Annotated in this window: 59 protein-coding genes and 1 tRNA gene (2 of these 60 only partly in view); 21 read left to right on the forward strand and 39 right to left on the reverse strand. The window is 63.9% G+C overall.

The features are described from left to right. The 3 genes from ACOGJC_RS05875 to ACOGJC_RS05885 form a co-directional block, all read left to right on the forward strand. Window positions 1–844: the 3' portion of a deoxyguanosinetriphosphate triphosphohydrolase family protein gene (locus ACOGJC_RS05875; protein ID WP_419847580.1), read on the forward strand. Its footprint begins 506 nt before the window's first position; the window shows 844 of its 1,350 coding nt (coding positions 507–1,350); the start codon falls outside the window, past its left edge; the stop codon is at window positions 842–844. A 337-nt stretch (window positions 845–1,181) separates the two neighbouring features. Continuing rightward, window positions 1,182–1,541, forward strand: coding sequence for a hypothetical protein (locus ACOGJC_RS05880; RefSeq protein ID WP_419847581.1), 360 nt, complete (start codon window positions 1,182–1,184; stop codon window positions 1,539–1,541). Between the two features lie 95 nt (window positions 1,542–1,636). Next, window positions 1,637–1,912 (forward strand): hypothetical protein, encoded by a 276-nt coding sequence (locus ACOGJC_RS05885; RefSeq protein WP_419847582.1) that lies wholly within the window; start codon window positions 1,637–1,639, stop codon window positions 1,910–1,912. 60 nt (window positions 1,913–1,972) lie between these two features. On the opposite strand, the gene ACOGJC_RS05890 is transcribed toward ACOGJC_RS05885, so the two are convergent. From ACOGJC_RS05890 to ACOGJC_RS05905, 4 genes are all read right to left on the reverse strand, one after another. Beyond that, window positions 1,973–3,271: a hypothetical protein gene (locus tag ACOGJC_RS05890; RefSeq protein ID WP_419847583.1), complete on the reverse strand. Its 1,299-nt coding sequence runs from the start codon at window positions 3,269–3,271 to the stop codon at window positions 1,973–1,975. Further along, a complete protein-coding gene (locus ACOGJC_RS05895; RefSeq protein ID WP_419847584.1) occupies window positions 3,244–5,427 on the reverse strand; it encodes an acetate--CoA ligase family protein in 2,184 nt (727 codons plus the stop codon). Before ACOGJC_RS05895 ends, ACOGJC_RS05890 begins: the two co-directional genes overlap by 28 nt. Before the next feature lie 148 nt (window positions 5,428–5,575). Further along, window positions 5,576–6,448, reverse strand: a complete 873-nt coding sequence (locus ACOGJC_RS05900; protein WP_419847585.1) for an amidohydrolase family protein — start codon at window positions 6,446–6,448, stop codon at window positions 5,576–5,578. Continuing rightward, window positions 6,445–7,839 carry a phenylacetate--CoA ligase family protein gene (locus ACOGJC_RS05905; RefSeq protein ID WP_419847586.1) on the reverse strand — a complete coding sequence of 465 codons (1,395 nt, stop codon included), beginning with the start codon at window positions 7,837–7,839 and terminating at the stop codon, window positions 6,445–6,447. The genes ACOGJC_RS05900 and ACOGJC_RS05905 overlap by 4 nt, the downstream gene beginning before the upstream one ends. A 134-nt stretch (window positions 7,840–7,973) precedes the next feature. Here ACOGJC_RS05905 and ACOGJC_RS05910 point away from each other — a divergent pair, with 134 nt between their 5' ends. Then, window positions 7,974–9,086, forward strand: a complete 1,113-nt coding sequence (locus ACOGJC_RS05910) for an amidohydrolase family protein (protein WP_419847587.1) — start codon at window positions 7,974–7,976, stop codon at window positions 9,084–9,086. A 30-nt stretch (window positions 9,087–9,116) separates the two neighbouring features. Here the strand turns inward: ACOGJC_RS05910 and ACOGJC_RS05915 are convergent, their stop codons facing one another. Both ACOGJC_RS05915 and ACOGJC_RS05920 read right to left on the reverse strand, forming a co-directional pair. Beyond that, entirely contained in the window at window positions 9,117–9,422 is a 306-nt protein-coding gene (locus ACOGJC_RS05915) for a helix-turn-helix transcriptional regulator (protein WP_419847588.1), read from the reverse strand. Then, window positions 9,422–9,805, reverse strand: a complete 384-nt coding sequence (locus ACOGJC_RS05920) for a type II toxin-antitoxin system RelE/ParE family toxin (protein ID WP_419848201.1) — start codon at window positions 9,803–9,805, stop codon at window positions 9,422–9,424. Before ACOGJC_RS05920 ends, ACOGJC_RS05915 begins: the two co-directional genes overlap by 1 nt. Before the next feature lie 88 nt (window positions 9,806–9,893). Between ACOGJC_RS05920 and ACOGJC_RS05925 the strand changes: the two genes are divergently transcribed. Together ACOGJC_RS05925 and ACOGJC_RS05930 are read left to right on the forward strand one after the other, a co-directional pair. Next, on the forward strand, window positions 9,894–10,208 hold the full coding sequence (locus ACOGJC_RS05925; protein ID WP_419847589.1) for a hypothetical protein: 315 nt from the start codon (window positions 9,894–9,896) through the stop codon (window positions 10,206–10,208). Beyond that, window positions 10,186–10,590 carry a hypothetical protein gene (locus ACOGJC_RS05930; protein WP_419847590.1) on the forward strand — a complete coding sequence of 135 codons (405 nt, stop codon included), beginning with the start codon at window positions 10,186–10,188 and terminating at the stop codon, window positions 10,588–10,590. The genes ACOGJC_RS05925 and ACOGJC_RS05930 overlap by 23 nt, the downstream gene beginning before the upstream one ends. A gap of 18 nt (window positions 10,591–10,608) precedes the next feature. Here ACOGJC_RS05930 and ACOGJC_RS05935 read toward each other — a convergent pair whose 3' ends face one another. From ACOGJC_RS05935 to ACOGJC_RS05995, 13 genes are all read right to left on the reverse strand, one after another. Further along, the gene (locus tag ACOGJC_RS05935; protein ID WP_419847591.1) at window positions 10,609–11,103 is read right to left on the reverse strand and encodes a hypothetical protein; all 495 of its coding nucleotides are present in this window, start codon (window positions 11,101–11,103) and stop codon (window positions 10,609–10,611) included. A 3-nt stretch (window positions 11,104–11,106) separates the two neighbouring features. Beyond that, the gene (locus tag ACOGJC_RS05940) at window positions 11,107–12,321 is read right to left on the reverse strand and encodes an amidohydrolase family protein (protein ID WP_419847592.1); all 1,215 of its coding nucleotides are present in this window, start codon (window positions 12,319–12,321) and stop codon (window positions 11,107–11,109) included. A 52-nt stretch (window positions 12,322–12,373) separates the two neighbouring features. Next, the gene (locus tag ACOGJC_RS05945) at window positions 12,374–13,030 is read right to left on the reverse strand and encodes a J domain-containing protein (RefSeq protein WP_419847593.1); all 657 of its coding nucleotides are present in this window, start codon (window positions 13,028–13,030) and stop codon (window positions 12,374–12,376) included. Window positions 13,031–13,040: 10 nt separating this feature from the next. Next, on the reverse strand, window positions 13,041–13,850 hold the full coding sequence (locus tag ACOGJC_RS05950) for an SDR family NAD(P)-dependent oxidoreductase (RefSeq protein WP_419847594.1): 810 nt from the start codon (window positions 13,848–13,850) through the stop codon (window positions 13,041–13,043). Between the two features lie 17 nt (window positions 13,851–13,867). Then, window positions 13,868–14,209, reverse strand: coding sequence for an FtsB family cell division protein (locus ACOGJC_RS05955; protein ID WP_419847595.1), 342 nt, complete (start codon window positions 14,207–14,209; stop codon window positions 13,868–13,870). After that, entirely contained in the window at window positions 14,206–15,498 is a 1,293-nt protein-coding gene (gene eno, locus ACOGJC_RS05960; protein WP_419847596.1) for a phosphopyruvate hydratase, read from the reverse strand. The genes ACOGJC_RS05955 and eno overlap by 4 nt, the downstream gene beginning before the upstream one ends. Before the next feature lie 104 nt (window positions 15,499–15,602). Then, window positions 15,603–16,925, reverse strand: a complete 1,323-nt coding sequence (locus ACOGJC_RS05965; protein WP_419847597.1) for a MazG nucleotide pyrophosphohydrolase domain-containing protein — start codon at window positions 16,923–16,925, stop codon at window positions 15,603–15,605. 54 nt (window positions 16,926–16,979) lie between these two features. Further along, entirely contained in the window at window positions 16,980–20,471 is a 3,492-nt protein-coding gene (gene mfd, locus ACOGJC_RS05970) for a transcription-repair coupling factor (protein WP_419847598.1), read from the reverse strand. Continuing rightward, entirely contained in the window at window positions 20,471–21,082 is a 612-nt protein-coding gene (gene pth / locus ACOGJC_RS05975; protein WP_419847599.1) for an aminoacyl-tRNA hydrolase, read from the reverse strand. The genes mfd and pth overlap by 1 nt, the downstream gene beginning before the upstream one ends. Before the next feature lie 18 nt (window positions 21,083–21,100). Next, window positions 21,101–21,793, reverse strand: a complete 693-nt coding sequence (locus tag ACOGJC_RS05980) for a 50S ribosomal protein L25 (protein ID WP_419847600.1) — start codon at window positions 21,791–21,793, stop codon at window positions 21,101–21,103. A 48-nt stretch (window positions 21,794–21,841) separates the two neighbouring features. Next, on the reverse strand, window positions 21,842–22,822 hold the full coding sequence (locus ACOGJC_RS05985) for a ribose-phosphate diphosphokinase (RefSeq protein WP_419847601.1): 981 nt from the start codon (window positions 22,820–22,822) through the stop codon (window positions 21,842–21,844). A gap of 4 nt (window positions 22,823–22,826) precedes the next feature. Then, complete coding sequence (locus ACOGJC_RS05990) at window positions 22,827–23,792, reverse strand: NTP transferase domain-containing protein (protein ID WP_419847602.1); 966 nt, start codon at window positions 23,790–23,792, stop codon at window positions 22,827–22,829. A 71-nt stretch (window positions 23,793–23,863) separates the two neighbouring features. Next, window positions 23,864–23,936 (reverse strand) — tRNA-Gln (locus ACOGJC_RS05995). A gap of 112 nt (window positions 23,937–24,048) precedes the next feature. Here ACOGJC_RS05995 and ACOGJC_RS06000 point away from each other — a divergent pair. Then, window positions 24,049–24,150 (forward strand): 30S ribosomal protein bS22, encoded by a 102-nt coding sequence (locus tag ACOGJC_RS06000; protein WP_419847603.1) that lies wholly within the window; start codon window positions 24,049–24,051, stop codon window positions 24,148–24,150. Between the two features lie 10 nt (window positions 24,151–24,160). Here ACOGJC_RS06000 and ACOGJC_RS06005 read toward each other — a convergent pair whose 3' ends face one another. From ACOGJC_RS06005 to ychF, 8 genes are read right to left on the reverse strand one after another with little or no spacing between them, the layout of a single operon-like run. Then, window positions 24,161–24,862: a 4-(cytidine 5'-diphospho)-2-C-methyl-D-erythritol kinase gene (locus ACOGJC_RS06005; RefSeq protein WP_419847604.1), complete on the reverse strand. Its 702-nt coding sequence runs from the start codon at window positions 24,860–24,862 to the stop codon at window positions 24,161–24,163. Continuing rightward, on the reverse strand, window positions 24,862–25,680 hold the full coding sequence (rsmA, locus tag ACOGJC_RS06010) for a 16S rRNA (adenine(1518)-N(6)/adenine(1519)-N(6))-dimethyltransferase RsmA (RefSeq protein WP_419847605.1): 819 nt from the start codon (window positions 25,678–25,680) through the stop codon (window positions 24,862–24,864). The genes ACOGJC_RS06005 and rsmA overlap by 1 nt, the downstream gene beginning before the upstream one ends. Beyond that, the gene (locus ACOGJC_RS06015; RefSeq protein WP_419847606.1) at window positions 25,677–26,423 is read right to left on the reverse strand and encodes a TatD family hydrolase; all 747 of its coding nucleotides are present in this window, start codon (window positions 26,421–26,423) and stop codon (window positions 25,677–25,679) included. The genes rsmA and ACOGJC_RS06015 overlap by 4 nt, the downstream gene beginning before the upstream one ends. A 2-nt stretch (window positions 26,424–26,425) precedes the next feature. Next, complete coding sequence (locus tag ACOGJC_RS06020; RefSeq protein WP_419847607.1) at window positions 26,426–27,925, reverse strand: class I tRNA ligase family protein; 1,500 nt, start codon at window positions 27,923–27,925, stop codon at window positions 26,426–26,428. 40 nt (window positions 27,926–27,965) lie between these two features. Then, window positions 27,966–28,430: a VOC family protein gene (locus ACOGJC_RS06025; protein WP_419847608.1), complete on the reverse strand. Its 465-nt coding sequence runs from the start codon at window positions 28,428–28,430 to the stop codon at window positions 27,966–27,968. A 58-nt stretch (window positions 28,431–28,488) separates the two neighbouring features. Next, window positions 28,489–29,316 carry a 16S rRNA (cytidine(1402)-2'-O)-methyltransferase gene (gene rsmI / locus ACOGJC_RS06030; RefSeq protein WP_419847609.1) on the reverse strand — a complete coding sequence of 276 codons (828 nt, stop codon included), beginning with the start codon at window positions 29,314–29,316 and terminating at the stop codon, window positions 28,489–28,491. Between the two features lie 21 nt (window positions 29,317–29,337). Further along, the gene (locus ACOGJC_RS06035) at window positions 29,338–29,688 is read right to left on the reverse strand and encodes a DUF192 domain-containing protein (protein ID WP_419847610.1); all 351 of its coding nucleotides are present in this window, start codon (window positions 29,686–29,688) and stop codon (window positions 29,338–29,340) included. Between the two features lie 53 nt (window positions 29,689–29,741). Next, on the reverse strand, window positions 29,742–30,818 hold the full coding sequence (gene ychF / locus ACOGJC_RS06040) for a redox-regulated ATPase YchF (RefSeq protein WP_419847611.1): 1,077 nt from the start codon (window positions 30,816–30,818) through the stop codon (window positions 29,742–29,744). 54 nt (window positions 30,819–30,872) lie between these two features. Here ychF and ACOGJC_RS06045 point away from each other — a divergent pair, with 54 nt between their 5' ends. Together ACOGJC_RS06045 and ACOGJC_RS06050 are read left to right on the forward strand one after the other, a co-directional pair. Further along, entirely contained in the window at window positions 30,873–30,962 is a 90-nt protein-coding gene (locus ACOGJC_RS06045) for a 50S ribosomal protein bL37 (RefSeq protein ID WP_419847612.1), read from the forward strand. After that, window positions 30,943–31,353, forward strand: coding sequence for a thiol-disulfide oxidoreductase DCC family protein (locus tag ACOGJC_RS06050; RefSeq protein ID WP_419847613.1), 411 nt, complete (start codon window positions 30,943–30,945; stop codon window positions 31,351–31,353). Before ACOGJC_RS06045 ends, ACOGJC_RS06050 begins: the two co-directional genes overlap by 20 nt. On the opposite strand, the gene ACOGJC_RS06055 is transcribed toward ACOGJC_RS06050, so the two are convergent. The 3 genes from ACOGJC_RS06055 to ACOGJC_RS06065 all read right to left on the reverse strand — a co-directional run bounded on the left by ACOGJC_RS06055 (window position 31,331) and on the right by ACOGJC_RS06065 (window position 34,057). After that, window positions 31,331–32,080, reverse strand: coding sequence for a hypothetical protein (locus tag ACOGJC_RS06055; RefSeq protein ID WP_419847614.1), 750 nt, complete (start codon window positions 32,078–32,080; stop codon window positions 31,331–31,333). The genes ACOGJC_RS06050 and ACOGJC_RS06055 overlap by 23 nt on opposite strands. A gap of 12 nt (window positions 32,081–32,092) precedes the next feature. Continuing rightward, window positions 32,093–33,235 carry a ferritin-like domain-containing protein gene (locus ACOGJC_RS06060; RefSeq protein ID WP_419847615.1) on the reverse strand — a complete coding sequence of 381 codons (1,143 nt, stop codon included), beginning with the start codon at window positions 33,233–33,235 and terminating at the stop codon, window positions 32,093–32,095. An 84-nt stretch (window positions 33,236–33,319) separates the two neighbouring features. Continuing rightward, the gene (locus tag ACOGJC_RS06065) at window positions 33,320–34,057 is read right to left on the reverse strand and encodes an SDR family NAD(P)-dependent oxidoreductase (RefSeq protein ID WP_419847616.1); all 738 of its coding nucleotides are present in this window, start codon (window positions 34,055–34,057) and stop codon (window positions 33,320–33,322) included. Between the two features lie 113 nt (window positions 34,058–34,170). Here ACOGJC_RS06065 and ACOGJC_RS06070 point away from each other — a divergent pair, with 113 nt between their 5' ends. The 11 genes from ACOGJC_RS06070 to ACOGJC_RS06120 all read left to right on the forward strand — a co-directional run bounded on the left by ACOGJC_RS06070 (window position 34,171) and on the right by ACOGJC_RS06120 (window position 45,673). After that, the gene (locus ACOGJC_RS06070) at window positions 34,171–35,301 is read left to right on the forward strand and encodes a BMP family lipoprotein (protein ID WP_419847617.1); all 1,131 of its coding nucleotides are present in this window, start codon (window positions 34,171–34,173) and stop codon (window positions 35,299–35,301) included. Window positions 35,302–35,414: 113 nt separating this feature from the next. Continuing rightward, window positions 35,415–36,959, forward strand: a complete 1,545-nt coding sequence (locus ACOGJC_RS06075) for an ABC transporter ATP-binding protein (RefSeq protein WP_419847618.1) — start codon at window positions 35,415–35,417, stop codon at window positions 36,957–36,959. Then, complete coding sequence (locus ACOGJC_RS06080) at window positions 36,956–38,116, forward strand: ABC transporter permease (protein ID WP_419847619.1); 1,161 nt, start codon at window positions 36,956–36,958, stop codon at window positions 38,114–38,116. The genes ACOGJC_RS06075 and ACOGJC_RS06080 overlap by 4 nt, the downstream gene beginning before the upstream one ends. Beyond that, a complete protein-coding gene (locus ACOGJC_RS06085; protein ID WP_419847620.1) occupies window positions 38,113–39,423 on the forward strand; it encodes an ABC transporter permease in 1,311 nt (436 codons plus the stop codon). The genes ACOGJC_RS06080 and ACOGJC_RS06085 overlap by 4 nt, the downstream gene beginning before the upstream one ends. 15 nt (window positions 39,424–39,438) lie before the next feature. After that, window positions 39,439–39,828, forward strand: a complete 390-nt coding sequence (locus ACOGJC_RS06090; protein WP_419847621.1) for a cytidine deaminase — start codon at window positions 39,439–39,441, stop codon at window positions 39,826–39,828. Then, on the forward strand, window positions 39,825–41,093 hold the full coding sequence (locus tag ACOGJC_RS06095) for a thymidine phosphorylase (protein ID WP_419847622.1): 1,269 nt from the start codon (window positions 39,825–39,827) through the stop codon (window positions 41,091–41,093). Before ACOGJC_RS06090 ends, ACOGJC_RS06095 begins: the two co-directional genes overlap by 4 nt. Window positions 41,094–41,103: 10 nt before the next feature. Further along, window positions 41,104–42,174 (forward strand): adenosine deaminase, encoded by a 1,071-nt coding sequence (locus ACOGJC_RS06100; protein WP_419847623.1) that lies wholly within the window; start codon window positions 41,104–41,106, stop codon window positions 42,172–42,174. Continuing rightward, window positions 42,171–42,869: an HAD family hydrolase gene (locus ACOGJC_RS06105; RefSeq protein WP_419847624.1), complete on the forward strand. Its 699-nt coding sequence runs from the start codon at window positions 42,171–42,173 to the stop codon at window positions 42,867–42,869. The genes ACOGJC_RS06100 and ACOGJC_RS06105 overlap by 4 nt, the downstream gene beginning before the upstream one ends. Window positions 42,870–43,637: 768 nt before the next feature. Further along, window positions 43,638–43,841 carry a hypothetical protein gene (locus ACOGJC_RS06110; protein ID WP_419847625.1) on the forward strand — a complete coding sequence of 68 codons (204 nt, stop codon included), beginning with the start codon at window positions 43,638–43,640 and terminating at the stop codon, window positions 43,839–43,841. A gap of 274 nt (window positions 43,842–44,115) precedes the next feature. Beyond that, entirely contained in the window at window positions 44,116–44,307 is a 192-nt protein-coding gene (locus ACOGJC_RS06115; protein WP_419847626.1) for a hypothetical protein, read from the forward strand. A gap of 148 nt (window positions 44,308–44,455) precedes the next feature. Beyond that, entirely contained in the window at window positions 44,456–45,673 is a 1,218-nt protein-coding gene (locus ACOGJC_RS06120; protein ID WP_419847627.1) for a DNA-methyltransferase, read from the forward strand. On the opposite strand, the gene ACOGJC_RS06125 is transcribed toward ACOGJC_RS06120, so the two are convergent. From ACOGJC_RS06125 to deoC, 6 genes are all read right to left on the reverse strand, one after another. Next, a complete protein-coding gene (locus tag ACOGJC_RS06125; protein ID WP_419847628.1) occupies window positions 45,663–46,892 on the reverse strand; it encodes a hypothetical protein in 1,230 nt (409 codons plus the stop codon). The genes ACOGJC_RS06120 and ACOGJC_RS06125 overlap by 11 nt on opposite strands. Before the next feature lie 10 nt (window positions 46,893–46,902). Next, entirely contained in the window at window positions 46,903–48,576 is a 1,674-nt protein-coding gene (locus ACOGJC_RS06130; RefSeq protein ID WP_419847629.1) for an AAA family ATPase, read from the reverse strand. Window positions 48,577–48,686: 110 nt separating this feature from the next. Beyond that, window positions 48,687–49,337, reverse strand: a complete 651-nt coding sequence (locus tag ACOGJC_RS06135) for a 5' nucleotidase, NT5C type (protein ID WP_419847630.1) — start codon at window positions 49,335–49,337, stop codon at window positions 48,687–48,689. Continuing rightward, a complete protein-coding gene (locus ACOGJC_RS06140) occupies window positions 49,334–50,209 on the reverse strand; it encodes an aldehyde dehydrogenase family protein (RefSeq protein ID WP_419847631.1) in 876 nt (291 codons plus the stop codon). Before ACOGJC_RS06140 ends, ACOGJC_RS06135 begins: the two co-directional genes overlap by 4 nt. After that, the gene (locus ACOGJC_RS06145; RefSeq protein ID WP_419847632.1) at window positions 50,206–51,654 is read right to left on the reverse strand and encodes an aldehyde dehydrogenase family protein; all 1,449 of its coding nucleotides are present in this window, start codon (window positions 51,652–51,654) and stop codon (window positions 50,206–50,208) included. Before ACOGJC_RS06145 ends, ACOGJC_RS06140 begins: the two co-directional genes overlap by 4 nt. A gap of 31 nt (window positions 51,655–51,685) precedes the next feature. After that, entirely contained in the window at window positions 51,686–52,612 is a 927-nt protein-coding gene (gene deoC / locus ACOGJC_RS06150) for a deoxyribose-phosphate aldolase (RefSeq protein WP_419848202.1), read from the reverse strand. 77 nt (window positions 52,613–52,689) lie between these two features. Between deoC and upp the strand changes: the two genes are divergently transcribed. Continuing rightward, on the forward strand, window positions 52,690–53,313 hold the full coding sequence (gene upp / locus ACOGJC_RS06155; protein ID WP_419847633.1) for a uracil phosphoribosyltransferase: 624 nt from the start codon (window positions 52,690–52,692) through the stop codon (window positions 53,311–53,313). Window positions 53,314–53,334: 21 nt separating this feature from the next. On the opposite strand, the gene ACOGJC_RS06160 is transcribed toward upp, so the two are convergent. The 3 genes from ACOGJC_RS06160 to ACOGJC_RS06170 all read right to left on the reverse strand — a co-directional run. Continuing rightward, a complete protein-coding gene (locus tag ACOGJC_RS06160) occupies window positions 53,335–53,754 on the reverse strand; it encodes a hypothetical protein (protein ID WP_419847634.1) in 420 nt (139 codons plus the stop codon). 162 nt (window positions 53,755–53,916) lie between these two features. Beyond that, window positions 53,917–55,584 (reverse strand): N-acyl-D-amino-acid deacylase family protein, encoded by a 1,668-nt coding sequence (locus ACOGJC_RS06165; RefSeq protein WP_419847635.1) that lies wholly within the window; start codon window positions 55,582–55,584, stop codon window positions 53,917–53,919. Next, on the reverse strand, window positions 55,581–55,749 hold the final stretch of the coding sequence (locus tag ACOGJC_RS06170; protein ID WP_419847636.1) for a hypothetical protein. It continues 854 nt past the right edge of the window; 169 of the gene's 1,023 nt are visible here — the last part of the coding sequence; its start codon lies beyond the right edge, outside the window; its stop codon occupies window positions 55,581–55,583. Before ACOGJC_RS06170 ends, ACOGJC_RS06165 begins: the two co-directional genes overlap by 4 nt.

Genomic DNA, 55,749 nt, shown 5'->3' on the forward strand with positions numbered 1-55,749 from the left:
TACATTGCGCGCAACAATGAAATACCCATGGCTACGCCGCTTGGATACAAACGGTGAGCCCGATCCAAACCATGCCGAGAGCAAGAAGTGGGGAGCATACACAACCGAAAAAGATGATTATGAGTTTGCCCTAGAACTGGATTTTCCCAATAAACACAGCAAGAGCCTTGAAGCAGAAATCATGGACTGGGCTGATGACATTACCTACGCCGTACATGATATGGAAGACTTCTATAGAGCAGGTCTCATACCGTTACCTACCCTGGCACTAAATCCCGGAGAATATGAATGCGTCTTTAGCAGAGCAGCAAGCAATTGTAGCAAATACGGTATAGACGTTGAGGCAGAGTATACCTCAGAAGTGTTCATCAGTTTTCGAAGACTGTTCCCGACGATACCGTTCACAGGAAGCCCATCACAAATCGGACGGGTTGTCTCATTGCGTAGCTACTTGATTGAGAGACTGATTAACGCATTCAATATTTCACCCGCCGATGGTCAAATCAAGATTGATCAAGAGGCCAGAGTAATTGCAGAAATACTTAAATCTCTAACTTGGATATATGTAATAAAATCACCCGACCTTGAGTCTCAGAGGTTTGGATACAAGCAAATCATTACTGATTTATTTGAAGTCTTCTGTGAAGTGGATGAGTCTGGTAGCAAAAAAGACAAAGAGAGTCTCTTAGAAGCTCCGTTTCTTGGCCGTACAATATTTGACGAATGCCACGCAGCTCGACGAGCAGCTGATTACATTACTAGCCTTTCAGAAGCTCAGACTATACAACTCCACGGTCGGGTAATGGGACATTCATTAGGATCTGTACGTGATCTCATTGTGTGAGAGTACGATTGATTGGTGAGTCTAAGACATTGAGAGCGCCATCCAAGTGGAACACTCTGCCGAGGTTATGGAGGTCTTTTGGTGCCGGCGCGAGTTGTACAGAGCTGCCCGCACCCGGATCGCGGGTCATTGGCTTGGCGAAGCCAGCGAGGGGGTCCACTGCAATAGACAGACAGAGGCAGGCAAGTTAGGTTGCAGAGCGTCGTGAACACCCCGGCCCTTGTGGTCGGGCAGTCGAGAAGAGATCGGGGAGCCAGCGTTTGCCTGGTTCCCCTTCGGCTCGGCTGCGTCGGTGTTCACGACAGAATGTTGACTCTCTGACCGAAGGGGGCCACCCATGGGCTACCACCTCAGAAGATCGGCGGTTGTCATTGCCGTCACCCTGATCGCCGTCGCATGCGGCAGCGACAACTCAGAGCCGACGACTGCCAAAGAATTGTTCGAGGGCTGCGTGTCGGCGTGGGACGGCAACCATGAGGGCCTGGAAGCGCGAATACGCGCTCGGCTAAACGACCCCGGCAGCATGGAGACACACGGCACCTACTACAACTCGTCTGACAGCATCGCAGACGGCGAAATCCGCATCCGCTTGAACTACAGCGCTGCCAATGCCTTCGGCGGCAAAGTGCGAACCGACGCATGGGCGACGATGGGCCTCGACTGCGAGATCATCACCGTCACCGACTTCGGCTTCTGATGCGCTGCGAATGCGTCCCTGAGGGGTATGTACTGAGCGCCCAGCGGAACCCGCTGAAACGACTGCTGCGATGGGCATGGAGAGCGGGCGCGGCGTTGGCCGTTGCCGGGGCTGCCGCAACCGCATTCGCTGTAGTTGAGGCGTCAGCGGACTGCAGCAGTGGGAGATCTTCTCGTCGTGCTGCGTGCGTTGCCGATCGGGACGACGCGGAGGCGCTGGCCTGGCTGGTCGGCTCGGCCACTATCGGCCTGGTGTTGTTTGCCATGGTGCTCGCCGCGGGCTGCTGGATGGCCCGCGAATACCGGACCTGCATCAATCCTGAACCGCAAGAACCGCCCAAGAGTCTCAGCGGCACCGAACTTGACACCTGAACACCTGGACAACGCTCGCTTAGAACTAAGACTAGGAGTGGCCAAGACCTAATTTCTTGATCAGATCGGACTCCGACGGGACAGTTCAATCCAGCGATGAAGTCGCGACCGAATGGCTGGGAGCGTCAACGGAGCGTCGAAGCGGACATCCACTACTGTCACGCCGTTTTGTTTGCACAATGCCCGCTTCCGCTTGTCCCGTTCCTGCACCTTGGCGAATGCTTCTTCCCCGCCAAATCCCTCTATCGGCCGGTAGTGCTGCTCTCCTTGATGCTCAATGGCAAGTTTGAGTTCTGGGATGTAAATGTCGATCCGTTGCTGTCCTAACCACGGTGGAGATGCCTCACGACGTATTTTCTGAACAGGAAACAGCTTGGCCACCAGTCGGTACAGTTCGTCTTCTCGTTTCCATCGACTGATTGACAGTCGACGTTGCGCCTCGGCTTTTGCTGTTCGAATATCCATATCTTCGCTGCGAACCAGAAGATCGACATATGGCTCGTAGTGCTTTTGGATTTGCGCGCCATACCAGTCAGAGGACGCATCTTCACCATGAGTATCGGCGACACAGAAATGGCAAAGGCCATCGGAGTAGGTTGCACCTTCAAGGAGGGCTACCACCCTATGAGGCCAAGCGCCCGGCACCGCCCTTGGTACTATCCGCCTAGCATCCTGGAGCATTGACGCGTGCGCTTTCTGGTGGCAACGGCAGAATGTGCGAGCGCCAGTGATTACATGGTCAAATGACACTACCCTGAAGCCCTGTATCCTATCATCAACAAAGTTATTGAATCCTACAGCGAGATTTGCTATGTATGGCTGCTCGATTTCATAGTTGTTTCCCATGAATTGACGTGCTTGTGAAAATACTTGAGGTGCAATTGCTACTTTGTTCAGACACACTGTGTGATTATTCTGGGTCTTTAGCTCCTTCTTCTTGTATTTGTATGCCCGCTCTATTCCACCACCATACCTGATGTAGCCAAGCTTGATTCCTGATGCATTAACTTCGGAAACTGTCAACTCGTCCGACTTTCCAGTTGCAAAATGCACTTCTGGATACGAAGTGGAATAGCCATTTCTCTGTAGGTTGAAAAGATTCTCGAATCTGTTGGGGTAGTAATTGGGATGTACTTTGGCTCTGGGAGCCTTTACAAGTCGAGGTCCGAGTGCCTTGCTTACGGAATCTTCTAAGTGTTCAACCAAAATCTGCTCTACCGCATCGATAACCGTGAGGCCGCCTGCCATAACCTCCCCGGCCAATTGCTTCGCAATCGACTTCGGATCTGTGGCCAAGTCCAGACGCAAAGTGATCTCCTTATCAATCTTGGCTAATTCGCTCTTGGGGAAGCTACCCATTCTGGTGGGGTGATGGAGGCGCGGTTGCGGGCGTGGCGTTTGGCGGCGGCTACCGCGGCCATGGCTTCGGCGAAGCGGGTGAAGGCGGGGAGGTTGGCGTCTAGGCAGGTTTGCTGGATGCGGGCGGCGGTTTCGGGCGGGGCGCAGTCGAGGTTGCGGAGCACCAAGCTCAGTCTGGTGTGAGGCCAGGCGCGGGCGGCGGTGGTCTCGATGATGGGGAACAGGCGCTCGATGCCGTCGCCGGCGTAGCTGAAGAAGGCCTGGACGTTGGAGTGGATCACCACGTCGGGGTAGGGCTGGGTCTCGAGGATGGGATCGAGGGCTTTGACCAGCACGTCGGGGTCGGAGACCGGGCCGAAGCCGATCTCGATGGGGTTGCGGATGCTGGTGCCCACTCCATAGCCCAAGTCCCTTACCGCCTGCTGGCCCTGGTCGCTGACCGGGGTGGTGACCAGGCCGGCCTGGTCGGCGGCGTCGGTGCCCAGCACAGATGCGCCTCCACCCACCCCCAGCACCAGGGTGTCGAGGTCGCCACTGATGTCGGCGTCGGTCCAGCGCTGGAGATAGGCGATGGCCGACAGCAGCTCCTCGAGAGTGCCGACGACGCTGACTCCGGTCGACGCGCTGATGGCATCCCAGATTCGGTGATCGGCCACTAAGGCCCCGGTGTGCGACACCGCCGCTCCCCCGCCCTGGGCGGTGCGGCCCCCCACCAGCATCACCACCGGTTTTTGGCCCTTGGCCTTGTGCAGGGCGTCGTAAAGACGGCGGCCATCACGAGGATCCTCCAGGTACATGCCGATGATGGCGGTGTCGGGGTCGTCCACCAACCACTCCAGCAATTCGCCGGGTGTGACGTCGATGCTGTTGCCGACGGTACACAGCTTGGAGTAGCGGATGCCCCGGATCGCCCCGCCTTTGACCATGTCGCCGGCCAGCCCGCCGCTCTGGGAGATCATGGCCACCCGGCCCACGTCCATGGGGGCGTTGCGCAAGAAGGTCTGCCGACCGGCCGGGGCGTAGGCCCCCAGGCAGTTAGGGCCGAGTACCCGCACCCCCGACTCCCGGGCCACCGCGCCAAGCGCCTCTTCCAGATCGGTGCCCTCCTCGCTGGCCTCCCGGAACCCGCCGCTGATGACGTGGACGAACTTGGCCTTGCCCGCTGCCCCCTTCACCAGATCGATGCAGGCGGCGGCAGGAACCGCCCCCACCACGTAGTCCACTTCGCCGTCGATGTCGGCCACCGTGGGCACCGCTGGCACCCCATCGATCTCGGTTGCCTTGGGGTGGACGGCCCACAAGGTGCCCGGCCCCCAACCCAGCTCTTTGTACGCAGTCAGAAAGGTGTTGCCGAATCCGGGCCGGCTGGTGGAAGCCCCGGCCACGGCGATCCCCCGGGGGGCGAAAAGCGGCCCGAAGTCGGTGGGTGGCGCCTCGGTTTCCGCTTCTTTAGGTGCCTCCCGGGTGATGAGCCGGGCGTCCACTGCAATGGCGTCACCGGGGGTAGCAATAACCGGGTTGCACTCCAGCTCAACCAAGCTCTGGCCCAGCTGTTCGGCCACTCCATCAGGCCCGGCCACGGCCAGCAGCAACTCAATCAGCGAGTTAATGTCCACCGGCGGCTGCCCCCGGAATCCGCTCAGCAGCTCCGCTCCCTTGAAGCTGCTCACCATGGCCTCAGCGTCGGCTCGAGAGATCGGAGCCAACCGCAGTACCACTTCGTCGAGCACCTCGGTGAGGGTTCCGCCCAGGCCGAGGGCGGCCACCGGGCCGAACGGGGGCCGGTCTACCACCCCGACCAGGAGCTCGACCCCGGCCTCGGCCTGCTCCTCGATCAGGAACCCTTCGAGGCGGACGCCTGCCGCCGCGGCCTCCGCAGCCATCGTCGAGGCCTCGAAGTCCAGTTCATAGGGGGCTAGACCCAGACGCACCGCCCCCGCGTCCGACTTGTGGACCAGCCCGTCGCCCCAGCCCTTGAGCACCAGCAGCCCGGCTAGCCCCTCGGCTTCCGCGGCCGCGGCCAGCACCGACGGTTGGGCCACAACCTCGGCGAATCCCACGCTGACCCCCTTCGGAACCGCTACACCCGCCGCCGCCAACCGCTCCTTAACCTCGGGTTCTGAGACGATCATCCCGAGCACCAAAGCAGAATCCACCCGGATGGGATCATCCCGCGAGGGCGGGGGGTGGCCGGGTTCAGGGCGCCCGCCGCCCGCAGCGCCAGCGAGGACGGTGGGCTGGACCCGGACAGGACCCGCCGCCCGGACACTGCCAGAAACCCACGGGGGATTCTCACCAGCAACGTCATCCCAGGCGGGTGAACACCCGTCGGGCGGTGCCGCCGAGCAGGTTGGCCTGAGCTTCGTCGCCTAGCTCCACCTCACCGAGCTGGCCCAAGCCGTGACGGTGGCCCACGGTGGGAAAGCCGGTGCCCCACAGGCACTTGCGCCGTCCGGCGCCGTTCATGAACGCCACTAGCTCGGCCGACCAGTGCCGGGGCGGATACACAGATGTGCCCAGGTACACGTTGGGGAACTTGAGGGCCATGGCGATGCACTCGGTCACCCACGGCCAGCCGGTGTGGGAGAGCACGAAGCGCACATCGGGGAAGTAGAGGGCGGGGCGGTCGATGCTGACCGGTACCCCGCATTCGCTGGGCATGAGCCCGCCTGAGGTGCCGGCCTGCATTACGAAGGGCACGTCGTGGGCCGCGCAAAGGGCGTAGTAGGGGTAGTAGTCGGCGTGGTCGAAGCGGCGGTCGAAGCTGTGGGTGTGGGTGTGCAGGCCCACGCACCACGGCCGCTCCAGCATGGCGGCGGCCTCTTCCACCCCGGCCATGCCGATGCGAGGATCAACCGACCACTGGCCGAAGAACCGACCGGGGTGGTCTTTGGCCAGCCGGTCTAAGTCATCGGGCTGGGCGGCCACCAGCTCGAAGTCGGTGGCCTCGGGATGGGCGGGCCGATGGGCGACAGGCAAGATCACCGCAGCGATGCCCAGCTCGTCCATGCGGGCCACCATGGTGTCGGCGTCGCAGAAGGAGTCGGTGTCGTCAGTGCGGACCTTCACCGCGATACCGGTGGCTTCCAGGGCCGCGTTCCACACGTCGGCCTGCTCGGGGAAGAACCGGTTGCACCAGTAGTCGATTGCGCCGTCGGCCGGCGCGGCAACGCTCATTGCCGCTCGTCCTTGAACCGCACCAGCTTGGCCGCGCCGGAGGCCATGCCGGTGCGCTTGTCCAGCTCGCCGGGACGTACCACCTCGGCGGTCATCCGCACACTCATGACCTCCTTGATCCGGTCCTCCACCCGCTCGGCCACCGCGCCGAACTCATCAGGCGAGGCGTCGCTAGCCACCATCACGATCATCTCGTCGCGGTTGTCGGCCCGAACCGCCCGGCAGAAGAAGTCCTCGGTCACCCCGGGCACGTCGCTGATCACGTCGCCGATGGCCTCGGGCCACACGTTTACCCCCCGCAGCTTGACCATGTTGTCGCCCCGCCCAGCGAATGGCCCCATGCGCCGCAGCCACGAGCCGCACTCGCACTGGCCCGGCGGATAGAGGAACGACAAGTCCATGATGTTGTAGCGGAATTGGGGCGAGCCGGTCTTGTAGATCTCGGTGATCACCAGCGCCCCCTGGGTGCCGTCAGGCACTTGCTCACCGGTCTCCACGTCCACAACCTGCACCACGAAGCAGTCCTCGAAGATGTGGAGTTGGCCGTTGCGCAGCGGGCACTCGATCGACACGTTCTGCACTTCGTGGAACCCGTAGGGCTGCGCTGGGGTCACCCCCCAAACCTCCTTGACCCGCTCGGCGTCGCCGATGTGGCCGCCGGGCAGCGCCCGGATGTTGAAGTCGGCCTTGGGGTCGAGGCCCATCTCCACCGCGGTCTCGGCCATCTTCAGCATGTAGTCGCCGGTGGTCAAGATGGCCGCCGCCCCGTACTCATGGGCCAGCTCCACCTGCTTGCGGGTGGAGGTCACGTTGCCGGTGCCGGTGGTGAGGACCACGCAGTTGAGCCACCGGTACAGCGCCTCGTCAAAGGCGTGGGCCCCGTTGTGGGTGGAGTAGGCCCAGGCGTTGATCACCACGTCGCCGGGGCGGATCCCCTCGGCGTACAGCGCCCGGGCCATGGTGATAGCCCCCACTTCCCGGTCCCAAGCGGTGTAGAGGGTGGGCCGGGACCGCCCGGTGGTCCCCCCCGACACGTACAGCCGCATGGGCTCGTTGCGGGCGTCGTCCAGGCCGATGCTCTGGTAGTCGCCCAGCGGGGGGTTCTCGTTGATGGAGGCCCGGATGTCGTCCACGGTGTAGGCCGGGGCCTTCCACAGGTCGTCGAGGGTCTTGAGCTGGTCGGGGTGGAAGCCGGCCGCCTCCCACCGCTTGCGGAAGAACGGCACCTGCCAGGCCCGATGGGCCCGGTCTTGGAGGCGCAGAAGCTGCTTGCGGGCGATGGTGTCGGGATCTTCGAAGAACGTGGTCTCGAAGTACTCCGGCGGGGGCGGGAACAGGCGCTGCATGGCCTCGTAGTCCAGCTCGTGCGGACGGCGCATCCCCGTGCTCATGGCCGCATCCCCGCGCTCAGAGAGCCACTTCCCGTGCTCATAGACCAGCCACGGTACCCGCGCCGGGGCCAGCGGCAACAGACGACGAGCACCGCCGCTGCACGAAACCGCAGTCGCCAACTAGCGTTTTGGCCGTGAGAGTCATCTCGGCTGATTGCCATATCAACGAACCGCCCCACGTGTTCGAGCGGGTGCCCGATGAGTACAAAGACCGCATCCCCCGCATGATGCCCGCCCCCGACGGGGGCGACGGATGGTCATTCGACGGCGGACCGCCCAAGCGCAGCTTCGGCATCGAGGCCATGGCCGGCGTGGCCAAAAAGGACTACAAGCTCTCGGGTATGAAGTTCGAGGAGATCATGCCGGGCAACTACGACGGCACCGCCCACTGCGCCGACATGGACATCGACGGCGTGTGGGGCTCGGTGGTGTATCCGGCCAACTCCATCTTCACCTACCTGGAGCCCGACCGGGGCCTGGCGGTGGCCTGCATGCGGAGCTACAACGACTGGGTGCTCGACGAGTTCCAAGGCGCGGCCCCCGACCGGCTGCGGGGCCTGCCAATGCTGCCCACCGAGGACGGCATGGACGTCACCCTGGCCGAGGTCGACCGGGTGATGGAGAAGGGGGCCAAGGGGCTGTTCGTCCCCGGCATGCCCACCCGGCCCTACAACCACTCGTACTACGAGCCGCTGTGGAAAGCGTGCTCAGAGCTCGATGTGCCGGTCACCTTCCACCGCACCTTCGGCGGCAAGCCGCCCGACTCCGACTGGGACGAGCTGGTGGAGCAGAACGTGTCGGTCCCCGGCATCGTCAACCGGTTCTTCAGCGCGGTGCGCCCGCTCACCTACATGATCTTCGCCGGCATCTTCGACCGCCATCCCAACCTCAAGGTGGTGGCCGCCGAGGTGAACTACGGCTGGGTGCCGTTCTGGTACCAGACCATGGACGACGAGTACCACACCCAGTCGGCCTGGTCCGACTCGCCCATCGAGCGCGAGCCCAGCAGCTACCTGGGCACCAACGTGTTCGTCACCGGCCTCGACGACCACAACGGCCACATGCAGATGGCCGGCGGCAACCAAACCCTGGTGAACATGTCCATGTGGTCGTCCGACTACCCCCACTCGGTAACCCTGTGGCCCGACAGCCAAAAGATCATCGCCGAACTCGTCCAAAACATGGCCGACCCCGACAAAGAAAAAGTCCTCTACGCCAACGCCGCCCGCGTCTACAAATACAACTGACCCGAGCCCTCCTCGGGCCGAACCTCGGTGCTAGTCGGCGGGAGAGAAAGCGACGGTGACCCGCAGGTCGAGCGCGGCGGCTGCTTTGTGGAGGGTGGTGAGGGTAGCGGAGGTTCCCCCGGCCTCTAGCCGGGCTACCGCTGCTTGACTCGTACCCATCACACGAGCCAACTGCCGCTGAGTCATTTCGGCTGTCTCCCGAGCCTGCCGGATCTGGTCGCCGACTTCGATGGCCAAACGGGCAGCGTCATAGACCGCATCGAACGCGGCTCGCTCACCTGCGTTCATCGCCTCCAAACGACGCCGCTTCATTTCATCAAACGTCTTGCGCTTCATCAGCACTCCTCCTGTGCAGTGTGAGCCTCAGCTATACACCGGCTCATGGCCCGTCGAGCCCGCCGGACCTCGAGCCTCTCGTTGCGGCGCTGTTTGCGGAACACTGTCAACAGAACAATCTTCCGCTTTGCGGCAAAGAAAAAGGTGATCCGCCACGCCGTCCGATCCAAGTTGAACCGCAGCTCGAACAGACCCGCTCCCAATGACCGGGAAATCGGCATCCGCAACTCGCTGCCCCGCTCGGCCAGACGCTCTACGAAGGCAGCGACAACAGCGAACTCCGCTACCGGCAGTTCGTCGATCCACTCTTCGACCTCCGGCTCAACCTCTACCTCCCATACGATATCAAATATGATATCAACAAATGGCCTGCCTGGCCAAATGCGCCGCCCGCGCCTACAAGTTCAACTGACCTAGGGGGGTGTCATAGCCTCGGGGGAGAGACAACATCAGGGTCGAGGAGATATCCCGATGGGCATCGCGCTCTACTACAACGCCGATTGCTCCGATTGCGCCCGTCTGGCGGCGCGGACGAGGAAGCTGGACTGGCTGGGTCGCATTGAGTTCTCCACCGTCGATTCGCCCATCGGACCTGTGCCCCCAGGCGAGATTGTCGCGGTCGATCCCAAGGCGCAGAAGATCTTCACTGGCATCTACGCAACCAGGATGATCTGCATGCAAGTGCCGGCATATGCATTGGCGGGGCTGGCTCTTTACGTCCCCCCGATCCGGAATTACTTTGGGCGCAAGAAACCAGGATGCAATGGAGACGCCTGCGAGATTTGAGCGGGTCACGCTGCTGGTGCTGGCCCTCGTTCACGTGGTGGTCCAGCTGACCCACGGCTGGAGCCACATAGAAGCCGACGTGTCCCTTACCGCCATGCAGCAAGTGTTCATCTACGTGGTGGCCACGTTCATGCCGCTCGCCGCGGTCTTCGTCGCACTGCGAAAGGACGTGCGACTAGGTGCTGGCCTGTTCGCAATATCAATGGCTGCGGCTTTCCTGTTCGGGTACCTGGCCCACTTCGTCATCGACAGCCCCGATCTCCACTCAAACGTGGTTGGCGAGCACGCCGACTTCTTCTTCCACTCCGCTCTGAGCCTGGCCATCATCGAGTTCGCCGGTTTCGCCTTCGGATTCGCCATCGCCACCCGCAAACCCCGGTAGGAATTCGCCAGCCGCGGCCTATTGGTGGCGGCGGTCTTCGAAGTCTTCGGGGAGGTCTATGGGGGGGTCGGGGAGTTTCGTGATGTCTCTGCTGGCCAGGAGGGCTTCGAAGCCCTCGGGGTCGGCGGCCCAGGAGGCGGCGTCGCCCATCATAACCTCGAACAGCTCTACTCCGTCAGGGCCGGCGATGAGGGGGCCGAGGGCGGCACCGTGGGGGAGCTCGATGTGGGTGCCGGCGGGGCAGTGGACGTCGCCGCACATGAGGTCGCCGCTCAGCACGTACATCACCTGGGGGGAGTGGTGGCCGTGGCGATGCACGATCATGCCGGGATCCCAGCGGGCCCACATCGACAGGTATTGCTTGCCGTGGCTGCCGAAGGTGAACCACTTCTCCCACACCGACTTCTGCCCGTCGGGGTGCATCTGAGTGCGGACTTGCTGAACCTTCAGATCCTCGTCGTCGAGGTGTCGGAAGATGGGCTCCACTCCGGGAACATCATGGGGCGACGCCATCTCTCAGCCCACTCCGGCGGGAACTTTGGGCACATAGGTCGAGGGGTCGTACTCGTAGGTGGTGGCCTCGATGAACTCGTCGGGCAGATAGCCCTCGGGGAACCGGTACAGGTCGAGGGAGTTGTCCCACAGGATCTTGCGCTTGGAGTCGTCTGAGATCTTGGGCAGGTCCAAGAACGACTGCACCGCCTCCGGGTACTTCGAGTCGGGGTGGGGGTAGTCGCTCTCCCACACGATCTTGTCGTCGCCCAACTCCTCGATCACGTGGTACACGAGGTACTCGTCGGGCTCCACCGAGATGAAGCAGTTGTCCTGGAAGTATTCCTGGGGCGACTTGGTGAGCCCCGGCTTCTCGTAATCGCCCGACAGCTCGATGTGCTCCTCCATGCGCCACAGCCACCACGGCAACCACGCGCAGTTGGCCTCCATGTAGGCCACCCGCAGCCGGGGGAACCGCTCGAACACCCCATTGCAGATCATCGACAGCATGGCCATCTGGGCCTCGTGGGGGTGGCAGACGGTGTGCCACTCGGTGAACGTCTCGAACCGGTCGGCGCCGGCCGACGACCCGTTATGGCCCATGAAGTCGTGGGTGGCGAACGCGCAGTCCAGGTCTTGGAGCAGCTCGTACATGGGGTCGTAGTAGGGGTCGCCCAGCATCCGGCGGTTGAACATGTTGGGCCGGGCGAAGAAGCACCGGGTGCCCAGATGGTCGTAGGCGTACTGGATCTCCTCCACCGCCCGGTGTACGTCGTTCATGACCACCGGCCCCGAGGCGATGACCCGCCCGCCAGACATCTCCCGCATCTCCTGGCCCCAGCGGTTGTAGGCCCGGCACATGGCGGCCTGGAGCTCGGGATCCATCCCGTCGGACCAAAGGTCGTAGCCGGGGCCGTAGATCACCATGAAGTCCATGCCGTCCAGCGGCATGGCCTGGGCCACGGCGTCGCCGGGGAAGCCGTTGTCCACCACAGCCTGGCCGTATTTTTCCCGCATTACGTCGTAGGTCCAGTTCACCGCTTCCATGAAGTCGCCGTAGATGGTGACCCGACTCTGGGTGTAGCGGCCGTCCACCGTGGCCGGGCGGAACGCCTCCCGGCCGGGGACTTCCTTCCATCCCACCCGGTGCTGGAACTTCTGGTCCAAGAACCGCTCCCACAGGTTCTTGGGCTCCACCACGTGCCCGTCGGCGTCAAAGACCTTGTACCCGTGCCGCATGTCCGGCTCTCCTCGATTGCTGCTGAATGTCAGTTGGTCCGAAAAGAGTAGGTCAACCGGACGGAGGGTGGTAGCAGACGGCCTCTTGAGCGGAGCGCACCCAGTGGAGCTCGGTGTCGGGAGGACAGGGGGCGCCCAAGGGCACCCAGGAAACCAGCAGGCCGTCGTGGGGCTGTTCGCAGGCCACCGAGATGAGGGTGGTGGTGCCGATCAAGAAGCAGTCGCCGGGCTCGGGGCGCGACTGGGATACCGGAGCCGATGCCGTGATCGGGCTGTCTGGGTCGGAATCATCAATGGCCGAAGTAGCCACCACGATCAGCACCACCGCCACCGCCACCACAACAGTGGCCGCCAGGCCGATCCACCGCCAGCGAAAACCGACCAACTCAATGGGCGGGGGGGATGCAGTCGGCGGATCGGGTGGGGGCTCAGCCGGACGGGGGCTTCCAGACGGAGGGGGTGCGCCCGCAGGTCGGGCGCTGCTGGTTGGGCGAGGAGCGCTGCGGGCCAGCGTCCGGTCGTAGGCGGCCCGAGACCGGAGATCGCCGAGCACTTGCCAGGCCTCGTTGACCGCCCGCATCCGCTCGGGATCGCCCGATGGCCGGTCAGGATGCCAACGGCGGGCTTGGCGAAGGTAGGCGCGGCGGATGGCGTCGGGCTTGGCGCCGGGGGATACACCCAGAACGTCGTAGTGCGACCGCTCCGGCATAACCCCTTAGTCAATCATCCAGAACACTCAAAGAGCTGTAGGGGAACTTGGCGCCCACGCCGCCGTCCACCAGCAGAGTGCGGCCGCTCACGTAGCTGGCCAGCGGCGACGACAAGAATAGGGCAGCCCCGGCGATGTCGGCGGGAAGGCCCATGCGGCCGATGGGGGCGTTGCCGCTGGAGTGGGCCTTCTGGGCGTCGCTCAGCATGTCCATGATCCGGGGGGTGGCGATGGCCCCTGGCGCCACGGCGTTGGCCCGAACCCCGTGGGGGCCCATCTCCACCGCCATCGACTTCACCCAGGCCATGAGCCCGGCCTTGGCCGCCCCGTAGGCGGCGTGGTTGGGGGCGCCGTCCATGCCCGATGCCGAGGCGATGAACACCATCGACCCCTCGCTGTTGGCCACCATGTGGCGGCCGAACACCTGACCCAGCAGATAGGCGTGGCGCAGATTGATGGCCATCTGGCGGTCCCATACCCCGTCGTCCATGTCCACGATGAAGCCCCACTCGGCCATGCCGATGATGTCCACCAGGCCGTACACCTGGCCCAACGCGGCCACCGAGTCGTCCAGCAGACGCTCCACGTCGGCCCGCGCGGTGGCGTCACCCGACCACGGCACGCCGCCCACCTCCTCGGCGATCTCCGCGGCCCGATCCGGGTCGATGTCCACGCACACCACCCGGGCACCGCACTGGACCAGCCCATGGCTGGTCTGGCGCCCCATCCCCTGACCTGCGCCGACCACCACAAAGCCCTTGCCGTCGAGGCGGAGCAGATCGGGATAGTGCGGGACTGGAGAGTTGTCAGAACTGGTCATGTCCCGACGCTATCCCGCTATCCAGCCAGGGAAGTCACCAGAGCATTGAGCGGCCAGAGATCGGGAATCTCCACCGGCTGAGGGGCCAGCGGCAAGATGGCATAGGCCTCCTCGCCGGGATAGACCAGGTTGTACTCCGATCGGGCCAGACGCTCGACCTCCTCCGGCTGCGACAGCGCCTTAAGCCGAGAGCGGAGGGCATCGTTCTCATCCACAAGGGCAGCCAGCTCGGCCCGGGCGTCAGAGGTGGCCGACCTCTGGTCCATGTAGGTCCGGGTGGGCAGAACGGCGTAGAACAGCACCGCCAACGCGATAAGCACCAGCACCAGCGGGATGACGGAGCGGCGCAGCGTAATCACAGATCAGCTCCCCCGGATGCCGCCAGAGCCGCCCCGCCCCAGTAGGCGGCGGCCTCACCCAGCTCCTCTTCGATGCGCAGAAGCTGGTTGTACTTGGCCACCCGGTCGCTGCGAGCCGGGGCGCCCGTTTTGATTTGGCCGCAGTTGGTGGCCACGGCCAAATCGGCGATGGTGGCATCCTCGGTCTCGCCCGAGCGATGCGACATCACCGAGGTATAGCCCGAGGCAGTAGCCAACTCGACCGTCTCCAGAGTCTGGGTGAGGGTGCCCACCTGATTGACCTTCACCAGAACGGAGTTGGCCACTCCCAGTTCGATCCCCCGCCCCAGCCGCTCGGTGTTGGTGACGAACAGATCGTCGCCCACCAACTGCACTCTCCCACCGAGGGACTTGGTGAGCAGCGCCCAGCCGTCCCAGTCGTCCTCAGCCATCCCGTCCTCGATCGACACGATGGGATAGGCATCGCACAACTCGGCCAGATACGCAGCCATCCCGGCGGAATTCAGCGACCGATCCTCTCCGGCCAGGCGGTACTCGCCGTCGGCGAAGAACTCGGTGGAGGCCACATCAAGAGCCAGGGCCATGTCATCGCCCGGGACCAGCCCCGCGGCCTCGACGGCATCCACCAGCACCGCCACCGCGGCCTCGTTGGAGTCCAAATCGGGGGCAAAGCCGCCCTCGTCGCCGATGCCGGCCGACAACCCCCGCTCCACCAGCAGGCGGCGTAGGTGGTGGTAGATCTCGGTTCCCCATTGCAGGGCCTCGCGGAATGAAGCTGCCCCCACCGGCACCACCATGAATTCTTGAAGGTCGATGTTGTTGGCGGCGTGAGCTCCCCCATTGAGAACGTTCATCATGGGCATGGGCAGCACGTGGGCGTTGGCCCCGCCGATATAGCGATACAGCGACAGGCCGCTGTCGGCCGCCGCCGCGTGGGCCGTCGCCAACGACACGCCGAGCACCGCATTGGCTCCCAGCCGGCTCAGCCCGTCGGTGCCGTCCAAGTCGATCATCGCCTGATCGAGGCCCCGCTGGTCGGCGGAGTCAATCCCAACGACGGCATCGGCGATCTCGCCGTTGATCGAAGCCACTGCATCGGCCACACCCCGGCCTAGATACCGATCACCGCCGTCGCGCCGTTCCACGGCCTCATAGCGACCGGTAGACGCCCCCGAGGGCACCATGGCCCGACCAGATGCGCCCGAACCGAGGATAAGCTCAACCTCAACGGTAGGGTTACCCCTTGAGTCGAGGACCTCTCGGCCGACTATCCGTGTGATCGCGCTCAAAATCCAGGTCTTTCAAGGGTTCCCCAGCCCATCGTCTGTTGCTGATGTGGCTAGAGTCACAAAAATAGACGATGAAATGAGACTTGACCAGGATTAACAATAAATTACAGAGAAGAAATTTCACGGGCGCGAATTTGCTCGCCGACGGCATTGGCAAACACTCGAAGCTCAGATTCGGCGTCCAAACCCGATGCTTGGGCGGCCAGAACGGCCTCGTAGAGACGGCCCGCCACCGTGGCGGTGTCCACTTCGGGCACCACCCCCACCGAGCGGGCCTTATGAATCACCTTGTCGGCGAACAACAGCGCGGGCAACCCCGGCGGGATGCCGTCCATCACCGAGGAGCGCCCTTTCTGCTCCCGCTTGATGGCCTCCCAGTTGACCAACACTTCGTCGGCGTCGTCCACCTCAACCAGATCCGAATCCGATGGACCGAACACATGGGGATGGCGGGACTTGAGCTTGTCGTGGATGCCCCGGGCCACGTCGGCCAGCGTGAACTGGCCCGCCTCGGCGGCCAGCACCGAGTGGAACACAATCTGATAGAGCAGATCGCCCAGCTCTTCTTCCAACTCCTCATAGCCCGACAGGGTGTCGGGGTCCACCGCGTCGAGCGCCTCCAGCACCTCGTAGGTCTCCTCCAGCAGATGGCCCCGCAGTGACTGGTGGGTCTGCTCTCGATCCCAGGGACAGCGGCGGCGCAACTCGCCGGCCAAATCGGCGAACTGAGCCACTTCCCGAGCGATGGGCGCGCCCATCTCGGCCACGTACAGCGACGTGAGGTGGTCGGGCGCCACCGCGTGGTCCAGGTCGGCCCAGGCCACCTCGAACACCCGCTCGTCGGGCAGGCCCAAGCGCTGCAAGACAATCACCTTCTCGTCTCCACCACCAGCGGCCGAGCGGTCGACAACGTCCAGCGCGGCCAGCTTGATGTCGCTCAGCACATGGACGGCGTCGCACTGGGCCACCAGCAGCGGACCCCGCTCTCCGGCGGCCTCCACAGCGAAACGGCGCCCGTCCACCAATCGCACCCCAGCGGCCAGGGGATCAACACCCACGCGGTCCCAGGCCAAATCGGCGAACGACAGCCCGGCCAGCACCTCCAACTCCAAGCCGGGCACCGCCCGCAGCAGCTCCACGGTGTGCTCGGCCACCAGGGGTGAGCCGGGCACGGCGTACAGCACATCGCCGACGTCCGCCCGGGCCTCGGCCACCAAGCGGTCCACGATGGCCCGGTACACCTCCTCGAACGACGAGGCCTGGTCGTAGAGGTCGTCGAACGACTCCGCCGGCTCCACCGCCACCGCCGCGGGGTGACGGCGGGTGCGGACAAAGCGGCGACTGGCGCGCTCGATAGCGTCTCGCACTGCCCCCGTAATGAGCTCGGGTCCGGCCGGGCCGAGCCCGGCAACGATCACCTTGGCCATGGCGTCTTGCCTATCACGATGCCGCCCGCTGTCCCACCCGGCCAGTCACGATGCTCACGATGCCGCCACCGGCGCGGGCTGCTCCTCGGGCACCAAGTCGCGCAGGGCGGCGATGAGGGTCTCGCAGGCAGCAGCGGCCGACTCAACAGGCAATACCAGCAGCCCAGCAGTCTCCTGATAGGTGGCCTTGGGGTAAAGGCGCTCCAGGCGTACCCGCCTACTGGCCCGGAGCTCCACCGGGCTCAGCCGGGCCACCCACTTGGGACCGCCGAATCCGGGACCTTTGGCCACTGTCACCTCCCGGACTCCGGCGCGCAAGCACTCGCACCGCAGCCGAGCCGCGTCCAGCAGCGTTTGGGCAACGTCGGGAACGGGGCCGTAGCGGTCGGCCCACTCGGCGGCCACGTCGTCCACCTCGTCGGGGAGCAGGGCCGCGGCCACCCGCCGGTAGGCCTCTAGGCGCAACTCCTCTTTGGGCATGTAGTCGGCGGGAATGGCCGCCGCCACGGGCAGGTCGATGCTGATCTCCACCGGCTCGGGCGGAGTCTCGCCCTTCAGCTCGGCCACCGCCTCGGTGACCAGTTGGCAGTAGAGGTCGTAGCCCACCGCGGCGATGTGGCCCGACTGGCCGGTGCCCAACATGTTGCCCGCGCCCCGGATCTCCAGGTCGCGCATGGCGATCTTGAACCCTGATCCCAGCTCGGTGGCCTCGCCGATGGTCTTGAGCCGCTCATAGGCCTCCTCGGTGAGCACTCGCCCCTCCGGAGCGAACAGGTAGGCGTAGGCCCGCGCTCCGGCCCGGCCCACCCGGCCCCGCAGCTGGTGGAGCTGGCCCAGCCCCAAAAGGTCGGCCCGGTCCACCACCAGCGTGTTCACCGTGGGCATGTCGATGCCCGACTCGATGATGGTGGTACACACCAGCACGTCGTAGGCATGCTCCCAGAAGTCGATCACCACCTGCTCCAGCGTGCCCTCGTCCATCTGCCCGTGGGCCACCGCAATGCGGGCCTCGGGCACCAGCTCCCGCAGATCGGCAGCCACGTGGTCGATGTCGGCCACCCGATTGTGGACGAAGAACACCTGGCCCTCCCGCAGGAGCTCCCGGCGGATGGCCTCGGCCACCGGGCGTTCGTCGTAGGAGCCCACGTAGGTCAAGATGGGCTGGCGGTCAGCGGGGGGCGTGTGCAAAAGGGTGAGGTCGCGGATGCCGGTGAGACTCATCTCCAGCGTCCGGGGAATGGGAGTGGCAGTGAGGGTCACCACATCCACATCCGCTCGGATCGACTTGATGGCCTCCTTGTGGGTGACGCCGAAGCGCTGCTCCTCGTCCACCACCAAAAGCCCCAGATTCCGAAAAGAGATGTCATCCGACAACAGTCGATGGGTGCCGATCACCACGTCCACCGAGCCATCGGCCAGCCCGGCCACCACCTGGCGGGCCTGGCGGGGAGACAAGAACCGGCTCAGCACCTCCACTCGAATGGGATAGCCGGCGAACCGCTCGCTGAACGTCTGGTAGTGCTGCTGGGCCAATAGCGTGGTGGGCACCAGCACCGCGGCCTGGGCGCCGTCTTGGACGGCCTTGAACACCGCCCGGATGGCCACTTCGGTCTTGCCGAAACCCACATCTCCGCAGATCAGGCGGTCCATGGGCACCGGCTGCTCCATATCGGCCTTGACCTCGACTATGGCCTTGTGCTGATCGGGAGTGAGTTGGTAGCCGAAAGCCGACTCCATCTCCGCCTGCCACGGAGTGTCACCAGAGAAGGCCCGACCGGGCGTGGTGATCCGGCGCTGATAAAGAACCACCAGTTCCTTGGCAATTTCACTGACCGCGGAGCGCACCCCGCTCTTGGTTCGCTGCCAGTCGGCGCCGCCCATCTTGCTGAGCGTGGGAGTCTCGCCCCCGGAGTAGCGGCGTACGGCGTCGACCTGGTCGGTGGGCACATACAGCCTGTCGCCACCCCGGTACTCCACCAGCAGGTAGTCGCGGCTGACCCCGCCGATGGCCCGGGTGACCATGCCCCAGTAGCGGCCCACGCCGTGGTGGCGGTGAACGACATGGTCGCCCGCGGCCAGGTCGTCCAGCTCCCGGGCCGCCGACTGGCGGGGGCGGCTGCGCCGGTGGGCTCGGCGGCGGCCGGTCAGATCGGCTTCGCCCAGCACGGCAAGGCGACATTCGGGCAGCACGAAACCGCGCTGAATGGGTGCCACCACCACACCGCTGCCGCCGTGGGCCGTGCCTCCGACTCCCGACGATCCCGCCCTACCGGCCCCGGAGAGAACCGGGAGGTCCACCCCGTGCTCGCGCAGCAAAGCGGCGGCGCGGCCAGCCGATCCCACCCCGTCGGCGGCCACCCTCACCTCGTACCCCTCGGCCAACAGCCGGGAGACCTGGCGTACCGGGGCGGCCGGATCGCCGATGGCCGAGGCCCAGCCCCCCACGGCTACCGACGGTATCGACGGCCCGGCGGGCACTGCGGTCATGGTCCACGCTGGTGACGGACAGGCGGCCAGCAGCCGGTCGTAGTCGACATGCAGGCGGGGGAACTCCTCACCAGCCGCTCCCCAAGTCTGGGCCAGCACACCGGCCAAGTCGGCCTCTTCGGCGGCGATGTCGGCCGCCCGGTCCCGCAGCCGACCCGGCTCCAGCAGCACCACTAGGGCGTCGGGACCCAGGCGGTCGGTGATGATCTGGTCGTCGCCACCCAGCCACGGCAGCCACGACTCCATCCCATCGAAGAACTGGCCCTCGACCAGCCGCTCCCATTGCTCCCGACCCCAGGGGCGGGAGGCGATCAGCCGCTCCGCGGCCGCCCGGACGGCGGGGGTGGGCCGCACCTCCCGAGCTGGGAAGACGACAACTTCATCCACCGGGTCGGTGGAGCGCTGGTCGGCCACCGAGAACTCCGTAAGCCGGTCCACTTCGTCGCCCCACAGGTCGATGCGGACCGGGCTGTCGGCCGTGGACGGGAACACGTCCACGATGGAGCCCCGCACCGCGAACACCCCCCGGTGCTCCACCTGCACATCGCGGCGATAGCCCCGGCCGGCCAACTCGGCGGCCAACTCGCCCAGGTCGATGCGGTCACCCTGGGCCACCGTCACCGGGGCAACGCCGTCGGAATCGGGAACCAGGCGCTGAAGCAAGGCCCGCACCGGGGCTACCAGCACCGGAGGGCAGCTCCGTGGGTCGCGGAGCTGCCAGATGGCTTGGCTGCGGCGACCCATTGTCTCCACGCCGGGGCTGACCCGCTCGAACGGCAGGGTCTCCCACGCCGGGAACAGGGCGGCACCCCCCTCGAGCATCGCCGAAAGATCGCCGGCCAGGCGTTCGGCGTCCGCGGTAGTGGGGGTGGCCACCACCACCGGACGGCGCCCGTTCAGCTCGGCGATGGCGGCCAGCACCGCGGCCTGTCCCGACTCGGCCACCGCCAGGGAGGCGTCCCGGCGACCGAGCACACCCACCACCGCAGGCTCCGATTCCAGCAGCCGACCGAGGCCGACCAACCCCGACTCAGCAACAGAGGCCGCAGTTGTGGCCATCAGTTGAACCTGTTCATCACGGCATCCACAGGGTCGTCCAGTAGGGCTAGCGCGGCGTCGGCCGCCCGCTCCACCGCGTCGTCCAGCAAGTCCCGGTCAGCCCGACCCGGCCGCTTCAGCACGTAGTCGGCTCCGGCTCGGGGATCAGGGGGCTTGCCCACCCCGATGCGAATCCGAGCAAAGTCGGCGGTGCGAAGGTGCGACTTGATGGACGACAGGCCGTAGTGACCGGCCAATCCCCCGCCGTCTTTCACCTTGATCCGGCCCGGGGGCAGATCAAGCTCGTCGTGGATTATCACCAGACGGTCCAGATGGTCGGCAATGCTCCAGCGCCGCACCAGCGCCCGAACGGCCTCGCCGGACTTATTCATGAATGTCTGGGGAAAGGCCAGCACCACCCGGCGGCCACCCACCCGGACCTCCGCGACCAGCGCCGCTTCCCGGCTCTTGCCCAGCGCCTGACCGTGGCGGCTGGCCAGCAGCTCCACAACCTCGGCACCCACATTGTGGCGGGATCCGACGAACTTGTCGCCGGGATTGCCCAACCCCACCACCACGAGGTCGGCAGGGGTGTCGGTGTGCCTTTTGCGGGATCGCCAGCGAGAGGGCACGGCGACAGGCGCCGAGACTTACTCGGCGGGTTCTTCGGAGGCGGCGTCGTCGGCCTGCTCGGCGTCTTCGTCGGCGTCCTCGCGGACGATCGGCTGGCCGTCCTCGTCGTACTCCACTTCGAGCTCTTCATCGACCTCGGGCTCTTCGATCTCGATAACCCGTATCGAAGTGCTGGCCACCAGCTCTTCGGGGTCGACCGCCAGCTCCACACCTTCGGGCAGTTCGAGGTCGCCTGCCCTGACGGTGTCGCCCATCACCATCTCGCTGATGTCGATCGACAGCTCGTTGGGAATGGCCTCGGGCTTGGCCAGCACCCGGATGGTGAAGGCCGCCTGGTCTACCACACCGTCTTCATTGGCCACCGCGGTGGCTTCGCCCACCAGCACCATCCGCACATCGACCTCGACCGCGACGTCGGCGTCCACCCGGATGAAGTCCACATGGATGACCTCGTTGCGCACCGGGTGGTGTTGTAAGTCCTTGACCAGGCCGAGTTGGCGGTCGCCGTCAACGTCCAAGGTAAGCAAGGCGTTGAGGCCGGCATCGGTGGTCAGCGCCGACCGCAGCTCGCGGGCATCCACCGCGACGGGAACCGAAGCCCCGCCGAGTCCATAGACCACACCAGGCACCCGCCCCTTACGGCGCAGGCGGCGGGACGGTCGGGTCCCGAGTTCACGCGAGGTGTCGGTCTTCAAGATCAGCTCAGCCATAGCGCAGCTAGGAATCTTACTTGCCGCCGGGCTGAAACGGCTAAGCCGCTAAGAGAGGTTCTTGCCGCCGAAGATCTCAGAGACGGAGGTGTCCTCGAACACGGCGTCGATGGCGTCGGCGATGATTCGGGCTACCGACAGCACCTCGATCTTGTCGATCTGCTTGTCGGGCGACAGGGGCAGGGTGTTGGTGACCACCACCTTGGAGATCACCGAGTTCTTGAGCCGGTCGATGGCTGGGCCGGAGAACACGCCGTGGGTGGTGGCGGCAACGATGGTGGCTGCCCCCCGGGCGGCCAGCGCATCGGCCGCGGCCACAATGGTGCCCCCGGTGTCGATCATGTCGTCGATGAGCACGCAGGTGCGGCCCTCCACGTCGCCCACCACTTCGATGACCTCCACCGCGTGCTTGACGTCCATGGCCCGGCGCTTGTGAACGATGGCCAGGTCGGCGTCCAGCTCATTGGTGTAGCGCTCGGCCACCTTCACCCGGCCGGCGTCGGGCGACACGATCACCAGTTCGCCGTTGAAGTCCCTGAGATAATCGACCAGCACCGGCATGGCGGTGAGGTGGTCCCAAGGGCCGTCGAAGAATCCCTGGATCTGCCCGGAGTGGAGATCGACGCTCAGCATCCGATTGGCCCCGGCGGTCCGGAATGTATTGGCCATCAGCTTGGCGGTGATGGGCTCGCGGCCCGCGGCTTTGCGGTCTTGGCGGCCATAGCCGTAGAAGGGGCACACCGCGGTGATCCGCTTGGCCGAGGCTCGCCGGGCGGCGTCCACCATGATGAGATGCTCCATAACCGCGTCGTTGATGGAGGCGTCGTCGTGGGCGGTGTGGCTCTGGACGATGAAGACGTCGGTGCCCCTCACCGACTCCTCGAACCGGCAGTGGATCTCTCCGTTGGCGAAGTCGGCGATGTTGGGCTCCACCAACTCCTCGCCGAGCGCATCGGCGATCTCAGCCGCCAAGTCGTGGTTGGCCCGACCCGAGATGATGGCCAACTTCTTCTTGGTAACCAGTTCCATGGTTTCAGTCTCTTTCTGTCGAATCGGACGGGATCTGAGCCCCGGGTTCGAGGGTGATGTAGGCCCCCACATTGGCATCGGCACCGATCTCGGCATCGGTGGCCGACACCGCCTCCACCACCGCTCGGGGACCGACCACGCAATCGATCAGGTGAGTGTGGGGGCCGATGATGGCACCTTCGCCGATCACAGTCTGACCTCTCAGTACCACGCCGGGGTGGATGACCACATCGGGGGCCAGCTTCACGCTCACGTCGATGTACGCGCTGTGGGGCGCCATGATGCGCACGCCGGCGACCATCCAATTCCGGTTGATCCGCTGGCGCATCTCCGCTTCGGCGAAGGCCAGTTGCTCTCGGTCGTCCACTCCCTGGGCCTCGGCCTCGTCGATGGCATACGACCCCGCATCGTGACCAGCCGAAGTCAGCACAGAGACCGCGTCAGACAGGCTGTACTCGAGGCCGGAGTCGCTGGCGGTCAACCGGCGCAGAGCCGGTGATAGAAGGCTGCGCCGGAAGCAGCACAGTTCAACATTCCCCTCGGCCGCGGTGGCCACGGTGGCCGCTGCCCCGGAAGCCCGGTGTTGGGCGATGAGCCCCCGCAACGTCTGGCCCTGGATGAGGGGCATGTCGGCTGAGATCACCAGCACGTCTTCGTCGTCGACATCGCTGTCTAAAGCCGACAGGCCCAGGGAGGCAGCATCAGCTGTGCCCCGCTGGACGGGCTGCTCTACGAAGTCGATGCGCAGGTCAAAAGCCTCCTGGGTGACGTGCTTGGCCACTTCCTCGGCGCCAAAGCCCACCACCACGGCGATTTGGCGGGGTCGTGCCGCGGCCAGCGCGTCGATCACGTGTAGCAGCATGGCCCGCCCGCACAGGTCGTGGAGGGGCTTGGGCCGCCCCGATCTCATGCGAACACCCCGGCCCGCGGCCAACACCACCGCGGACAGGGGTAGCCGATCCGACGTCATGAGATCCCAGAATCAGCGGACAAATCCGCTGTATGCATGCACATCAACAGCATGCACTCTTTCTAGCGCGGCTGGCGAGGCAGGACTCGAACCTGCAACCTCCTGGTCCAAAGCCAGGCGTTCTGCCACTTGAACTACTCGCCAATGAGCCCCTTGCGGTGAAGCTGTCAGGCACCATTTTCAGGCTACTCCATTGCCGGCTGGTCAACTCTCGGGTTATTGCTGGTGCCGCTGGTCGGGCTAGCGTGGTCGCACCATGGGATCGTTGATCAAAAAGCGCCGCAAGCGGATGCGTAAGAAGAAGCACAAGAAAATGCTCAAGCGCACTCGCTTCCAGCGGCGAGCCCGCGGCAAGTAGCTCCCAGCTATCACCCACCGGTCGGAATGGTGCCCACCACAATGCGGCCTTCGCCGGGGTAGGCGCCCTCCACAAACCAGGAAGAACCGCTGCCCGCCAGACGCGCCGTCTGACCGGTGGCCTGTTCCAGCGCTCGGCGGTACTGGTCCAGGCGGGGTTCCACCTCGAGGGCGGCGGGTTCTAAGTCGTTGCCGTTCGATCCTCTTGGGCCTCCCATCTCGTCCCAGCGGCGGTACACCGCCGGAGTGGAGCAGCCAAACGGGGGAATGAGCAGGGTGAGGATTCGGGGGATGTGCTCTAGCGGCTCGATGAGTTCGCCAATGCCCCGGACACGAGCCCGACCGCCGACCAAACAGAAGGGAACGTCGGCACCCAGTTGGGCCGCTCCTTCGACGTCGCTATAGCCAGCCCAGCGGAGGATGGCGGCGGCGTCAGCCGACCCTCCTCCCAACCCGGCCCCCGGCGGGATTCGCTTGGCCACCGTGACCCGGGCATCCCGCCCCGCCAGAGCCAGCGCCCGGGTGATGAGGTTTTCGTCAGGGTCGATCTCGCCCCCGCCCTCGATGACCACCTCGTGGCCCGCCTCGACCTCCAGCGTGTCGGCCAAGTCCAGCGTCACCATCTCCGCATCAATCAGGTGATACCCGTCATCCCGCACCCCGGTGATCCGTAGCGACAGCGTGAGCTTGGCTGGTGCAGATAGAACAACCATCACCACGAGGCTACGGCGACCAGCTTGGCCCAGTGGTCCAGCGTGAGCTGTTCGGGGCGGGCGGTGGGGTCGATGGCGGCTTGGGCGAATTCGTCGGGGGTGAGGTAAGTGGACAGGGAGCGGCGCAGCATCTTGCGGCGCTGGCCAAAAGCGGTGCGAATGAGGGTGAACAGGTAATCGGGGTCGACGTCGACCGCCGGTGCTGACTGGCGTTCCAGCCGCACCACGGCCGACGACACCCGAGGACGGGGGTAGAACACCGTGGACGGAACCGTGCGAACCATCCGGGCTTCGCACCAGTAAGCCACCTTGAGCGTGGGAATCCCGTAGGCCTTGGTACCCACCGGAGCCACCAACCGCTCGGCCACCTCCTGTTGAACCATCACCGTGAAGGTCTCGATGCGGGGCTCGTTGTCGAGGAGTTCCAAGAGCAGTGGGACGGCGATGTTGTAGGGCAAGTTGGCCACCAGCGCCCACCGCCGGCTGTCAGCGCCAAGCCTGGTTCGCCACTGCGTTGTGGTGGCGTCGGCGTGGACGATCTCCACGTTGGGGGCGTCGGCCACCTCGGCCAACGGGGCCAGCATGTGGCGGTCGGCTTCAACGGCCAGCACATCGTGGACCTCGGCAGCCAGCGCCCGGGTGAGGGCGCCGAGACCGGGGCCGATCTCCACAACCGATTGGTCGGGAGCCAGTTCCGCGGCCCGCACCATCGCCGCGATGGTGTTGGGATCGACCACGAAGTTCTGGCCCATGGCCCGGCTCGGGGCCAGGCCGTGGCGGTCGAGCAGATCCCGCACCTGGTTGCGGGTGAGGGTCACGCGTCGAGCCGGTAGAAAGCGGCCGCGTTGTCCCAGGTGTGCTCGGCCACCGTCTCGGGGGGCACGCTGTGGACTCGGGCCAGCGCCTCTCCCACTAGGGGAAGGTTGGCCGGGGTGTTGGGCTTGCCCCTCAGCGGTACGGGGGCCAGGTACGGCGAGTCGGTTTCCACCAGCAGGCGGTCCATGGGACACAGTTCGGCCGCAGCCCGCACGTCATCGGCCGAGGGGAAGCTCACGATGCCGCTGAACGACAGGTACGCCCCCCGGTCCAACGCGGCCCGAGCTTCGTCGGCGCCGCCGGTGAAGCAGTGGAACACCGTGCGCTCGGGCACGCCGCCTTCGTCGAGTATGGCGAAGGTGTCGTCCCACGCCTCCCGGGTGTGGATCACCAGCGGCATCCGGTGCCGGTGGGCCATCTCGATGTGGGCCGCGAACACCGCCTGCTGGTCGGCGGGTGGCGAGTGGTTGTAGTGGTAGTCGAGCCCGCTCTCCCCCACCGCCACCACCCGGTTGGATCCCAGCAACTCCTCGATCCCGTCGATGCCGTGACGGGCTTCGTGAGGGTGGACCCCTACCGTGGCCCATACCCGATCACTAGCCTCCGCCTTGGCAATCGCGGCCACCGACGTAGCCGCATCGGTGCCCACGTCGATCATGCGCTCCACCCCGGCACTCGATGCTTGGGCGACCGTGGCTTCGAGGGAGTCCGACTCCAAGTGGCAGTGGTTGTCGATCCAGCGCACCTTCAGCCTTTGAGCCGGGGAAACAGCGGATCGCCTTCGGCTACCGGCAACCCACCGGGGTACTGCCCCCAGACCGCTGCGGCGGGCAGCCGTTGATCGAGGGGGGTGCCGTCGAGTCCCAAGCGGGTCCAAGCCGCTTCGCAGGAACTGGGGATGGCCGGACAAGCCATGATGCACACGATGCGGAGGGCCTCAAGGGCGTTGCCCAGCACCGTGTCGACCAGGGGACCGGAATCCATCTTCCAAGGCTCGGTGGCCTGGAGGTATTCATTGGTTTCGCGGATCAGCCGCCAAGTGGCCTCCAAAGCCACCGACGGCTGGAAGCGGTCCCAGGCCGCCGCGGCATCCGAGTAAACCTTGGCGGCAATGTCGGCCAACGGGTGGTCGGCATCGGGGGCGGGGCCGATTCCCCCGCACTTTTGGTGGACCAGCGTGGAGGCCCGCTGCAACAGGTTGCCGAAGTTGTTGGCCAGATCGGTGTTGTAGCGGTGCTGGAGGGCCTCGTGGCTCACCTCGCTGTCGGGGCCAAAGGGCGTGTCCCGGAGCAGGGAGTAGCGAAAGCCGTCCACGCCGAAGTCGGCGATGAGGTCGGTGGGCGAGATCTGGTTGAACGCCGACTTCGACATCTTCTCCCCGCCCACCAGCAGCCAGCCGTGGACGTGGTAGTTGGGCAGATCGGTGACCCCGGCGGCCAGGAGCATGGCCGGCCAGTACACGCAATGGAAGCGGATGATGTCCTTGCCGAGAAGGTGACGGACCGACGGCCACCAGGCGGCGAACTTCTCGTCGTCATGGCCGTAGCCCGCCGCGGTGGCGTAGTTCGTGAGCGCGTCATACCACACGTAGAACACGTGGCCCTCGGCCCAGGGCACCGGAATGCCCCAGTCGATGGAGGTGCGGGTGATCGAGATGTCCCGCAGACCGCCCCGGATGATGCCCAGGGCCTCATTGCGGTAGCCCTCGGGAGTGATGTTGGTGGGGTTCGACTCGAACCACTCCAACAGCGGTCCCTCAAACTCGGAGAGCTTGAAGAAGTAGTTCTCCTCGGTCATCCGCTCCACCCGGCCCGACTCGATGTCTTCGGCGGTCACGTCCTCTTCCGACACGTAGGCCTCGTCGGATACCGAATACCAGCCGTCGTAGACCGCCGAGTAGATGTAGCCGTTGTCATAGGCCCTCTGCATGAGCGTCTGAACCGAGCGGTGGTGGCGGGGTTCGGTGGTGCGGATGAACTCGTCGTTGGCCACCCCTAGCTCGGCCCACGCCTCCCGAAAGCGCTGGCTGGTGCCGTCGGCCTGCTCCAAGGGCGACAGGTTGTTGGCCTCCGCCGCCCGCTGGACTTTGAGGCCGTGCTCGTCGGTGCCGGTGAGATAGAAGACGTCTTCGCCCAGCAAGCGATGCCAGCGGGTGACGGCGTCACCGTTGAGCACGGTGTAGGCGTGGCCGATGTGGGGGGCGTCGTTGACGTAGAAGATCGGGGTCGTCAGGAAATAGCGCGACACCGCTTCACACTACTTCCATCAGTCCGTTGATCCCGATGTGTTACTCCCCGAACATCTCGGCGGAACGGCGGGCCATCTCGTCGGGGGACACATCCTCCACGTGGGTGGCCACGTGCCAGCGGTGGCCGAACGGGTCGACGAACATGCCACCCCGGTCGCCGTAAAACTGGGTTTCCACCGGCCGCTCAGCGGTGGCCCCGGCGGCAACAGCTTTGGCGTAGGTGGCGTCGGCGTCTTCCACGTACACGCTGATGGTGACCGCGGTGCCGCCGATGGAATTCGGTCCCAACACCCCCATCTCGGGGTACTCGTCGGACACCATGATGAGCCCGTCGCCGATGGCCACCTCGGCGTGGCCGATCATGCCGCCGGGTGCGGAGATCCGCATGCGCTCGGTGGCGCCGAACACCTCGACCATGAAGTCGATGGCCGCGGCCGCGCCGGCCACACACAGGTAGGGGGTGATGCGGGGATAGTCATCCGGAATGGGCTTGACATCGCTCATGGGGACTCTTCTTTCATCTCTCAGTCAGGCATCTCTCAGTCAGGAAAAACTGGCGGGGTCAGTCTGCCAGACTCATCTGGTACACGGCTCGTCGGGATACGCCGAGGTCGGCGGCCACTGCCGCGGCGGCATCCCGGCGGGACAGGCCGTCGGCCAGCCGCTCATCGAGGGCCATCTTGATTTGGGATTCTGACGGGGGCGCCGGATCGGGGCAACCGGCCACCACCAGCACGTACTCGCCTCGGGGCTCGGCTTCCTCGGCCCTGGCGACGGCATCGGCCAAGGTTCCCCTCCAGATCTCCTCGTGCAGCTTGGTCTGCTCCCGAACGATGGCGACCAACCGATCACCGCCGAGTACCGACGCCATGTCACCCAGCGTGCGGGCCAGCCGGTGCGGGGCCTCGAACAGCACCGTGGTGCGGGATTCCTGGGACAGCTCCTCGAGGCGGTCGAGCCGGTGGCGGCCCTTTTTGGGCAGAAATCCCTCGAAACAGAAACGCCCGGTGGGCAAGCCGCTCACCACCAGGGCTGAAATCGCAGCCGAGGGGCCGGGTACGGCTTCCACCTCGCCTCCCGCCTTGAGGGTGGCCTTGACCACTTTGGCCCCCGGATCGGAAACCGCCGGGGTGCCAGCGTCGGTGACCAACGCCACCATGCTCCCACCTGTGATCAGCTCGGCGATCTCGGCCGCACCGGCTTTCTCGGTGTGCTCGTTCACGACCAACAAGCGGGGAGCAGTCACCCCCGCATGGGCCAGCAGGCGACCGGTGCGGCGAGTGTCCTCGCAGGCCACCACGTCAGCTTTGGCCAAGACCTCCACTGCCCGTGGGGACAAGTCGCCCAGGTTGCCGATGGGAGTGGCAACCAGTACCAATCTGCCAGCCATGCCTCCTCCAGCGTGGTTGGATCATCCCCTCCCGCTACCAGCAGTCTGCCTCACCTGCAAGCGGTCTCCGGGTTTTATGCCCCATCGGGCGAACGAGCCCGCTTCCGCCTCCAATACCGCTCGGGCCCGCCAAACCGGAAGGCCGATCCGGTGGCGGGCCATCGTGGCGGTTTTCAACACCACCAGATCGCGGTCGAGGTGGGCCACGTCAACCGGGAAGCGCATGCCCACGGTGTGCACTGAGAACGCGGGCCGCAACAGCAGCGCATTGTCGAACTCGTCGCGGCCCAACAGCCCCACCGCCCGCTCGCGCCAACGAGTGGCGACCTCCACAGTGGCCAGCACCCGGTCGTCGCAGACGAGCCACGCCATCACCAGATTTTCCAACTCCAGAGGCGTTTGTTCAAGAGGGCGCCTCGTGATCCTCAGACATTGAAGCGAATCTCCATCACATCGCCGTCGGCCACCGAGTAGTCGCGGCCTTCGGTGCGCATCACGCCCAGCTCTTTGGCCTTGGTCCAGCCCCCGGCATCTAGCAGCTCCTGCCAGCCGATCACGTCGGCTCGGATGAACCCCCGCTGGAAGTCGGTGTGGATCCGCCCGGCGGCCTCTGGAGCAGTGGCCCCGAGGCGGTAGGTCCAGGCCCGGGTCTCCTTGTCGCCGGTGGTGAAGAAGGTCCGCAGGCCCAGCAGGTCGTAGGCCGCATGGGTGAACCGGCCCAAAGCCCCCTCGCCCAGGCCCAGGCCTTCGAGCATCTCGACCCGTTCTTCGGCGGGAAGCTGGGCCGCTTCGGCTTCGAGCTGCACGCACACCGCCATGGCTATGGCCCGGCCGCCCAGCTCGGCGGCCACCGGCTCGATCACCGAATCGGCGGCGTCAAGCTGGCCCTCGCCGATGTTGACCACCGCCAGCACCGGACGGTTGGTGAGCAGGAAGCTCGCCCACAAGTCGGTTCGCTGTTCGGCGGTCAGGTCGCTGCGGTACAGCGGGACGCCCTCGCCCAGCACGTGGGCGGCGGCTTCCAGAGCGGCCACCTCTCCGGCCAGCGACCGGTCTTGAACGGCGGACTTGCGCCGCTTCACCAGCCGGTTCTCCACCGACTCCAAGTCGGCCAGCGTCAGCTCGATCTCCAACACCCTGAGGTGCTCCAGAGGATCGGTCGGGCCGGGCACGTCCGGGTCGACGAAGGCCCGGAGGACATACACCACCGCGTCCACCTCCCGGATGCCGGCCAAAAAGCGGTTGCCCAGCCCTTCTCCCCGGCTGGCCCCCTCCACCAGCCCCCCGATGTCGGTGAACTGCACGCTGGCCGGGGTCACTTTGGGGGAGCCGCTCAGCTCGGCGATAGCGTCAAGACGGGGGTCGACCACTTTGGCCACGCCAACGTTGGAGTCGGTGGTAGCGAAGGCGTAGGGGGCAGCCAGTACGTCCGATCCGATCAGGGCGTTGTAGAGGGAGGACTTGCCGGAGTTGGGCAGTCCGACGAAACCGAAGCGCTCCACGGGTCGTTCACGCTACTTGGAGTCGGTAGTCTTTCTAGAGACGCGGAGGTTTGAATGTCGAAGCGCACCCAAAAACGCAAGGCCAGAGCACGGCGCAAGAAGGCCAATCATGGGCGGAAGCCCAATGCCGGGCGCAACAGCTGAGCCTCACCCTCATTCTTCTTCCATTCCCGCGGGAATACTGGTCTACGACGGCGACTGCGGGTTCTGCACGGCTACCGCCCGTTGGGCGGAGCGCCGGCTGAGCGACAACTATCGGGTGGTCCCCTCTCAGCAAGTTGATCTGGACGCCCTTGACCTCACCGAAGAGGACGTAGCCCGCTCAGCTTGGTGGATCGACCCCAACGGCACCCGCTGGGACGACCATCGCAGCATCGCCGGTGCACTCGGGGCGATGGGCGGCTTTTGGCCCGCAGTGGGCCGGCTCATGACAGTGGGACCGGTCAATCCGCTGGCCCGCGGCGTGTACCGCCTGGTGGCCAACAACCGCTCCCGCATCCGCTGGCCGGGGGCTACAAAATGCGATCGTCGGTGAGATGGCCGTCTCGGGCCGCGACGTTTTCGAGCTGAGGGGCTGAATCTCGCTCGTAAACCTGGGCGGCGGGGCCGCTGCGGTAGTTGAGGAAGCGATAGCCCACGGGGCCGGCGGTGATGCGGTAGCGGACATTGGCGGGGATGCACAAGATGGCCCCCGGTTCAGCCTCTAGTGATCCCAGAGAAATACTGCCGTCGAGCAGGTAGATGATCTCGTCTTGCGAGTGGTGGTGGGCAGGACCCTGACGGGGGGTGTCCCGCTCCACCCGAAGCAGGGTCAGCGGGGTGGACTCCCAGGTGGAGTCGGAGAACCAGGTGGCGTGGGTTCCGGCCGGATCACCGCTGAATCCCCAGCCGCGGGGTCCGAACACATTCACGCCGTGTCCGTACACCCCCACTGGATCGGTCGAACCGAACCGGACGAGCTGGCCTCTTCCAACCGAGGTCAGCGCGGCGCGGGCCCCCTGCTCCACAATCACCGCTCCCCCGGTCGGGCAGCAGGCCGACCGCCGGCCGTCAGGCCCAAATTCGGTCACGTCAGCTTCGCCGGCGACCACATACACTGCCTCGTCGCCGTCAGCCGGTGCCCAGGTCAATCCACCGCCGGACTCGAGGTCGAGAACTTCGATCCACAAGCTGTAGCCGTCGGGGCTGAACCGGCGCGAGGTTCCGCCGGCAGTCGACTCGGCGGCCACCTCGGCCAGCGGCGTCAAGCTCAGCTTGGCCATGCAACCCGGGATCTACGCTGAGACCGCGGCAACTTCTTCGACCTGGAAGTCCTCGTATTCCTCGCCGGTGTCCACCCAGTCTTCGAACTCGATGACGTGGATCTCCTCGAACCGGCGTCGCAGCCAGCCGTCGCCCGCATCCAGCAAGCCCAGCTTTTTGCAGTTGGGCACGATCTTGGAGAACAGGATGTTCTGGAACGGCTTCTGGTCGGCGGGTAGCGACAGGAAGTTCTCCACCATGGGCCGCACCGGTACGCCCATGCGCTCCCACACCTCTTGGGACAGGAACCGGTCGCGCATCCGCACCGCGGCCTCAAAGGCGAACTCCTGGCGCTCGCGCAGCTCGGAGGTGGTGAGCTCGCTGTAGAACTCCTGGAGGCTGAGCACGCCGAAGGCCACATGGCGGGCCTCGTCGGCCATCACATAGCGCAGGAGTTTTTTGAGCAGGGGCTCGGGGGTGAGCTGGTACATGAAGCCGAAGGCGGCCAGGGCCAGGCCCTCCACCATGATCTGCATGCCCAGGTAGGTCATGTCCCAGCGGCTGTCGTTGATGATGTCGTCGAGCAGCAGCTTGAGATGGACGTTGATGGGATAGGAGTCGCCCAGCTTCTCGTCGAGGTACTTGCCGAACACCTCCACGTGACGGGCCTCGTCCACCACCTGGGTGGCGGCGTAGTACTTGGCGTCGATCCACGGGACGGTCTCGACGATCTTGGCCGTGCACAGCAGGGCGCCTTGCTCGCCGTGGAGGAACTGGCTCATGCGCCACTTGAAGGTCTCCAGGGAGAACTCCCGCCACTCGGCCTCTCCCCAGTTGGCGGTGGGCAGATCGGGTCTGTCCTCGCGCTCAAACTCACCACGGCTCCCGGACTCTGTGAAGATGTTGAACGCTTCGTAGGGATCCACCTCGATGGACCAGTCCAAGTCGGTCTGGGCGTTCCACTGCGACGTCTTGGCCTTCTCGTAGAGGCGCTCCAACTTGGGCCGGGCCCCCTTGGCGTAATCCCAGGTGAACAGGGCGTCGCTGTTGTCTTGAACGGCGTGGATTATCGAGGTGACGTCGCTGTTCGTCCTTGAGATGTCGATGATGGTGTCGATGTCGTTAACGTCGGCGCGTCCGATGATCTCCTCATCGGTGCGAGTGGGCGGGGCCATGCATCTCTCCTCTGCCGCCGTTGGCTAGGCCAATGAGCTGAATGATACCGCCGATGGTCAAAAAAGAGACTTCGCGGCGCTCGCTCACTCCAGGCTGTTCAAGCCCTCGATGACCACACCGGCGGCCGCACCGCCGTCCACCGGCAAGTCGGCGCCGGTGATGTGCGACGACTCGTCAGAGGCCAGAAACAGCGCGGCGGCGGCGATGCATTCCAGGGGGACCTCGCCGGGGATGCCCCTATTGGCCGAGTAGGCCGCGGTCTCATCCATGAACGACATCATCTGGTCGAACCACTGGGAGTACATGGCCGGATTGCCGCCCGCGGGGCACACGTTGTTGACCCGGATGCCCGACCGGCCCAACTCCAAGGCCGCGCAGCGCATCAGCCCCCCGAGGCCGAACTTGCTGGCCCCGTACGCGGATATACCGTTCATGCCGATGAGCCCGTCGATGGAGCTGATATTGACGATCGAACCGCCCCCGGAAGCTCGCATCGGCCCGACCACCGCCCGCATGCCCAAGAACGGCCCCACCAGATTCACGTCCAGCACCTGGCGGTAGGCCTCGGCCGAGGTGCGCTCGATGGGCCCCATGTGCAAGATGGCGGCGTTGTTGACCAGCACGTCCACCTGCTCCATGCCGCTCACCACCTCGTCCCAGTGGGCCTCGTTGGTCACGTCGAGCTTGACGATTCCATCCCCGTCGGCGATGTCGGTGGCCACTACGGAGGCCCCTTCATCCCGGAACATCTGAGCGATGACCGACCCGGTACCTCGGGCTGCTCCGGTAACGATGGCTGTCTTTCCTTCAAGTCTCGACATGGCCCCAGCGTAGACACTCTTAGGTGCCCGAAACCCACCGATCCAGCACGGCAGATGTCACCGCGCTGGGGTAGCCTCCCTATTCCTACCGACCGGCATCTGAAGGAGGGGCTGTGACGCGGAAGAGGATCCTGCTATTTCTTGCTGCATTGTTGTCTTTGGCCATTGTGGCCGCGGGCTGTGGCAATGACGACGATGACGAAGCTGAAGCACCTGCGGCTGCATTGCTGGCCTTGGACCAGGAATGCGAGTCGTGGGGAGGCCTGGAGGCCCCCGACGGCTTCCGTGTGAACATGGTGACCGACATCGGCAAGGTGGACGACGGCACCTTCAACCAGTTCGCCTATGAGGGCATGACCGCCGCTGCCGAGTGCTTCGGCATCGAGGACACCAGCGTGATCGAGACCGCGTCGGAAGCCGACTACGACGCCAACCTGAATACCTCGGCCAGCCAGAATCCCAACGTGCTCATCACGGTGGGCTTCCTGCTCGCTACTGACACCCTGGCCGCCGCTGAGGAAAACCCGAATATCAACTACATCGGCATCGACCAATGGCAACCCGAGTATCCCGCCAACTACGTGGGCGTGCTGTTCAACGAGCACGAGGGCGGCTTCATCGCCGGAGCTCTGGCCGCCTCCATGAGCGAGTCGGGCGTGATCGGTGTGGTGGCCGGACGAGAGGACGTGCCCCCGGTTGTGAAGTTCGTCAACGGCTACGAGGCCGGTGCCAAGTACATCAACCCCGACATCCAGGTTCTGTCGGTGTACAACGAGAGCTTCACCGACCCGGCAAAGGGCGCGTCCGACGCCCAGCAGTTCATCGGCGACGGCGCCGACGTGATCTTCGGCGCTGGTGGTCCCACCGGCTCGGGCGGGGTCAAGGCCGCCGCTGAGGCCGAGGTCTGGGGCATCGGCGTGGACCAGGACGAGTACTACACCACCTTCAACGGCGGCTCGGCACCCGGTTCGGAGTACCTCATCAGCTCGGCCATCAAGCGGGTGGACCTCTCGGTGTTCCGCAACATTGCCGCGGCCATTGAGGGCACCTTCGCCGGTGGCGTATTCGTGCTGACCGCAGAGAACCTGGGCATCACCTACGCCCCATTCCACGATGCCGCGGTGAGCTCAGAGGCCGCCGCCAATGTGGAACGGGTGCGGGCCGGTTTAGCCGACGGCAGCATCACCACCGGGGTATGCGGCATCGACGGCCTGTTCATCGGCGAAGGCTCACTCTGCGACTAACCGATCCTGCGATCGACAATTGACGATCCACATTTGAAAGGCGGCGGCTGAGCGAACTTCGGCCGCCGCCTTTCGCGTGCCGCTTCGGTTGTATGGCGTAGCCTGGGCTGCGCATGGCTCAGGCAAACGGGGGCGGGGCACGTCCGGTGCTGGAGGTTGAGGGAATCACCAAGGCCTTCCCAGGGGTAGTGGCCAACGACGACGTGAGCCTCACCCTCAACCAGGGCGAGATCCACTGCCTGCTGGGAGAGAACGGCGCGGGCAAGAGCACCCTGGTGAACATGGTGTTCGGGCTGTACCGACCCGACCAGGGCACCATCAAGGTGCGGGGCGAAGAGGTGCATTTCGAAGACTCAGGCGATGCCATCGCCCGGGGCATCGGCATGGTCCACCAGCACTTCCAGCTCATACCGGTGTTCACGGTGGCCGAGAACATCATCTTGGGCAACGAGGTCACCAAAGGGGCGTTCCTCGATCTGGACTCAGCCCGCCGCCAGATCGACAGCCTGGCTGAGCGCTACGGGCTGGCCGTGGATCCGGACGCCACCGTGGGCGAGCTGTCGGTGGGGGAACAGCAGCGAGTGGAGCTGGTCAAGGCGCTCTTCCGCGATGCCGACATCTTGATTCTCGACGAGCCCACCGCGGTGCTGACCCCCGGCGAGGTGGACGACTTCTTCGGGGTGGTGGAGAGCCTCACCGGCCAGGGCAAGTCGATCATCTTCATCACCCACAAGCTCCGCGAGGTGCTGGCGGTGGCCGACCGCATCACCGTGCTGCGGGCTGGCCGGGTGGTGGGAACCGCCGCCGCCGAAGGCGCCACCCAGCAGTCTCTGGCCAACTTGATGGTGGGCCGAGACGTGGTCTTCCGAGTCGACAAGGCCGAAGCTGATCCGGGGGCACCAGTGCTGCGGACCCAAGGTCTGCGGGTTGCCGACGACCGGGGAGTGGAAACGGTCAGCGGCTTCGACGTGGAGGTGCGAGCCGGTGAGATTTTCGGAATCGCCGGCGTGGAGGGCAACGGCCAGCGGGAACTGGTCGAGGCCATCTGCGGGATGCGCCCGGCCGCCGGGGGGCGGGTGGAGATGCTCGGTCAGGAAACCACCGACTGGAATCCCCGTAAGATCAACGAACTGGGCGTCGCCCACGTGCCCGAGAACCGCAGCAAGCACGGAGTGGTGGCCCAGTACACCATTGCCGACAACCTGGTGCTCAACCGCTACCACCATCGCAAGTTCTCCCAGCGAGGGGTGCGCAACACCGCGGCCATCAACGCCGAAGCCCAAGAGCTGGTCGAGCAATTCGACGTTCGCACCCCCGGGGTCGATGCCATCATCGACACGCTGTCGGGCGGCAACCAGCAAAAGGTGATCGTGGCCCGGGAGCTGACCGGCGATCTCAAGGCCCTGGTGGTGGCCCAGCCCACCCGAGGCCTCGACGTGGGCTCCATCGAGTTCATCCACCGCAAGATCATCGAGCTGCGCGACCGGGGAGTGGCGGTGCTTTTGGTGTCGGCCGAGTTGGACGAGATCTTGTCGCTGTCCGACCGGATCGGCGTGCTCTATCGGGGCCGACTGGCCGGAACGGTGGACGCCACCGACGCCACCCGGGAAGAGCTCGGCCTCCTCATGGCCACCGGCTCATCTGGAGGCCAGTCGTGAACGGCGCCCGAAACGCCAACGCCGGCATCGGGCGGGTAGCCAGCCAAGTCCACCGCGTGCTTACCGAGGTGTGGCGGTTGCAGCCGCTGTACGTGTCGCTCTACGCCATCTTGTTGTCGTTCGTGGTCGGCGGGGTACTGATCTCCATCATCGGGGTGAACCCCTTCACCGCCTATTGGGCACTGTTGCGGGGCATGGTGGGCGGGGGCGATGAGATCGCGGGGTCGCTGGCCCGGTCGGTGCCGTTCATCGGATCGGCGCTGGCCTTGGCCTTCGCCTTCCGAGCCGGGCTGTTCAATATCGGCGCCGAGGGTCAGCTTTTGGCCGGGGGCGTCACCGCGGCCTATGTGGGGGCGCTGTCGTGGATGTCCGACCTGCCCGGCATCGTGGCCATCCCGCTCATCCTCATCGCCGGAACCATGGGCGGTGCCATCTGGGGCGGGATTCCCGGTGTGCTGCGAACCAAGACCGGCGCCCACGAGGTGATCAGTACGATCATGCTCAACTCCTTGGTGTTATTCGGGGTCCGCTGGATGGTGAACTCCCGCGACCCGGTAGTACTGCGGGACACCGAGAGCACCGTTCCCCGCACCGATCCCATCTCCGACACTGCGGTGTTACCCGAACTGGTGGACAGCCAGCCCGTTCTCCACGTCGGGCTGTTCGCCCTGGTGGGGATCTGTTTCGTGGTGGCCTTCGTACTCAAGCGCACCACGTTCGGGTTCGAGGTGGGCACCGTGGGATTGAACCCCCACGCATCCCACTACGCGGGCATCAACGTAAACCGGGTGATCGTGGCCTCGATGGCCGCGTCCGGGGCCTTCGCCGGCCTGGCCGCCGCCTCGGAGATCTCGGGCACCAACGGATTCTTCCAGCCGGGCACCTTCTTCCTGATGGGCTTCGACGGCATAGCCATCGCTCTTTTGGCCCGCACCAACCCGGTAGCCATCATCGCCGCCGCCCTGCTGTGGGGGTCGATGCTGTCAGGGGCGCCGCTGATGCAGCAGGAGGCCGACGTGTCCATCGACGTGGTGCGGATCATCCAAGCCATGGTGCTGTTGTTCGTGGCCGCTGACGCCATCGTCCGCTACCTGTTCCGGGTGCGCGAACTCGACCAGAGCCCGTTCAAGGCCACCTCCATTGAGGGGGCGGTGTGACCACTGTGGAGCACGCCGCGGGCGCGACCAGAGCCTCAGGGCGGGTTGGCTTGGATCGCCAGTCGATCACCGGACTGGTGTTCGGGTTGCTGGGCATCGCGCTGCTCGCCGGGGTGGCCCCGGCCATCAGCGGCACCAGTCGGCGATTCAACTTCGAGCCGCCACCCAACCCGGCGGGAATCGGGTTCCATCCCCCAACGTGGGTGATCGCCATCGGCGTGCTGTTCCTACTCACCGCCGTGCTGGGATTCGCCCCGCCCGACGCCCGACGGTGGGCCAGCCCGGCCCGGCTTCTGAGTGCGCTGGCGGTGATTCCACTGCTGCTGGTGCTCAGCCTGGCCCTGTCCGACAACCCCAGCACCAACATCGTCAACTTGTTCAACGAGTCGCTGGTGCTGGCCACCCCGCTGGCCTTGGGAGCAACCACCGGCTTGTGGTGCGAGCGCTCGGGCATCATCAACATCGGTATCGAGGGCACCATGCTGGCCGGCGCGGGCATCGGCTACATGACCTACGCCACCATCGGAGATGCCCAGTCCACCGGGTGGCTGTGGTTCTCTATTCTCATCTCGGTGCTGGCCGGCGGGCTGGTGGCCGCCCTCCTCGCCGTGCTGTCAATCCGCTTCGGGGTGAACCAGATCGTGGGCGGCGTGGTGATCAACCTGTTCGCCCTAGGGCTCACCGGGTTCCTGCGCTCAGAGGTGATCGTCAAAACCGGCATCACCACCGGGGTGGGCACCTCCGAGTTTGGCTTGCCCCTGCTGTCGGAAATCCCGGTGATCGGCGACCAGCTATTCCGGGGCAAGCCCATCTACTGGATGATGTATTTGGTGGTGATCGGCACCTGGTTGGTTATGTTCCGCACACCGTGGGGGCTGCGGGTGCGATCATGCGGGGAGAACCCCCACGCAGCCGAGACGCTGGGGGTGAACGTGGTGCGGATCCGCTATCAGTCGGTGATCTTGGGCGGGCTCATCGCCGGTCTGGCCGGAGCCTGGTTCTCCATGGAGTCGCAGACCCGCTTCGAAGACAACATGACCAACGCTGCGGGGTTCATCGCCCTGGCCGCCCTGATCTTCGGGAAGTGGACCCCCTGGGGAGCCTTCGGCGGGGCGCTGCTGTTCGGCTTCTCCCGGGCGCTGGGCACCCGACTCCAGTTCTTGGGGGTGGAAGTGAGCGGATTCGAGATTCCCAGTGAGTTCCTCCAGGCCCTCCCGTTCATTGTCACGCTGGTGGTGGTAGCCGGGGCGGTGGGCCGGTCGATACCCCCGGCGGCCGCAGGCCAGCCCTTCCAGCGAAGTAAGTAGTAGTAATGAGGCCAAATGGGTGCTGAGCAGGCGATTCCGTGGAGCGAGCTGTGGGCTGCCGCCCATAAAGCCTCCGCGGGTGCCTACGCCCCGTATTCGAACCTGTCGGTGGGTGCGGCCGGGCTGACCGACGATGGCCGGGTGGTGACCGGTTGCAACGTGGAGAACGCCTCCTTTGGGCTCACCCTGTGCGCCGAATGCGGCTTGGTGGGCGACCTACACCGCACCGGAGGCGGACGGCTGGTGGCGGTGGCGGTGACCGACGGCGACGGGAACCCGCTCACCCCCTGCGGACGGTGTCGCCAACTGCTCTACGAGGCCGGCGGCGCCAGTTGCCTGGTGAACGAGACCCACACCGTGGGCGACCTGCTGCCCGGCGCGTTCGGCCCCGACGACCTGCCGTGAACGCAGTCGATCTCATCGTCGCCAAGCGGGATGGCGGCGAGCTGAGCGACGAGCAGATCAACTGGTTCATCGAAGGGGTCACCACGGGGACCATTCCGGCTGAACAGGCCGCCGCCCTGCTCATGGCCATCGTGTGGCGGGGCCTCACCGCCCGAGAGCTAGCCACCTGGACCGCAGCCATGATCAACAGCGGCCAACGGTTGGACTTGTCGAGCCTGCAACGCCCCACGGTCGACAAGCACTCAACCGGCGGGGTGGGCGACAAGGTGTCGCTGGTGCTGTGCCCTCTGGTGGCGGCCTGCGGCGCGGCGGTGCCCCAGCTTTCCGGGCGGGGCCTGGGTCACACCGGCGGCACCCTCGACAAGATGGAGGCCATCAGCGGCTGGCGGGCCGCCCTGAGCGATGACGAGTTCTTGGCCCAACTCCAAGACGTGGGCGCGGTGATCGCCGCAGCCACTGCCGATCTGGCCCCCGCCGACCGAGTGCTCTACGCCCTGCGGGACGTAACCGGCACAGTGGCATCAATCCCGCTGATCGCCAGCTCGATCATGTCCAAGAAAATCGCCGAAGGCACTTCCGGGCTGGTGCTGGATGTGAAGTTCGGCTCCGGGGCCTTCCTGCCCGACCCGGCCGACGGCGAAGAGCTGGCCCGCACCATGGTCGGGCTCGGCCACGCCCACGGGGTGAACACCGTGGCGCTGCTCACCGACATGGACCAGCCCCTGGGCTTAGCCGCCGGCAACGCTCTCGAGGTGGCCGAGGCGGTGGAAACCCTGGCCGGGGGCGGCCCCGCCGACTTGGTGGAAGTGACCCTGGCCCTCGCCCAAGAAATGGTCGAGTTGGCCGGCCTGGAGGCTGAGCCCACCGAGGTACTGGCCTCCGGTCAGGCCATGGACGCGTGGCGGGCCATGGTGGCCGCCCAAGGCGGCGACCCCGCCGCTCCCCTACCCACCGCCCCGGTGGTAGACCACTGGACCGCACCAGCCGACGGCGTGATCAACCGCATCGACGCACTGGCCGTCGGAGTAGCCGCCTGGCGGCTGGGCGCCGGCCGAGCCCGCAAGGAAGACGACGTGTCAGCCTCGGCCGGGGTGCTCCTCCGCCGAGTCCAAGGCCACCAAGTAACCGCCGGTGAGGTAATAGCCGAACTCCACACCGACGACCCCTCCCTCCTGCCCGCCGCCCACGAGGCCCTGAGTTCAGCCTTGACCCTCGCCGACACTGCTCCAAAGCCTCGCCGCCTAATCGCCGACCGGATTGCGTAGCCTTTAGCTAGTGATACATCCGACAATCGATGAAGTAAGGGCCGCTCCCAAGGTGTTGTTGCATGACCACTTGGACGGGGGGTTGCGGCCGCAGACTGTGGTGGAGTTGGCGGCAGAGACCGGCTACGACAACCTCCCCACCACCGATGCCGGTGAGTTGGCCCGGTGGATGGTGAGAGGGGCCAGCCGGTTGGACCTCACCTTGTATTTGGAGACCTTTGCCCACACCGTGGGGGTCATGCAGACCCGCGACGCCCTAGAGCGGGTGGCGGCTGAGTGTGCCGAAGACCTCGACGACGACGGGGTGGTCTACGCCGAGGTGAGGTTCGCTCCCGAGCTGCACACCGAGGGCGGGCTCAGACTGGACGAGGTGGTTGAGGCGGTGGTGGCCGGTTTTGAAGCAGGCAGCGCCAACCGGAACATCCGCATCGGCACGCTTCTCACCGCCATGCGCACCGCAGCCCGCTCCCTGGAGATCGCGCAACTAGCCGTGCGCCACCGCGACAAGGGCGTCGTCGGATTCGACATTGCCGGGGCCGAGGCCGGCAACCCGCCCACCCGTCACCTGGATGCCTTTCACCTGATCCAGCGGGAGAACTTCCACTTCACCATCCACGCCGGGGAGGCCTACGGGCCGCCATCCATCTGGGAGGCCGTGCAGTACTGCGGTACCGAGCGCTTGGGCCACGGGGTCCGCATTGTGGACGACATCGAATTCACCGCTGATGGCACCCCCAAGCTGGGCCGGCTGGCCGCTTTCGTGCGTGACCGGCGCATCCCGCTGGAACTGTGCCCCACGTCCAACGTCCACACCGGGGCGGCGCCGTCCATCGCCGAGCACCCCATCAAAGTGCTGAGCGACCTGCGGTTCCGGGTGACGGTCAATACCGACAACCGCCTCATGAGCGCCACCTCCATGACCCAAGAGGTGATGCAGCTAGTGGACGAGTTCGGTTTCGGGTGGGCCGACATCCAGTGGCTCACCATCAACGCCATGAAGAGCGCCTTCATCCCCTTCGATGAGCGCCTGGAGATCATCAACAAGGTGGTCAAGCCGGCCTACGGATCCCTGGCACTGTGACCGCAGTCCCTATCGACACTGTCGGCCTCGACGCCGACGACACCTTGTGGCACAACGAGTCGATCTTCGCCGACTACGAGCAGCGGATGGCCGATCTGGTGGCCCGCCACCTGCCCGATGTGGACTTCCACGAGCGGCTCATCGAACTAGAACGGCACAACGTGGCCATCTTCGGCTACGGGATAAAAGGGTTCGTGCTGTCGATGATCGAGACTGCGATCGAGGCCACCGAAGGACAGATCACCGCGGAGGAGATCCACACCATTGTGGGCTGGGCCAAGGAGATGCACGCTCACCCGGTGGAACTGCTCGACGGGGTGGCTGACACCATCGAAGAATTGGAGCACCGCTATCGCCTGGTGCTCATCACCAAGGGCGATCTGTGGAACCAGGAAACCAAGATCGCCGCCTCCGGGCTGGCCGATCACTTCGACGCAGTGGAGATCGTGGCCGAGAAGGACCAGTCCACCTACACCCGGCTGCTCGACCGCCACGAGATCGACATCGGCCGATTCGTGATGGTGGGCAACTCGGTGCGCTCCGACATCGAGCCCGTGGTCGCCCTCGGCGGCCGAGGCGTCCACATCCCCTACCACCTCACCTGGGACCTGGAGCACGCCACCATCTCCCCCCACGACAGCTGGGTGGAACTCTCCGACATCCGCCAACTCCCCTCCTGGCTGGCCGACCAGTAACCCGTATGACTTCTCATACGAGCTATCTCTTACTGAACAAGAATGCAGACTGCCGATCTAGCTATGTTCTCAATGAAATTGAATGGCAGCTAGACATTCGAAATGCGAAAAACACCTAAGGCAGTTAGACATGATGCGACCTTCCACCACGATCGGATTGACGCTCCTCGGCGCTACTACCGTTGCCCCTCCAGGACTTCCCGATGAGTTGGCTGAAGACTGGTCATTCGATTCTGCCCAGCTACGTCGTAACGTCGAGCGAGCAGACCAAAACGAAGCAAAGCAATGACCCCAGCCGAGCGGGCTGAATCCGAACTGATCGGACTGCACGGAGAGTTAGGCGCTGCGATCGCTGCTGCTGGTAGTGCCTCTAGGCCAGCCGAGCGGGCTGTCGCCGAACCATACGTCGATGGATTAGCCACCGCTATTGCATCTGCGGCTGCCACAGTGCTCGGCCACGCTGGTGCCTGCGCTGCTCTCTCTGCATGCGACAGCACACATTTCGCTGTCCTTGATACAGCCATTGACATTGCAATCGAGTGCCTCGCCGACGCTGGTTTGGCCGACAGTCAAACGAATGATCTTGCCTATGAGGCATGTGACAGCGCTGGAGACGCTCTCGACTCGGCCTGCGACCTCGTTAGGGACTCCTCACCAGAGGATCCTCAGGATGCCCTTACATATGGCGCAACATTTGGGAAGGAGCTTGCATCAGCCTATAAGGCTGACTCCCTGGAACCTGTCAACTCGGCCCTAGACGAGCGAACGATGGGGAAGCTAGCTGACCATCTAGCCGGGCTGCGTCGCATTCTTCTCGGGGGCGGCATTGTGGCCGCCCCGCACCTATGCGACAACCCTGACGACGCAGCCGCTCTAACCAAGAGCTGCGGCCTGGATGAGCAAGCCGCAGCTCACTTGGGCAGAGCAATCGCCGACCTGGGTGCCGGACTGGCCTCAGCCAACTCGACCTAAGCCAATTGCCTCAGGGGTGACTTCTACGCACCTCTTTCAGTAGCGAAAATGATCCACCGTGCAGACGTCGGGGATCTAGCCCAGGTCATATTGCGGACCAATAGCACTCGCCGCACTAGACAACAAATGGTCTCTCGCCCCAGGCCAGTCGGTACTGAGGTGGCCAACACCCCGCGGAAAGGAACACCGCCACCGCCTCGCACTCACAACAAAGGGCGACCTGTGGAATCAGGACACCCAGATCTTATCCTCGGGGCGGAACGATCACTTCCACATGGTGGAGCCCGCGGGAAAGAAAAGCCGGCCCACCGACACCCGAGAGTTCCAACGCCGCGACATTGGCCGCATCCAGGTGCCGGGCAACTCGGCGTGCTCCGATATCGAACCACTTGTCGACATAGGCGGCCAGAACGTCCCAATCCCCTACCACCTCGCCTGGGACCTAGACCCTCCCCACAGCAGATAGGTAGACCTATCCAACATCGGCCACATCCCTTCCTCGCTGGGCGCCAAGCAACGGTTGCAGGAGCCCACCATCACCCATACTGTCACTGCTTCATGCCATCATGTGCCAGGCAAATCACATACGAGGAACATCAGAGGGGAGGCTCGCCATGACAGGCGCCCATGCCACGTGGCAACCCACCGACATTAAGCCTCACACCCCGCGCACCTCTCTTGACCGAAATCACATTGCTCAGCTTGATCACTCCTACAGGCTAGAGGAGGTCGCCAAGGTCGTCGGCATGTCGGCACTATTTGTACGTAAAACCACAGGTCAAAAGGAATTCCTCACACCGCAACACGTCCTACATCTCCTAGATCTTGATGCATTCAAAGAAACTATCGTTCCCCGTTCCAAGGTCATTTCCTACTTGACTACTACACACAACGCTGTACAAGAACGCAATTTCATTCCAAACCCCCCTAACTATGATCTACGACTCGGTAATGCCTTGGACCTGATAGGTACCATTCCCACGTCAACTGTTCAATGTGCCATAACGTCAACTCCTTATTGGGGTACACGCATCTACGAGGATCCTCAAGCGACACCATGGGCAGATGGCGAAATATGCCCTTATGGACTTGAGCAAACTCCAGAGGGTTTCATTCGACATACCACCGAAGTCATGGATTCCCTTGCCCAAGTAATCACCGACGACGGTTCTATCTGGTGGAACGTCATGGACAGTTTCAATACGCGTACTCAAATCCGAAATTCAGCTGCTGAAGCCCTCCGAGCAATGGAAGGAAAAGATGATAGGAAATGGGAGGAACACTTCCTGCGACGTTATTCTGCCGGACATTCCTATTTGAAGGACGGTGAGCAATGTCTTATCCCAGCTCTAATCGCAGAAAGAGCGAGCCAGATAGGGTTATACGTCAAGTCTATTATCACATGGGCTAAGCGAAGTACCCTCCCCGAACCCCATAATTCACGTGTGAGTCGAGGTTTAGAGTACGTGATTCACATCACAAAGACGCGAACACCTAAATTCGACAAAAGGATCTATCTCACAGCCGACAAACAATACGGTGGCCGAGATGAATCATATGAAGCAGAAAAACTCTCCGATGTCTGGGTATTGAATACTTCTACTGGAGGCAACGGGCATGGTGCTCAATTCCCTACTGCATTGCCTGGACGTTGTATAGCCCTTTCCACAGAACCAGGAGACCTAGTTCTTGATCCTTTCGTAGGTTCCGGAAACTCCGGGCTTGCTGCCCTACATCATGGTTGCAGCTTCCTGGGTTTTGACATCTCGCAAACATACCTTTCCATAGCAAAAGACCGGTTAGAGACCGCAACTAGGTACCTTAACTATTAGCTCCCTCAAAATGACCCCGCGACAGAAATTCAGCTAGGACTTCAACGAGCATTGAAGCTGGTGCTGAACCTAAAACCACGGATGTATCTTCGTACATTTCGTCAGCAATGCTCATCGAAGTGACTATTTCTTCAGGTCCAATGACAAACGCCCACACCTCTCCGGCTAAGCCATTCCGAGCATCCAATGCATAGCTTGACACCTGATGAAATCCATCTCGCCCAACGTAAGGAGGTCTATTACTCCATTTGCATTCCAAAATCAATGCACGATCATTTGATGAGACCAATAGAATATCGTAGCTCAGCGCCTTATCAGAGTATTCAATTCCCTGGACAGCTGACTCGTAGGCAGAGTGATCGAGATCATAAAATGATCTCATATGCCGTGATTCAAACCACAAGTCCCACTCTGTACCATCCTGGTGAATCGCCCGGATCAGAGGAGATGAGTCGCCATCAGCGAAAACTGACTTCCACACTACCCTAAACCCACACTGCCTCAATGCTCCAATCAAATAGCCAAAGACAGAAATATGAAATAATACATGCCTTAATTCAATATCAGGTTCAAGAAGTTCATAGGCAAGAAATTCTGGGTCGCGTTTAGCACGAATAATTGTCTGAGCACTTTCGGCGATACTATGCCAGGGATATCCCGATGAAGTCAAAGCGTGGAGTTCAAATCTGTCAGGCTCAACAATCTCAAATTCAGTTAAGTGTTCTTCAACAATATTCTTAAGGATTTTTATCTGGTTCTCCAAGCGATCCACAATTACTGGACTCATTTGCTTTACTTCAGAGCATATGACATCTATTTCCTTGGATAGCCACGCCATGACAGACACTGCAATGCCCCCATAGCTTATATCGCGTGATCGAATAACATAACTTCTTGGCGGCCAGCCAAATCGACGCGATGTGTGAACCCAATTGGTGTTCCCTTGCAGCCTATTGCTAATACGACCTTTAGAAATTGTCGTGATGGGCAAGATTTCTTCCCATTGACGCATAGTCGTTGGCCAACTTAGAATATGGTGTTCAAGCTTCTCCAGCAAGATGCGATACGATCTCCTAATGATGTCATCAGGTTGCCATTCATACTCCAAATTATCATCTAGAACAGAACTCAATAGATCGATCAAAGCTCCGTCGCTAATCCAACTCCGTTCTATTTCCTTGAGCCCATCTCTTGGGACTGCTAGTTCTTCTTCCTGCATACTTCTATCGCTATAGAATTATCTCTCGTTGAGACAAAATCCAACCCCACTGAGTATCGTCAAAAATATTGTCGTCAGCAATGACCCTAGTTTTCAGAGATTCAATAGTGTGAGAGTCATAGGATGCAAGATATTTGCCAGCATTCATTATGTATGCCTCAGCCAAGATTTGCTCAGTGTCTTCATCATCAAGTTCATCGGCATCCATTGTATCGAGATATCTCGCCATTCTCAGGAATACGGCTGGACCCAGTACGGAACGTTGGTCTTCTAGGTGGGCCGAATATAGACCGCTAATCTTCGATGCTAAATGATCGTTTATGTTGGTAAACGATGAGTTTAGAAGTTCTTCGAATTGCCCGCTCGTTACTGCTGGAACAGGTATGATCACAAATCGGCGTGATAACGCCATCCCGAACCGAAATACTCTTAGAGCATCTTGGGGGTTATATGTCCCAAACATCCTCCAAAACATTCCTGTTCCGTATTGGACCGGCTCGTTGTCTTGCGAAGTTTCTACTGCGTTATGTGGTGTATCTGTCCACCCCAAAACGATTGATTTGCCATCGAAGGGACGCGTTTTTCCTATTTCAACATCTTGTTCTGATAGCCAAGTTAGCAACGGACCCATGATTCTATCCATGTCAGCCCTATTTGTTTCATCAAGGACCAGCCACTTGTCTTCTGCAATTGCACTTAGTAAAACCCCCGGAGACCATACCAGTTCCCCTCCTGAATTCGGCGTATATCCTCCCACCAGTTCAAATGTTGACCAACTTTCGTCTGGTGTACTCCACATGAGAGAAGGACTAAAGTCTGAGTCAAATCCAAATTCTTCAGGCTTTGCCCTAACTTCCTCAACGATCCACTTGATTAGGGTGCTCTTTCCAGTTCCTGGAGGGCCCACTAAAATGATGAAAGGAAAATTTCTAACTGCATGCTTCAACATTCTTTCGGTACGAGTGTCTATTGCAACGTCTACGACAGGGGACCGCCTTCTTTTTTCGGCTGGCGGCAACGCATCCCTTCTAACGTGGTGTTCAGTTGGAGCTAGGGCCGACGGAAGCCTATCTACGTTCCACTCTTCATCGGCAACAAGCGGATGGGGGTCATAGTCGTCTCGTGTTATTGTGGCCAGTTCTTCTTCACTTAACCCTAGTTGAGTTCTCAACTCATTTCGCGCTTCACCCCAGCTACTTGTTGCGTTGAAATCGTAGTTTCTTAATATCAAACAAACTAGAGATGTCCATCTAGGAAATATTTGTTCTCTGTTTCCTATAGTCTGCCCCACTATGGCTGCTGCATTTGCTTCCAAACCGTATCGTATGTCTCTTTCACCTCTCTCTCCTCCTATTTTGTAGATAGATGCTGCTAGTTTAGTGCCACCTCTAGTCGTATTGTTCCACACAGTTCTTCTTCCTGAATCCCTTGCGCTAAGCCACTTATATCTGAACGGATACAGTCTTCCCAAGGTATAGGATCCGCCAAGGACGAAAATGCTATCCACGGCTTCGTTTACGTCTGCTAAGGAAATTGCTACTTCATTCCCGTTTGATTCATTTTTTCTTGCATTGAGCCACTTGGATACCAGAAAGCTCTCGTAGAGAGAAGCATGCTGGGTGCTGTAATTGAGATCTTGAAAGTCTTGCAACGCAGCAAGCATCGCATTCTGACTAATTTTCATCGTTAGATCCTGTCATTGAATTTCGATTCACGAGGGATTGTCCCTTTTCCGAATGTTGATAGCGCAAGCTACCCCCTTTCCACGGGGCTTTGCTGCTGACCCTCGTCCATTCATTTCATGTCCCTCTTATGAAGGCGGTCGGTGCTGGGGTCGAAGGTGGGGAGTTGGTGTTGGACGGCACCTTGATGGGCGGCCAACTCGTCGTAGACCATGGCCTCTACCTCTTCCCAGGAGGTGGCCCGGGGCGGTTCTAAGTCCCGGTTGTAGGGCTGATCGAACACGATCACGGTGCGGCCCTCGGCCCGCAAAGCCTCGACATTGTGGGGGGCGTCTTCGATGTAGACGTGAGCATCCACCGCCGATTTCCCGCCCACGAAACACAGGTCTCGGTAGGGGATCTTGGCCTTGTCGAGCCACTCAGCCGTGTCACCCGCGGCGATGGCGTGGTCCCAGTTGGTGTAGAGCCGGTGGGTGATGATGCGGATCCACACCCCGGCCTCCGACAACCGCCACAGCGCCTTGGACGCGCCGGGCATGGCCGGCATGTCGGCCAGCATCCGATGCTCTGCCACCGCCCGGCGGTGGTAGGCCTCGAAGTCGCCTTCTTCGAATCCCCATTCCTGGAAGCCCCACCCGCATTCCAGAGTCAGCGACTCCTCGGGCACGCCCTTCTCTTGGGCCACGATCTTGCGGAAGGCCAAGGTGTGCTGGGCGCATACCCCGTCGAGGTCGACGCCGAATACAAACGGTCCCCCGCTCATCGACCCTTGGGGTGCCAGACGGTCTTGGTCTCGCAGAAGGCGTCGATGAGGTAGGGGCTTTGGGCGGCCTCGGCAGTCCATTGCCGCTCGGCGGTTGATGCGCTCACCACCCGGGTGATGGTGGCCGCCGCCTGTCGGGCGGCCTCGGCGGCCAATTCAGCATCGCAGCCGGTGAGGTCCAGCGAATCGACCGCCACATGTCCGGCCAACGGCGGAACGAGCTCGTCTCGATGGCCGGTAAGGATGTTGACCACCCCGGACGGCACATCGCTCAGCGCCAGGGTCTCGGCCAGGGTGACGGCCGCCAGCGGGCAGCGCTCCGAGGCCAGCACCACTGCGGTGTTGCCCGACACGATCACCGGGGCCAGCCGGGATACCAGTGGCAGAAGGGGCGGTTCGGCGGGGGCCACAATCCCCACCACGCCGGTGGGCTCGGGCACGCTGAGGTTGAAATAGGGGCCGGCCACCGGGTTGGCCCCGCCCAGCACGGTGGCGAACTTGTCGGCCCAGCCGGCGTACCACACCCAGCGATCGATGGCCGCGGCGGTCTCGTCGGCCGCAGCCGCCTCGATATACCCGTCACCCGCCCGAAGCACCTCGGCGCTGAACTCGTCTCGGCGGGATTCCATCACCTCAGCCACCCGATACAGGATCTGGCCCCGGTTGTAGGCCGTGCGCCCGGCCCAGCCTCCTTGAGCCGACCGGGCCGCCGCCACTGCCTCCCTTACGTCTTTGCGCGACCCCTGAACCGCGTTGGCCAACAACTGGCCCTCAGCACCGATCACCGGGTACGACCGGCCCGACTCAGAGCGCTCGAACGCCCCGCCGATGAACTGCTTATAGGTCTTGTTGACCACCAGTCGGCTGCTCATGCCACGAGCTCCACGTAGGGCAGGAGACCGGCCCGGCCGCCTTCGCGGCCGTAGCCGCTCTCCCGGTAGCCACCGAAGGGGCTAGCCGGGTCGAACCGGTTGAAGGTGTTGGCCCACACCACACCGGCCTGCATTCGATCGGCCATCCACAGGATGCGCGACCCCTTCTCCGTCCAGATGCCGGCCGAAAGCCCGTAGGGGGTGTTGTTGGCCTTGGCCACCGCCTCCTCCGCGGTGCGAAAGGTGAGCACCGACAGCACCGGCCCGAAAATCTCCTCTTGGGCGATGCGGTGGGCGGTGGACACATTGGTGAACAGCGCCGGGGCGTGGAAGAAGCCGCGCTCGGGCAGCACGCACTCCGGCGTGTACAGCTCGGCGCCCTCGGCCACGCCCGAGGCCACCAGCTCTTGGATGCGGTCGAGTTGAGCTTGGGAGTTGATGGCCCCGATGTCGGTGTTCTTGTCCAGGGGATCGCCCACCCGCAGGGTGTCCATGCGCCGCTGGAGCTTGCCGATAACAGTGTCGGCCACCGTCTCTTGCACCAGCAGGCGCGATCCGGCGCAGCACACTTGGCCGCCGTTGAAGTAGATGCCGTTGACGATGCCCTCGGTCACCTGGTCGAGGGCGGCGTCGTCGAACACGATGTTGGCCGCCTTGCCCCCCAGCTCCAGGGTGAGGCGCTTGTCGGTGCCGGCCGCCTGGGCGGCGATGGCCCGGCCCACGTCGGTCGATCCGGTGAACGCCACTTTGTCCACGCCGGGGTGAGCCACCAGCGCCGCTCCGGTGGCGTCGTCACCGGTGACGATGTTCACCACACCGGGGGGCAGTTCGGCGTCGCGCAACACGTCGGCCAACAACAGCGCGGTCAGCGGGGTGGTGGGCGCCGGCTTGAGCACGGCAGTGTTGCCGCAGGCCAGCGCGGGGGCCAGCTTCCAGGCAGCCATCAACAAGGGGAAGTTCCACGGGATGACTTGGGCGGCCACCCCCAACGGGGCCGCCCGGCGACCACTGAAGGCGTAGTCGAGCTTGTCGGCCCACCCGGCGTAATGGAAGAAGTGGGCCGCGGCCAGGGGGATGTCGAGATCGCGCGACTCCCGGATCGGCTTGCCCCCGTCCATCGTCTCCAGCACGGCGAACTCCCGGGCCCGCTCCTGGAGCAGCCGGGCCACCCGGTACAGATACTTGGCCCGCTCAGCGCCGGGCAGATCGCGCCAACCGCCCTCCCAGGCGGTGCGGGCCGCAGCCACCGCCCGGTCCACATCGCCGGCATCGGCCACACTGACCTCGGCCAGCGCCTCGCCAGTGGCGGGATTCACGGTGGGTACCAACTGCCCAGCCGCGGGTTCCACCATCTCGCCCCCCACAAATAGTCCGTACTGCGAGGCCAAGCGCACCGGCGCGACCGATTCGGGGGCAGGCGCGTACTCCAGGTCGAAATCACCCACGGGCGCCACCTCGTGTCCGGGAGACGAGCGATCAGTCAACGCTGAAATCCTCCCGCCGCTGGTAGCGGCCGTCGCGCAGCTTGGCCCGCTGCATCAGCACGTCGTTGAGCAGGCTGGACGCTCCCAGCCGGAACCGCTCCGGGGTCAACCATCCCTGACCCAGCGTTTCGCCCACGATCACCAGGTAGTGCCAGGCCTGCTTGGCGGTGCGAATGCCCCCGGCCAGCTTCAATCCCACGGCCTTGCCCGTCTGCTCGGCCATGTCCCGGATGGCCTCGGCCATACACAGGGCGGTGGGCGGGGTGGCCGAGGTGCCGATCTTGCCCGTCGAGGTCTTGATGAAATCGGCTCCAGCCACCATGGCCAGCATCGACGCCCGCCTGATCTGGTCGTAGGAGCCAAGTTCTCCTGTCTCCAAGATCACCTTGAGGTGGGCCGACCCGCAGGCTTGCTTGGCCGCGGCAATCTCGTCGTAAGCCTTCTGATACTGCCCGGATAGAAACGCCGAGCGATTCAATACGATGTCCACCTCGTCGGCCCCGGCGGCCACCGCCCAGGCAATCTCGGCCAGCCGAACCTCCAATGGTGCCAAGCCTGCGGGGAATCCCCCGGCCACGCTGGCCACCGCCACCGAGCTGTCGGCCAGCGCCTCGACAGCCACCGGCACAAGCTCGGGGTAGACGCACACCGCGGCCACCGGCGGCACTGTCCAGTCGGCGGCGTCAGGGTGGCGGGCTCGGGCACACAGCGCCTGGACTCGCTCAGGGGTGTCGGCGCCCTCCAGCGTGGTGAGGTCCATCACCCGGATGGCCAAGTCGAGCGCCGCCGCCTTCGACGAGGTTTTGATCGACCGAGTACACAGCGCGGCGGCCCGCTGCTCCAGCCCCACCGCGTCTACCGGGGTGATGCGCACCCCGGCCACGGCATCGGCAGGCCCTGGCGGGGTCTCCACTGCCAACAGATCGGTCACTCGCCCAAGGATAGGGGTGGCAGGCGACAGTGAGGCATTTGGCAAAAGCCCGCTACGGTGGGGCCGTGGACGTAACGGTCGTTGATCACCCCCTCGTTCAGGCCCGCTTGACCGCATTGCGCCGAGTCGATACTCCTTCACCGGAGTTCCGACGGGCATTGGGAGAACTGAGCGGGCTGTTGATCTACGAAGCCTTGCGAGATCTTCCCGCCACCGCCATCAGCGTTGACACGCCGCTGGCCCGAACCTCCGGTATGCGTATCGACAATCCCCCGTTGCTCGTGCCGGTACTGCGGGCCGGTCTGGGAATGCTGGACGTCGCTCGCGAGCTGTTGCCGGAGGCCGCCGTCGGGTTTCTGGGCGTGCGCCGCAACGAGGAAACGTTTCAGCCCGAGCCCTATCTCAACACCGTGCCCGACAATCTCGGCGGTCAGGCCGTGCTGGTTTTGGAGCCAATGCTGGCCACTGGCGGGTCGCTGGCCTACGTCTGTGGGCGCATGGCTGCCGCCGGGGCCGGGCAGATCACCGCCGTGTGTGTGCTGGCTGCCCCCGAAGGAGTGAAGGCACTGGAGGCCGCTGCTCCTGGCGTGCGGCTGTTCGTTGCCGCGGTCGATGAAGGCCTCAACGAGCGGGCCTACATCGTGCCCGGATTAGGAGACGCGGGCGACCGTCAGTTCGGGGAACTCTGAACTGCTCCGGCTGGCGAAGGATCAGCCAGGGCCGCCCAAGTCGGTGTCGTAGGCGCTGTACACCACGTCGACGGCGTGGTGGTTGAGCTGGTCCACCTTGTGGACGATGTCGGCCATCGACCGTTCCAGAGTGGAGTCGGGCTTTTGGGTGTGCAGTCGATGGATTTGCTGCTCCACTGAGGCTTGTAGCTGAATTTGCTCCAAGCGGATCTTGTTCACTTGGGGCACCAGCCGAGGGGCCAGCTCGATGCAGTCGTCGAATAGCCCGAGATCGCAATCCGAGCAGAATCCGGTGAGCGCCCGGCTGAGCTCTCCGAGCTGGTCCTCGAGACGCTGCACCCAGTCGTCGAGATTGTCGGCGGGCATTCCCTCGGACAGCAGTTCTTGCAGGCCAACTCCCGCCCGGTTCAACTCAATGCGCCAGTCTGTGTTTTCCCCCATGGCGATCTCCTCGTCATCATGTGGGAACGACCACGCTGTCGCTCTTGCGTTTTCCTAGCGTTCGCTACTGCGTTCGCTCTTGCGTTCAACCGCAGCTTAGGCCCACTTCCCTGCGGCGCGCCAGAGGACTTTGGTGAATTCTTCGTGAACGCCAGGTCGGGCCTAGCGGGCCGAGGGACGCAGGATGTCGCCGGGGTGGGCGTCCACGCCACTCTGATCCATCTCGCCGTCGCGGCGAATGGGAGTGCCGTTGACCAGCACATGGGTGATGCCCACCGAAGCGTCGGCAGTAAGCCGCTCGGCGTTGGCCGGGAAGTCTCGAATCCGGCGCAGCGGTCCCGGTGCCACGGTGTCGGGGTCGAACACCACCACGTCGGCGTAGGCCCCTTCCCGCAGGTAGCCCCGGTCGACCAGATTGAAGAGGTCGGCCTGCACTGCGGAGAGCTTCCGCACCGCCTTCTCCATCGGCATGAGCTCGCGGTCGCGCACCCAGTTGCCCAAAAAGTCGGTGGCCTGCGGTGCGTCGCACAGCTGGCCCACGTGGGCGCCGGCGTCGGACAGGCCCAGCGTGCAGCCGTCCTGCTGCAACAGCATGGCCACCCCGTCGGGGTCGTCGTTGGCGATGATGCAGCTGATCCGAGTGGTCAAGTCGTCGGCCACCGCGGTGTCGAGCAGCACATCGAGGGGGCGCACTCCCAACTCTTCGGCCACGTCGGTGAGCCGCCGTCCGACTAGCTCGGGGCGAGAAGCCGTCTCAGCAATCTGGAACGTCTCCCACCGGGGAACCATGGCCTTCTGGTGCTTGAAGGCCTCCGCCGTCCGGTCGCGCCAGTCTTCGTCGTCGTAGGCCTTGAGCCGAGCGTCGTGGTCCTCGCTCATCAGCGCGGCGAACTCGGGGTTCACGTTGAGGGTGAACGGGTCGGTCATCACCATCTGGAAGGTGAGCGGGCGAGGAGTCACCTGGGGCCAAACCTCAATGCCCTCCTCCCAACCGGCCCGGTTTCGGGCGGCGCTTTTCTCATGGTTCCCGTTGGGGAAAGTCAACAGCGCGCCGTATGTGAACGGCACGCCCACCTGGGGCTGCAACGCGTACATGTCGTCGATGCCCACCTGCTCGCCGGGGGCAATCGACACCACGCCCCGGCGCTTCTGGCCGAGCACGCCGATGAGCGCCTCAAACTCGTCCCGAGTGGCGAATCGGCTGGGAATGGGCAAGCCATCCGCGCCGCGGTGGGTCATGGCAAAGCTGGTGGCCAGCCCCGCCGCGCCGGCGTCGATGGCCTCGGCCACCACCTCCACCATGCGAGCCACCTCTTCGTCGGTGGAGGCCCGCTCGTAGGCCTCGTCGCCGACCACGAACAGCCGCAGGGCGGTGTGGCCGATGTACGCCCCGAAGTTGAGGGCGATGCCTCGGCCTGAGATGGAGTCCAGATACTCGGGGAACGTCTCGAAGTCCCAGGGGATGCCCTCAGCCAGGCTGTCCACGTTCATGTCCTCAACGTTTTCCAGCGTGCGGGCGATGAGGTCTTGGTGGCTGGCCCGAGTGGGGGCGATGGAGAAGCCGCAGTTGCCGGCGATCACCGAGGTCACCCCGTGGTAGCACGACGGGGTGAGTGCCGGATCCCAAAACACCTGGGCGTCGTAATGGGTGTGGATGTCGATGAAGCCCGGCGCCACTACCTGGCCGCCGGCGTCCAACTCCACCTTGCCCGACAGCCCGGAGCCGATATCGCTGATGCGGTCCCCGGTGATGGCGACGTCGGCCTCCCGTCCCGGCTCCCCCGAGCCGTCCACCACAATTCCCCCGCGTATTACTACGTCTGCACTCATGCGCCTGATTCTCCCACGCGAATCTCAAACGCGCCTGTTCGGGCTCCAGCTTGCACCGCCTCGCCCACGTCGATCACTCGAGGGCCGCTGCGCACCACCCGCAGCGAGGCCGTCTGGCCGGGATGCAGGCGACGGCTGCGCTCGCCGTCGAAGGCCAGAAGGCAC

It is taken from the genome of Candidatus Poriferisocius sp. (assembly GCF_965204015.1).
Classification (GTDB): Bacteria; Actinomycetota; Acidimicrobiia; order Acidimicrobiales; family Bin134; genus Poriferisocius.

Bases quoted from the DNA above. Each gene is read 5' to 3' on its own strand.
- ACOGJC_RS05880 (WP_419847581.1), top strand. From the start codon at position 1,182: ATGGGCTACCACCTCAGAAGATCGGCGGTTGTCATTGCCGTCACCCTG.
- ACOGJC_RS05890 (WP_419847583.1), bottom strand. From the start codon at position 3,271: ATGGGTAGCTTCCCCAAGAGCGAATTAGCCAAGATTGATAAGGAGATC.
- ACOGJC_RS05900 (WP_419847585.1), bottom strand. From the start codon at position 6,448: ATGAGCGTTGCCGCGCCGGCCGACGGCGCAATCGACTACTGGTGCAAC.
- ACOGJC_RS05905 (WP_419847586.1), bottom strand. From the start codon at position 7,839: ATGAGCACGGGGATGCGCCGTCCGCACGAGCTGGACTACGAGGCCATG.
- ACOGJC_RS05915 (WP_419847588.1), bottom strand. From the start codon at position 9,422: ATGAAGCGCAAGACGTTTGATGAAATGAAGCGGCGTCGTTTGGAGGCG.
- ACOGJC_RS05925 (WP_419847589.1), top strand. From the start codon at position 9,894: ATGGGCATCGCGCTCTACTACAACGCCGATTGCTCCGATTGCGCCCGT.
- ACOGJC_RS05930 (WP_419847590.1), top strand. From the start codon at position 10,186: ATGGAGACGCCTGCGAGATTTGAGCGGGTCACGCTGCTGGTGCTGGCC.
- ACOGJC_RS05935 (WP_419847591.1), bottom strand. From the start codon at position 11,103: ATGGCGTCGCCCCATGATGTTCCCGGAGTGGAGCCCATCTTCCGACAC.
- ACOGJC_RS05940 (WP_419847592.1), bottom strand. From the start codon at position 12,321: ATGCGGCACGGGTACAAGGTCTTTGACGCCGACGGGCACGTGGTGGAG.
- ACOGJC_RS05945 (WP_419847593.1), bottom strand. From the start codon at position 13,030: ATGCCGGAGCGGTCGCACTACGACGTTCTGGGTGTATCCCCCGGCGCC.
- ACOGJC_RS05950 (WP_419847594.1), bottom strand. From the start codon at position 13,850: ATGACCAGTTCTGACAACTCTCCAGTCCCGCACTATCCCGATCTGCTC.
- ACOGJC_RS05965 (WP_419847597.1), bottom strand. From the start codon at position 16,925: ATGGCCAAGGTGATCGTTGCCGGGCTCGGCCCGGCCGGACCCGAGCTC.
- mfd (WP_419847598.1), bottom strand. From the start codon at position 20,471: ATGGCCACAACTGCGGCCTCTGTTGCTGAGTCGGGGTTGGTCGGCCTC.
- ACOGJC_RS05980 (WP_419847600.1), bottom strand. From the start codon at position 21,793: ATGGCTGAGCTGATCTTGAAGACCGACACCTCGCGTGAACTCGGGACC.
- ACOGJC_RS05985 (WP_419847601.1), bottom strand. From the start codon at position 22,822: ATGGAACTGGTTACCAAGAAGAAGTTGGCCATCATCTCGGGTCGGGCC.
- ACOGJC_RS05990 (WP_419847602.1), bottom strand. From the start codon at position 23,792: ATGACGTCGGATCGGCTACCCCTGTCCGCGGTGGTGTTGGCCGCGGGC.
- ACOGJC_RS06000 (WP_419847603.1), top strand. From the start codon at position 24,049: ATGGGATCGTTGATCAAAAAGCGCCGCAAGCGGATGCGTAAGAAGAAG.
- ACOGJC_RS06005 (WP_419847604.1), bottom strand. From the start codon at position 24,862: ATGGTTGTTCTATCTGCACCAGCCAAGCTCACGCTGTCGCTACGGATC.
- ACOGJC_RS06025 (WP_419847608.1), bottom strand. From the start codon at position 28,430: ATGAGCGATGTCAAGCCCATTCCGGATGACTATCCCCGCATCACCCCC.
- rsmI (WP_419847609.1), bottom strand. From the start codon at position 29,316: ATGGCTGGCAGATTGGTACTGGTTGCCACTCCCATCGGCAACCTGGGC.
- ACOGJC_RS06035 (WP_419847610.1), bottom strand. From the start codon at position 29,688: ATGGCGTGGCTCGTCTGCGACGACCGGGTGCTGGCCACTGTGGAGGTC.
- ACOGJC_RS06045 (WP_419847612.1), top strand. From the start codon at position 30,873: ATGTCGAAGCGCACCCAAAAACGCAAGGCCAGAGCACGGCGCAAGAAG.
- ACOGJC_RS06050 (WP_419847613.1), top strand. From the start codon at position 30,943: ATGCCGGGCGCAACAGCTGAGCCTCACCCTCATTCTTCTTCCATTCCC.
- ACOGJC_RS06055 (WP_419847614.1), bottom strand. From the start codon at position 32,080: ATGGCCAAGCTGAGCTTGACGCCGCTGGCCGAGGTGGCCGCCGAGTCG.
- ACOGJC_RS06060 (WP_419847615.1), bottom strand. From the start codon at position 33,235: ATGGCCCCGCCCACTCGCACCGATGAGGAGATCATCGGACGCGCCGAC.
- ACOGJC_RS06065 (WP_419847616.1), bottom strand. From the start codon at position 34,057: ATGTCGAGACTTGAAGGAAAGACAGCCATCGTTACCGGAGCAGCCCGA.
- ACOGJC_RS06075 (WP_419847618.1), top strand. From the start codon at position 35,415: ATGGCTCAGGCAAACGGGGGCGGGGCACGTCCGGTGCTGGAGGTTGAG.
- ACOGJC_RS06090 (WP_419847621.1), top strand. From the start codon at position 39,439: ATGGGTGCTGAGCAGGCGATTCCGTGGAGCGAGCTGTGGGCTGCCGCC.
- ACOGJC_RS06110 (WP_419847625.1), top strand. From the start codon at position 43,638: ATGGGGAAGCTAGCTGACCATCTAGCCGGGCTGCGTCGCATTCTTCTC.
- ACOGJC_RS06115 (WP_419847626.1), top strand. From the start codon at position 44,116: ATGGTGGAGCCCGCGGGAAAGAAAAGCCGGCCCACCGACACCCGAGAG.
- ACOGJC_RS06120 (WP_419847627.1), top strand. From the start codon at position 44,456: ATGACAGGCGCCCATGCCACGTGGCAACCCACCGACATTAAGCCTCAC.
- ACOGJC_RS06125 (WP_419847628.1), bottom strand. From the start codon at position 46,892: ATGCAGGAAGAAGAACTAGCAGTCCCAAGAGATGGGCTCAAGGAAATA.
- ACOGJC_RS06130 (WP_419847629.1), bottom strand. From the start codon at position 48,576: ATGAAAATTAGTCAGAATGCGATGCTTGCTGCGTTGCAAGACTTTCAA.
- ACOGJC_RS06135 (WP_419847630.1), bottom strand. From the start codon at position 49,337: ATGAGCGGGGGACCGTTTGTATTCGGCGTCGACCTCGACGGGGTATGC.
- ACOGJC_RS06140 (WP_419847631.1), bottom strand. From the start codon at position 50,209: ATGAGCAGCCGACTGGTGGTCAACAAGACCTATAAGCAGTTCATCGGC.
- ACOGJC_RS06160 (WP_419847634.1), bottom strand. From the start codon at position 53,754: ATGGGGGAAAACACAGACTGGCGCATTGAGTTGAACCGGGCGGGAGTT.
- ACOGJC_RS06165 (WP_419847635.1), bottom strand. From the start codon at position 55,584: ATGAGTGCAGACGTAGTAATACGCGGGGGAATTGTGGTGGACGGCTCG.